Source organism: Microbacterium ureisolvens (assembly GCF_015278315.1).
Taxonomy (GTDB): domain Bacteria; phylum Actinomycetota; class Actinomycetes; order Actinomycetales; family Microbacteriaceae; genus Microbacterium; species Microbacterium ureisolvens.
On sequence record NZ_JADIJE010000004.1, the window covers coordinates 282,217 to 339,887 of the forward strand.

50 protein-coding genes and 1 tRNA gene (2 of these 51 only partly in view) are annotated in these 57,671 nt (G+C 70.7%); 8 read left to right on the forward strand and 43 right to left on the reverse strand.

From position 1 onward, the window contains the following. Positions 1-274 carry the beginning of a DNA polymerase I gene (gene polA, locus IM767_RS08700; protein ID WP_109209423.1) on the reverse strand. 2,384 nt of this gene lie to the left of the window's left edge, so only the first 274 of its 2,658 coding nucleotides appear in the window; the start codon lies at positions 272-274; the stop codon falls past the left edge of the window. An 80-nt stretch (positions 275-354) separates the two neighbouring features. Here polA and IM767_RS08705 point away from each other — a divergent pair, with 80 nt between their 5' ends. Then, positions 355-792: a PaaI family thioesterase gene (locus IM767_RS08705; protein ID WP_109209424.1), complete on the forward strand. Its 438-nt coding sequence runs from the start codon at positions 355-357 to the stop codon at positions 790-792. Positions 793-1,075: 283 nt separating this feature from the next. Here the strand turns inward: IM767_RS08705 and IM767_RS08710 are convergent, their stop codons facing one another. Then, on the reverse strand, positions 1,076-1,699 hold the full coding sequence (locus IM767_RS08710; RefSeq protein WP_109209425.1) for an ANTAR domain-containing response regulator: 624 nt from the start codon (positions 1,697-1,699) through the stop codon (positions 1,076-1,078). Positions 1,700-1,746: 47 nt separating this feature from the next. Between IM767_RS08710 and IM767_RS08715 the strand changes: the two genes are divergently transcribed. The 5 genes from IM767_RS08715 (at position 1,747) to IM767_RS08735 (ending at position 4,331) form a co-directional block, all read left to right on the forward strand. Next, positions 1,747-1,829 (forward strand) — tRNA-Leu (locus IM767_RS08715). A 192-nt stretch (positions 1,830-2,021) separates the two neighbouring features. After that, the gene (locus tag IM767_RS08720; RefSeq protein ID WP_109209426.1) at positions 2,022-2,384 is read left to right on the forward strand and encodes a PadR family transcriptional regulator; all 363 of its coding nucleotides are present in this window, start codon (positions 2,022-2,024) and stop codon (positions 2,382-2,384) included. 2 nt (positions 2,385-2,386) lie between these two features. Continuing rightward, complete coding sequence (locus IM767_RS08725; protein WP_109209427.1) at positions 2,387-2,755, forward strand: DUF1048 domain-containing protein; 369 nt, start codon at positions 2,387-2,389, stop codon at positions 2,753-2,755. Further along, positions 2,752-3,567, forward strand: a complete 816-nt coding sequence (locus IM767_RS08730) for an ABC transporter ATP-binding protein (RefSeq protein ID WP_109209428.1) — start codon at positions 2,752-2,754, stop codon at positions 3,565-3,567. Before IM767_RS08725 ends, IM767_RS08730 begins: the two co-directional genes overlap by 4 nt. After that, entirely contained in the window at positions 3,564-4,331 is a 768-nt protein-coding gene (locus IM767_RS08735) for an ABC transporter permease (protein WP_109209429.1), read from the forward strand. Before IM767_RS08730 ends, IM767_RS08735 begins: the two co-directional genes overlap by 4 nt. Before the next feature lie 67 nt (positions 4,332-4,398). On the opposite strand, the gene IM767_RS08740 is transcribed toward IM767_RS08735, so the two are convergent. Beyond that, complete coding sequence (locus tag IM767_RS08740; protein ID WP_109209430.1) at positions 4,399-4,788, reverse strand: SHOCT domain-containing protein; 390 nt, start codon at positions 4,786-4,788, stop codon at positions 4,399-4,401. 146 nt (positions 4,789-4,934) lie between these two features. Here IM767_RS08740 and IM767_RS08745 point away from each other — a divergent pair, with 146 nt between their 5' ends. After that, the gene (locus IM767_RS08745) at positions 4,935-6,560 is read left to right on the forward strand and encodes a RecQ family ATP-dependent DNA helicase (RefSeq protein ID WP_109209431.1); all 1,626 of its coding nucleotides are present in this window, start codon (positions 4,935-4,937) and stop codon (positions 6,558-6,560) included. 18 nt (positions 6,561-6,578) lie between these two features. Here the strand turns inward: IM767_RS08745 and IM767_RS08750 are convergent, their stop codons facing one another. The 15 genes from IM767_RS08750 to rpe all read right to left on the reverse strand — a co-directional run bounded on the left by IM767_RS08750 (position 6,579) and on the right by rpe (position 28,801). Continuing rightward, the gene (locus IM767_RS08750; protein WP_162564221.1) at positions 6,579-13,013 is read right to left on the reverse strand and encodes a VWA domain-containing protein; all 6,435 of its coding nucleotides are present in this window, start codon (positions 13,011-13,013) and stop codon (positions 6,579-6,581) included. Between the two features lie 347 nt (positions 13,014-13,360). After that, positions 13,361-14,812, reverse strand: coding sequence for a pyruvate kinase (gene pyk, locus IM767_RS08755; RefSeq protein ID WP_109209433.1), 1,452 nt, complete (start codon positions 14,810-14,812; stop codon positions 13,361-13,363). Positions 14,813-14,860: 48 nt separating this feature from the next. Continuing rightward, on the reverse strand, positions 14,861-16,327 hold the full coding sequence (locus tag IM767_RS08760) for a glutamate synthase subunit beta (protein ID WP_109209434.1): 1,467 nt from the start codon (positions 16,325-16,327) through the stop codon (positions 14,861-14,863). Further along, complete coding sequence (gene gltB / locus IM767_RS08765; RefSeq protein ID WP_109209435.1) at positions 16,320-20,927, reverse strand: glutamate synthase large subunit; 4,608 nt, start codon at positions 20,925-20,927, stop codon at positions 16,320-16,322. The genes IM767_RS08760 and gltB overlap by 8 nt, the downstream gene beginning before the upstream one ends. Before the next feature lie 73 nt (positions 20,928-21,000). After that, positions 21,001-21,975, reverse strand: a complete 975-nt coding sequence (gene lgt, locus IM767_RS08770) for a prolipoprotein diacylglyceryl transferase (RefSeq protein ID WP_109209436.1) — start codon at positions 21,973-21,975, stop codon at positions 21,001-21,003. 65 nt (positions 21,976-22,040) lie between these two features. After that, positions 22,041-22,835, reverse strand: coding sequence for a tryptophan synthase subunit alpha (gene trpA, locus IM767_RS08775; RefSeq protein WP_109209437.1), 795 nt, complete (start codon positions 22,833-22,835; stop codon positions 22,041-22,043). After that, the gene (gene trpB, locus IM767_RS08780; protein WP_109209438.1) at positions 22,832-24,097 is read right to left on the reverse strand and encodes a tryptophan synthase subunit beta; all 1,266 of its coding nucleotides are present in this window, start codon (positions 24,095-24,097) and stop codon (positions 22,832-22,834) included. The genes trpA and trpB overlap by 4 nt, the downstream gene beginning before the upstream one ends. Further along, the gene (trpC, locus tag IM767_RS08785) at positions 24,094-24,870 is read right to left on the reverse strand and encodes an indole-3-glycerol phosphate synthase TrpC (protein ID WP_109209439.1); all 777 of its coding nucleotides are present in this window, start codon (positions 24,868-24,870) and stop codon (positions 24,094-24,096) included. Before trpC ends, trpB begins: the two co-directional genes overlap by 4 nt. A 2-nt stretch (positions 24,871-24,872) precedes the next feature. After that, complete coding sequence (locus tag IM767_RS08790; protein WP_109209440.1) at positions 24,873-25,103, reverse strand: DUF6704 family protein; 231 nt, start codon at positions 25,101-25,103, stop codon at positions 24,873-24,875. 51 nt (positions 25,104-25,154) lie between these two features. Next, the gene (locus tag IM767_RS08795) at positions 25,155-25,766 is read right to left on the reverse strand and encodes a Trp biosynthesis-associated membrane protein (RefSeq protein WP_109209441.1); all 612 of its coding nucleotides are present in this window, start codon (positions 25,764-25,766) and stop codon (positions 25,155-25,157) included. Beyond that, on the reverse strand, positions 25,763-26,128 hold the full coding sequence (gene hisI / locus IM767_RS08800; RefSeq protein WP_109209442.1) for a phosphoribosyl-AMP cyclohydrolase: 366 nt from the start codon (positions 26,126-26,128) through the stop codon (positions 25,763-25,765). Before hisI ends, IM767_RS08795 begins: the two co-directional genes overlap by 4 nt. Further along, positions 26,125-26,898 carry an imidazole glycerol phosphate synthase subunit HisF gene (gene hisF / locus IM767_RS08805; protein WP_109209443.1) on the reverse strand — a complete coding sequence of 258 codons (774 nt, stop codon included), beginning with the start codon at positions 26,896-26,898 and terminating at the stop codon, positions 26,125-26,127. Before hisF ends, hisI begins: the two co-directional genes overlap by 4 nt. 4 nt (positions 26,899-26,902) lie before the next feature. Beyond that, entirely contained in the window at positions 26,903-27,745 is an 843-nt protein-coding gene (hisG, locus tag IM767_RS08810; RefSeq protein WP_109209444.1) for an ATP phosphoribosyltransferase, read from the reverse strand. 43 nt (positions 27,746-27,788) lie between these two features. Then, a complete protein-coding gene (locus IM767_RS08815; protein WP_109209522.1) occupies positions 27,789-28,052 on the reverse strand; it encodes a phosphoribosyl-ATP diphosphatase in 264 nt (87 codons plus the stop codon). A 53-nt stretch (positions 28,053-28,105) separates the two neighbouring features. Further along, positions 28,106-28,801 carry a ribulose-phosphate 3-epimerase gene (gene rpe, locus IM767_RS08820; RefSeq protein ID WP_109209445.1) on the reverse strand — a complete coding sequence of 232 codons (696 nt, stop codon included), beginning with the start codon at positions 28,799-28,801 and terminating at the stop codon, positions 28,106-28,108. A gap of 20 nt (positions 28,802-28,821) precedes the next feature. Here rpe and glsA point away from each other — a divergent pair, with 20 nt between their 5' ends. Then, positions 28,822-29,994, forward strand: coding sequence for a glutaminase A (glsA, locus tag IM767_RS08825; RefSeq protein WP_109209446.1), 1,173 nt, complete (start codon positions 28,822-28,824; stop codon positions 29,992-29,994). 9 nt (positions 29,995-30,003) lie between these two features. On the opposite strand, the gene IM767_RS08830 is transcribed toward glsA, so the two are convergent. The 25 genes from IM767_RS08830 to IM767_RS08950 all read right to left on the reverse strand — a co-directional run. Then, entirely contained in the window at positions 30,004-30,216 is a 213-nt protein-coding gene (locus tag IM767_RS08830) for a hypervirulence associated TUDOR domain-containing protein (RefSeq protein WP_109209447.1), read from the reverse strand. An 81-nt stretch (positions 30,217-30,297) separates the two neighbouring features. Next, a complete protein-coding gene (locus IM767_RS08835; RefSeq protein ID WP_109209448.1) occupies positions 30,298-31,668 on the reverse strand; it encodes an RsmB/NOP family class I SAM-dependent RNA methyltransferase in 1,371 nt (456 codons plus the stop codon). Continuing rightward, a complete protein-coding gene (gene fmt / locus IM767_RS08840) occupies positions 31,665-32,588 on the reverse strand; it encodes a methionyl-tRNA formyltransferase (protein ID WP_109209449.1) in 924 nt (307 codons plus the stop codon). Before fmt ends, IM767_RS08835 begins: the two co-directional genes overlap by 4 nt. A gap of 21 nt (positions 32,589-32,609) precedes the next feature. Beyond that, positions 32,610-34,631: a primosomal protein N' family DNA-binding protein gene (locus tag IM767_RS08845; RefSeq protein ID WP_239453209.1), complete on the reverse strand. Its 2,022-nt coding sequence runs from the start codon at positions 34,629-34,631 to the stop codon at positions 32,610-32,612. Positions 34,632-34,641: 10 nt separating this feature from the next. Beyond that, positions 34,642-35,835, reverse strand: coding sequence for a methionine adenosyltransferase (gene metK, locus IM767_RS08850; protein ID WP_109209450.1), 1,194 nt, complete (start codon positions 35,833-35,835; stop codon positions 34,642-34,644). A gap of 134 nt (positions 35,836-35,969) precedes the next feature. Next, on the reverse strand, positions 35,970-36,224 hold the full coding sequence (gene rpoZ / locus IM767_RS08855; RefSeq protein WP_109209451.1) for a DNA-directed RNA polymerase subunit omega: 255 nt from the start codon (positions 36,222-36,224) through the stop codon (positions 35,970-35,972). Positions 36,225-36,313: 89 nt separating this feature from the next. Beyond that, positions 36,314-37,252 (reverse strand): guanylate kinase, encoded by a 939-nt coding sequence (gmk, locus tag IM767_RS08860; RefSeq protein ID WP_109209452.1) that lies wholly within the window; start codon positions 37,250-37,252, stop codon positions 36,314-36,316. Between the two features lies 1 nt (position 37,253). Then, entirely contained in the window at positions 37,254-38,087 is an 834-nt protein-coding gene (pyrF, locus tag IM767_RS08865; protein WP_109209453.1) for an orotidine-5'-phosphate decarboxylase, read from the reverse strand. Continuing rightward, entirely contained in the window at positions 38,084-41,371 is a 3,288-nt protein-coding gene (gene carB / locus IM767_RS08870; RefSeq protein WP_109209454.1) for a carbamoyl-phosphate synthase large subunit, read from the reverse strand. Before carB ends, pyrF begins: the two co-directional genes overlap by 4 nt. Next, positions 41,364-42,521, reverse strand: a complete 1,158-nt coding sequence (carA, locus tag IM767_RS08875; protein ID WP_109209455.1) for a glutamine-hydrolyzing carbamoyl-phosphate synthase small subunit — start codon at positions 42,519-42,521, stop codon at positions 41,364-41,366. Before carA ends, carB begins: the two co-directional genes overlap by 8 nt. Continuing rightward, on the reverse strand, positions 42,518-43,027 hold the full coding sequence (locus IM767_RS08880) for a PH-like domain-containing protein (RefSeq protein WP_109209456.1): 510 nt from the start codon (positions 43,025-43,027) through the stop codon (positions 42,518-42,520). Before IM767_RS08880 ends, carA begins: the two co-directional genes overlap by 4 nt. Then, positions 43,024-44,334, reverse strand: coding sequence for a dihydroorotase (locus IM767_RS08885; RefSeq protein ID WP_109209457.1), 1,311 nt, complete (start codon positions 44,332-44,334; stop codon positions 43,024-43,026). Before IM767_RS08885 ends, IM767_RS08880 begins: the two co-directional genes overlap by 4 nt. Next, positions 44,331-45,338: an aspartate carbamoyltransferase catalytic subunit gene (locus tag IM767_RS08890; RefSeq protein ID WP_109209458.1), complete on the reverse strand. Its 1,008-nt coding sequence runs from the start codon at positions 45,336-45,338 to the stop codon at positions 44,331-44,333. Before IM767_RS08890 ends, IM767_RS08885 begins: the two co-directional genes overlap by 4 nt. Beyond that, positions 45,335-45,865 carry a bifunctional pyr operon transcriptional regulator/uracil phosphoribosyltransferase PyrR gene (gene pyrR, locus IM767_RS08895; RefSeq protein ID WP_109209459.1) on the reverse strand — a complete coding sequence of 177 codons (531 nt, stop codon included), beginning with the start codon at positions 45,863-45,865 and terminating at the stop codon, positions 45,335-45,337. Before pyrR ends, IM767_RS08890 begins: the two co-directional genes overlap by 4 nt. A 123-nt stretch (positions 45,866-45,988) precedes the next feature. Continuing rightward, a complete protein-coding gene (locus tag IM767_RS08900; protein ID WP_109209460.1) occupies positions 45,989-46,528 on the reverse strand; it encodes a DoxX family protein in 540 nt (179 codons plus the stop codon). Positions 46,529-46,730: 202 nt separating this feature from the next. After that, on the reverse strand, positions 46,731-48,305 hold the full coding sequence (locus IM767_RS08905; protein WP_109209461.1) for a Rieske 2Fe-2S domain-containing protein: 1,575 nt from the start codon (positions 48,303-48,305) through the stop codon (positions 46,731-46,733). A 117-nt stretch (positions 48,306-48,422) separates the two neighbouring features. Beyond that, a complete protein-coding gene (locus tag IM767_RS08910) occupies positions 48,423-51,692 on the reverse strand; it encodes a DEAD/DEAH box helicase (protein WP_239453210.1) in 3,270 nt (1,089 codons plus the stop codon). A 76-nt stretch (positions 51,693-51,768) separates the two neighbouring features. Then, entirely contained in the window at positions 51,769-52,179 is a 411-nt protein-coding gene (gene nusB, locus IM767_RS08915; RefSeq protein ID WP_109209463.1) for a transcription antitermination factor NusB, read from the reverse strand. A 19-nt stretch (positions 52,180-52,198) separates the two neighbouring features. Beyond that, positions 52,199-52,759 (reverse strand): elongation factor P, encoded by a 561-nt coding sequence (efp, locus tag IM767_RS08920; protein WP_109209464.1) that lies wholly within the window; start codon positions 52,757-52,759, stop codon positions 52,199-52,201. Positions 52,760-52,875: 116 nt separating this feature from the next. Then, positions 52,876-53,334 carry a type II 3-dehydroquinate dehydratase gene (gene aroQ / locus IM767_RS08925; protein ID WP_109209465.1) on the reverse strand — a complete coding sequence of 153 codons (459 nt, stop codon included), beginning with the start codon at positions 53,332-53,334 and terminating at the stop codon, positions 52,876-52,878. Between the two features lie 43 nt (positions 53,335-53,377). After that, positions 53,378-53,926, reverse strand: coding sequence for a GNAT family N-acetyltransferase (locus IM767_RS08930; RefSeq protein WP_109209466.1), 549 nt, complete (start codon positions 53,924-53,926; stop codon positions 53,378-53,380). A gap of 35 nt (positions 53,927-53,961) precedes the next feature. Then, entirely contained in the window at positions 53,962-55,038 is a 1,077-nt protein-coding gene (gene aroB, locus IM767_RS08935) for a 3-dehydroquinate synthase (protein ID WP_109209467.1), read from the reverse strand. Next, positions 55,035-55,631, reverse strand: coding sequence for a shikimate kinase (locus IM767_RS08940; RefSeq protein WP_109209468.1), 597 nt, complete (start codon positions 55,629-55,631; stop codon positions 55,035-55,037). Before IM767_RS08940 ends, aroB begins: the two co-directional genes overlap by 4 nt. Continuing rightward, positions 55,615-56,844 (reverse strand): chorismate synthase, encoded by a 1,230-nt coding sequence (aroC, locus tag IM767_RS08945; protein WP_109209469.1) that lies wholly within the window; start codon positions 56,842-56,844, stop codon positions 55,615-55,617. Before aroC ends, IM767_RS08940 begins: the two co-directional genes overlap by 17 nt. A 30-nt stretch (positions 56,845-56,874) precedes the next feature. Next, positions 56,875-57,671, reverse strand: the 3' portion of a protein-coding gene (locus IM767_RS08950; protein WP_339327391.1) for a shikimate dehydrogenase family protein. It continues 82 nt past the right edge of the window; 797 of the gene's 879 nt are visible here — the last part of the coding sequence; the start codon falls outside the window, past its right edge; it ends in the stop codon at positions 56,875-56,877.

The window sequence follows — 57,671 nt, forward strand, 5'->3', positions numbered from 1 at the left end:
CCTTGAACTCGGACGGCGTCTCGGAGCGGTTGGCCTTGTACTCGGTGTACTCCCGGGTGCGGAACGACTGCCGCGAGGTGTCGAAAGCGACCGCGAGGTGGGTCGGCTTCTCCGCCTTGATCAGGTTGATCAGCATCGCGAGGAACCCGTAGATCCCGTTCGTGTGCTGCCCGTCCTTCGTCGAGAAGTTGTCCACCGGGAGGGCGTAGAACGCCCGATACGCCAGCGAATGGCCGTCCACGACGAGAAGGGTAGGCTTTGCGGAGTCCGTCACCCTGCAAGCCTAGTCAGGGCCGACGACAGTCCCGCCCCGCGCGGAACGCCGCCCCCTCCCCCGCCGCTGAAGGTGAAGTCATGCCCGAGACATCCGTCGCCCACGAGGACGCCCTGGAGTGGGCGACCGGCCGCGGCATCGGCGCGCTGGCCGAGAAGATGGGCTTCGAGTGGCTCGAGTTCACGTCCGAGCGGGCGGTCGCACGTATGCCGGTGGCGGGCAACACCCAGCCTGTGGGGCTCTTCCACGGAGGCGCGTACGTCGTGCTCGGCGAGTCGCTCGGATCCATGCACGCGAACTACCACGCCGGCCCCGGGCGGCTGGCCGTCGGCGTCGACATCAACGCGACGCACACCCGCTCGGCGACCGAGGGCTACGTGACGGGCGTGTGCACACCGCTTCACCTCGGTCGGAGCCTCACGGTCCACGAGATCGTGCTGACCGACGACCAGGGCCGTCGCTGCTCCACGGTGCGCATCACGAACCACATCAAGGACCTGCCGCAGTCCGGTCGCTGAGCCTCGGTTCCCCACGTCGTCGGGTGGGTCGCGACTCAAAGGCGTGGCTGCGAGGTTTCGCGTGGCGGCCGGCACGCGGCATGCGTCTCCCGCCTCAGCCCGGCCAGAGCTCGCGCTGTCATCCAACGCCCATGTCAATCACGGCGCACGGCGTGGGCGCTCGGTGACAGCACGGGCTCTGGCCGGAGAAGCAGGGGCGGGGCGAGACGGAAAGATGCTGCGGCGAGCAGACGAAGAAGAGCGGATGCCCAGGGCCGGGGCATCCGCTCTTCTTGAAGTCTGATCAGCCCTTCTTGGGCGCGAGCTGCTCGATGATCGCCTTGGCGACGTCCTGCATGGTGAGGCGGCGGTCCATCGACGCCTTCTGGATCCAGCGGAAGGCCTCGGGCTCGGAAAGACCCATCTTCTCGTTGAGCAGGCCCTTGGCGCGGTCGACGAGCTTGCGGGTCTCGAAGCGCTCGACCATGTCGGCGACCTCGGCCTCGAGCGTGATGATCTGCTCGTAGCGGGCCAGGGCGATCTCGATCGCAGGCAGCAGGTCGTTGGGCGTGAAGGGCTTCACGACGTAGGCCAGGGCGCCGGCCTCGCTCGCGCGCTCGACGAGCTCCTTCTGGCTGAAGGCGGTGAGCAGCACGACCGGGGCGATGTGGTTCTTGCTCAGCTTCTCGGCGGCGGAGATGCCGTCGAGCTGCGGCATCTTGACGTCCATGATGACGAGGTCGGGACGCAGTTCGGTGGCCAGGGCCACCGCCGTCTCGCCGTCGCCGGCCTCGCCGACGACGTCGAATCCGTTGTCGCGAAGGATCTCGACGATGTCGAGCCGGATGAGCGACTCGTCCTCGGCGACCACGACGCGACGGGGGGTGGATGCCGTCGATGCGGCGGTCTGCTCCTGCTCAGTCACCATTGAATCCTACGGTATGGTCAATCGCGGACGCGCGGCACGCCGCGCGGGCCGGTGTGGCGGAATGGCAGACGCGACCGACTCAAACTCGGTTGCCCGCAAGGGCGTGTGGGTTCGACTCCCACCACCGGCACTCCCCCGACTTCGCGAAGAGCGGATGCCTCGATCAGAGGCATCCGCTCTTCTGCGTTTTCCTGCGGCAGCTGAGCCGCTCGCGACCCTCGCGCAAAAAAGTTGGTATTCGGTGTTGCTAAGTACCGGTACCTAGTGTTACTTTCTAGTGGTAGTCAACATCACTGAGTAGCAAGAACGAAGGAGGTGCGCCATGGGCAAGCAGGAGACCGAGATGCTCAAGGGCACGCTGGAGGGCATCGTGCTCGCGATCCTCTCCGGCAGGCCGGCGTACGGCTACGAGATCACCTCGTGGCTGCGCGACCAGGGCTTCTCCGACATCGCGGAAGGCACTGTCTACGCCCTGCTGGTCAGGGTCGAGCAGCGGGGCCTCGTCGACGTCGAGAAGGTCCCGTCGGAGAAGGGTCCGCCTCGCAAGGTGTACTCGCTCAACGCACAGGGCCGCGAGCAGCTGGCCGAGTTCTGGAGGACCTGGAGCTTCCTCGCAGAACGCATCGAGTCGCTCCACCGTCAGAACGCAGACAAAGACAACACCACCCCCCAGGAAGAGGACTGATCATGGCCGCCAAGTGGTACGAAGTCGTCACCGGCTCGATCGAGCAGAAGAAGCAGTACAAGCAGTACAAGGCCCGCGTCGAGGCGCTTCCCGAGCCGTATCGCACGGCCGCGAAGGCGCTGGACCGGTACTTCATGACCGTCGGCGGCATGACCGACGGCGAGACGATGATCCAGATGCTCAGCGACTCCGCCGACCTCTGGGAGCGCGCGGCGGCCGACGGCACGCCGGTCCGCGACATCGTCGGCGAGGATCCGTCGGCGTTCGCGGAGGAGTTCACCGCTGCCTACTCGGGCAAGCAGTGGATCGACAAGGAGCGCGCACGTCTGAACAAGGCGATCGACGACGCAGAACGGAGTGAGGGAGAATGACCACCACCGCCGCCATCGAGGTCAAGGGCCTCGAGAAGTCCTTCAAGGACCTGCATGTGCTGCGCGGCGTCGACTTCGACGTGGAGCGGGGAAGCATCTTCGCCCTCCTCGGATCCAACGGCGCGGGCAAGACCACCGTCGTGCGGATCCTGTCGACGCTGATGAAGGCCGACGCCGGCGTCGCGACGATCACCGGCTTCGACGTCGCCGGCAAGGCGCAGAAGGTGCGCGAGACGATCAGCCTCACGGGGCAGTTCGCCGCCGTGGACGAGGTGCTCAGCGGTCGTGAGAACCTCGTGCTGATCGCCCAGCTGCGTCACCTGCCCGACCCGGGCGCGATCGCCGACGGCCTCCTGGCACGGTTCTCGCTGACCGACGCCGGCGCCCGCAAGGTGGCGACGTACTCCGGCGGCATGCGCCGGCGGCTCGACATCGCCATGAGCCTCATCGGCAACCCGCCGGTGATCTTCCTCGACGAGCCGACGACGGGGCTGGACCCCGCGGCGCGCATCGAAGTGTGGGAGGCGGTCAAGGAGCTCGCCCGGGGAGGCACCACGGTGCTCCTCACCACGCAGTACCTCGAAGAGGCTGAGCAGCTCGCGGACCGCATCGCGATCCTCCACAAGGGACGCATCATCGTCAACGGCACGCTGGGCGACCTCAAGGCGCTGCTGCCGCCGGCGAAGGTCGAGTACGTCGAGAAGCAGCCCAGCCTCGAGGACGTGTTCTTCGCGCTCACCGGCGAGACCGACACCGCAGAACCCGGAGCCGCCGAGTCCGGCGCTCCGCAGACACGAAAGGAAGGGCGATGACCGCTCACGTCATCGGCGACACCGCCGTGCTCACCGGTCGGTCGCTGCGTCACATCCTGCGCAGTCCCGACACCATCATCACCACCGCCGTCACGCCGATCGCGCTGATGCTGCTGTTCGTCTACGTGTTCGGCGGGGCGATCGAGCTCGGCGCAGGCCAGGGGTCGTACATCGACTACATGCTGCCCGGCATCCTGCTCATCACGATCGCGTCCGGCATCGCCTACACGGCGTACCGCCTGTTCCTCGACATGCAGGGCGGGATCTTCGAGCGGTTCCAGTCGCTGCCGATCTCGCGGTCGAGCGTGCTGTGGGCGCACGTGCTGACATCGCTGGTGTCGATCCTGGTGTCACTCGCCATCGTCATCGGCGTGGCGCTCCTGATGGGCTTCCGCACCGGCGCGAGCTTCGGCGCGTGGCTCGGCGTGGCGGGCATGCTGGTGCTGTTCACGCTGGCGCTCACCTGGCTGGCGGTGATCCCGGGCCTCACGGCCAAGACGGTGGACGGTGCGAGCGCGTTCTCGTACCCGCTCATCTTCCTGCCGTTCATCAGCTCGGCGTTCGTGCCCACCGAGAGCATGCCGGCACCGGTGCAGTGGTTCGCCGAGAACCAGCCCGTGACGTCGATCGTCGACTCCATGCGGGCGCTGTTCGCCGGCCAGCCCGTCGGCTCCGACATCTGGGTGGCGATGGCCTGGCTCGTCGGGATCCTCGTCGCCGCCTACATCGGGTCGATGGCGATCTACCGTCGGAAGATCAGCTGATCGACCGCTGACACCAAGAAGAGCGGATGCCTCGAACCGAGGCATCCGCTCTTCTGCTGTCCGCGGGCTAGGCGCCGAAGTACTGGTTGCCCAGCGCCTTGCTCTTGAGCGCATCAAACTCGCCCTGCGTGATCGTGCCGGCGTCGAGCAGCGCCTTGGCCTTGGCGATGTCTTCCGCGGGGCTCGAAGAGGCCGAGGGACGGTACTCGTCGGACTCGGGCACGACTCCCCCGCGTGCGGCCGCCGCGCGCTGGGCCATGCCCTTGCCGTTGACGATGATGTAGATCAGGGCGGTGAGGAACGGCACGAACACCAGTGCGATGATCCACAGCGCCTTGAGCCAGCCGTTGAGCTTCTCGTCGCGGAACAGGTCGGTGATGATCACGATGACCACGTACAGGTACGCGATGAAGTAGAAGCTCCACAGCAGGAACCAGATGAAGTCGTTGAAGAACATGGTGCCCCTTCGGCGAGAGATGGTGGCGATAGCGTAGCGCGCTGTGAACGAGCCGCATACGACACACCGGCACTGTGTCAAGCCCGCCGGCGAGATCCTCCCGCGATGCGAGGATTGCCCCTCCGACACGAGGGGGAAGGACCCGGATGCGCCACTCCGAGATCGCCCGGACGGCACGCGAGATCTTCGGATGGGAGGCTCTGCGGGAGGGGCAGTCCGAGGCGATCGCGGCGCTGGCAGCCGGCCGGGATGCGATCGTGATCCTGCCCACCGGCGCGGGCAAGTCCGCCGTGTATCAACTGGCCGGTCACCTTCGCGAGGGCCTCACGCTTGTCGTCTCGCCGCTCATCGCACTGCAGGACGATCAGGTCGCCCAGCTCGCGTCCGCACCGCACGCGCCGAGGGGCGCGGTGCTGAACTCCACGCTCACCGAGCGCGCAGCCGATGATCTGTGGGGCGAGGTGACCGAGGGACGGATCGGATGCCTCTTCCTCACGCCCGAACAACTGTCCAAGGACGACGTGATCGACCGGCTGCGTGCCGTCGGCGTCGGGCTGTTCGCCGTCGACGAGGCGCATTGCGTCGCGAGCTGGGGGCATGACTTCCGTCCGGACTATCTGAGGCTGGGCGCCGTCCGAGAGCGGCTCGGCGCCCCGCCGATCGTCGCTCTCACGGCGACCGGGGCCGAACCGGTGCGCGCCGAGATCGCCGAGCGGCTGGGGCTGCACGATCCTGAGGTGATCGTCCGGGGCGTGGATCGGCCGAATCTCGAGCTGACGGTCCGCCGCATCGTCACCGCCGACGACAAGCGCGATGCCGTCATCGAGTCGGTCGCGTCGACGGGCGGGTCGGGGCTCCTCTACACCGCGACCCGCAGGGAGGCCGAGCAGTACGCCGCCGCGCTCGCCGAGCGCGGGAAGCGCGTCGGCGTCTACCACGCAGGCCTGTCCAGGGTCGAGCGGGAAGCCGCGCACCGCGCCTTCCTGGACGACGGCGTCGACGTCGTCGTGGCCACCAACGCGTTCGGGATGGGCATCGACAAGCCCGACGTGCGATTCGTCACCCACGCTTCCGTGCCCGAATCGCTGGACTCCTACTACCAGGAGATCGGGCGTGCCGGGCGGGACGGCGCCCCGGCCGAGGCGACGCTGTTCTACCGCCCGGAGGATCTCGGGATCCGCAAGTACTTCGTCTCGCGGACCGTCGACCGGGACGAGCTCGCCGCGGCCTTCCGCGCTGTCGCCCGCGCCGAGGGACCCGTTCCGGCGAAGGCGCTGGCCGCGGCACTCGGCGTCGCTCCCCGGCGGGCGCTGCACCTGCTGAACCTGCTGGCAGAGGGCGGCGCGGTGCGCGTCGGCCGGCGCGGAGCGGTGGTCGAGGCATCCGTGTCGGCGTCCGCTGCCGCAGCCGCCGCAGAAGAGGCGTCCGAGCGTCGCGGGCGGATCGAGCGTTCCCGCCTGGACGTGATGCGGCGCTACGCCGAGACGCGCGACTGCCGACGCCGTGTGCTGCTGCGGTACTTCGGCGAGGATCTCGCCGGGCCGTGCGGGCACTGCGACACGTGCCAGGCGGGGGTCGTCGACGACACGGCGGTCGACGAGTCGGGCGTGCCGTTCCCCGCCGGTTCAGCGGTCGAGCACGCGGAATGGGGCCGTGGATCCGTCTCGGCGGTGGAGGGCGACCGTCTCACCGTGTTCTTCGAAGAACAGGGCTACAAGACGCTCGCCCTCGACACCGTCATCGAGAACGGACTGCTCAGCCGCGCGGGCTGAGAACGGACAGGGCCCGCGTCAGTCGGCGGCCTCCGTCCTGGAGCGACGCCGGGCTACGAACAGCAGCGACAATCCACCGAGCACGATCAGACCCACGCCGAGCCACAGCCAGTCGCCGCCGGTGGACCCTGTCGCCGGAAGCGGCTGGGGTACCGTGACCGTCACGTTGTCCTCGGCGCAGAAGACGCCGTCCACGACGCCGTCGGCGTCTTCGTAGCAGACCTCGCCCGTATTCACGATGCTGGTGGCTCTGGTCGTCGAGCGCAGCGTCACGTCGAGAGTCACCGGTGGTGCGGCGGTGATGTTCGGACCCAGCACGCCGAGCAGATCGCACCGCAGCGATCCGCCGAAGCCTGCGGAGTCTGCGCCCGTGACCGCGCAGTTCTCCCAGCGCGGGAACGCGGGCGCCGGTGCGGTCGTGATGGCGTCGACGCGCAGGTCGTCGGGGATCTCATCGAACAGCGTGACCGGCTCAGCCGCCCCCTCGCCCGTGGAGGTCACCTGCAGCGTGTATTCGAAGGACGAACCGGGCTTGGCCGACGTCGTGCTCGCGGTCTTCTCGATGTCGAGCAGCGGCGGCCGGTCGATCGCGCATGTGGGCAGAGCCTGCGGGTAGACGGCGAGCACCGTCTGCGAGGGATTGATGGAGAACTCCACCGAGAGCGGCTCCTTCGTCACCGTGTACGGATTCGCAGGGTCGCCGCTCGGCGTGTAGGTCTCGCCTCGCCACGGGAACGTGGCGTCGGTCTCGTCCAGGATCAGATCGAGGAAACGGGTGCCCGGGACCACGGACGCCGGGTCAGCGAGGTCCGCCTCGGTGACAGGGCGCCAGCCGGGGAACTGGTACGGGATGCCGTCGTCGTTCACCGCCGCCCCGGGCCAGAGAAGGCGCCCGTCGCGTTCCTCCCAGGGCACGGTGTCGACGCGCGTGAGCGTGCCGTCAGCGCTCGTCCACGTGATGGTGATTTCGCCGGGCTCCACCGACGACGTCGTCTGCACGTCGAAGTACAGCCACGGAACGTCGGCGATGCAGCGCACGTACGCTCCGGCCGAGATGCGCTTGACGGGCACCTCGGAGTCGTCGCAGTTGTTCGAAGGGTCGATGTCTTCTTGCGCGAGCGCGAGCTCCGCCTCGCCCTGCCCGGGTGAGGCCAGACCGGGCTGCGGCTCGACCAGCGCCACACACGCCTCGTTGGGGATGGGGCTCTCGTCCAGCGGCGGCACCTGCGGCGGCGGAGCGCTCGGATCGACCGCGGGAGGTGCGTCGATCGGAGGCTCGGGCAGCATCCGCACCGGAATGCGGATCTCGGCGACCGCATCGCTTGCGAACACGCCGGTGAAGGTCGCCTCGAACGCACTGTCTGTCGGACCCGAATCCTGCGTCCAGCCGGCGGCGGGGTCGAAGGTGGCAGGGCCGGCGACCTCGAGCGCCGGATCGATGAGATCCGTCACCGTCAGACCGTTGACCGGATCAGCGAGGTTGGTCACCGTGAGGACCCATTCGAACTCGTCGCCGGCCTCGACCGCGGTCTCGCCGTCCTCGAGCTCGTAGGACTTTTCGATCATGACGTCGTACTCGGGGCACTCCACCTCATTGGTGACGGTGAAGGAGTTGACAGTCGCCGTGAGCTCCTTGAGTCCGGTGCCGTTGTCTCCCGTGTTGACGATGCTGCAGCTCTCGGGGACGATGACGTCGGTCTCATCGACATTGACCTCGTCGCCGAGGGCGTACGGTCCGACCTCGACGCCCCAGTCCACATTCACACCGTCGATGGTGCCCTGCGCGGAATAGCCCGCGGGAAGGTCGGGGTCGTCCCAGGCGATCGGCTCACCGCCGTCGATGATCCATTCCTTGAGGATCTCGACGACGACCGGAACGTCATGGCAGGCGTCGTCCGACCACTCGCCGCCCGACACGACGGTCGCCGTGTTCAGAAGGCCCTGGCCGCCCTCGCCCTCGCACAGCAGCCCCGGGCCGGCGCCGTCGAGCTGCACTGTGAACGACACGGTGACGGTGAACGAGTGCGTGGCTCCCCCGGGCAGCGTCTCGTCCTCCACGATCATGTGGCTGGTGGGACTTGCACCGTTCCACGCGGGATTCACGGTGACATCGCCGCTGGTCACCTCCCGTCCGATGACCTGCACCGCGCCGGAGAAGTCGGGCACGTCCTGCAGGTCGTAGACGACCTCCTGGTCGGCGCTGCCGTTCGCGACGGTGATGGTGTAGGACGCCTCGAAGTGGTCGTCCACCTTCACGACGGTTCCGTCGGTCTCCTTCGTGATGATCGGGCGCGCCGGGATGCCGCACCCGGTATCGGTCTGCGGCACGCCGTCGCTCGTGAGCGTCGCGGTGTTCAGGAAGCCGACGTCCGGCTCGCCCTCGGTCGCGTCGCACGTCAGCGTGGTCGGGTCTTCGAACGCGTCGGCGTCGACGGCCGCGGTCACCGTGACGGTGTAGTCATGCACCGCGTCGATCCCGATCGCCTTCGGCACGGGACCGACGATGACCTCCGTCGGCGTCGTCGCGGGGTCCGCCCACGATCCGCTGTCGCCCTCACCGGTCCACGACGCGGTCAGGACGTCGATCGCACCGCCGAAGTTCAGCGTGTCGGACAGTGTGTACGTCGACACGAACTCCGCGTTGCCGGTGACGGTCAGGTCGTAGACGAGCGTCCACACGCCGTCACCGCCCTGGACGACCGTCGGGTCGCTCTTCTCGACGGTGGGACGGCCGCCCTCCTCGATCTCCGTGCAGTCGACGTCTTCGCGCACGATGTCACCGCTCGTGAGCTCGATCTCGTTGAAGAAGCCGGCGCCCGGACCCTGCTCGACATCGCACTCGCGCTCTCCCGCCGGCAGGCCCGCCGGGACGGTCGCATTGATGGTGATCGTGTAGACATCGGTTTCGCCGGCGGCGATGGGCTGGTCGCTCACGACTGGGATGATGGCGGGCACCGGGCTCACGGATGCGCCGGCGTCGATGCGGTAGGAGTTCAGCGTCACTTCCGCCGGGAACCCGGGGTCATCCGTGAGAGAGTAGAAGCTCGGCTTCGCGCCGGGCGCCGTGTTGCTCACGGTGATCGTGTAGGTGACGTCCCATGTGGCGTCCGGGTTCTGCACGGCCGTCGCACCGCTCTTCTCGACCGTCGGCGCGCTGGGCGCGTCGCAGGCCGTGTCGGTCGTCGGCACCCCGGCGACCGTGAGAACCGCTGCGTTGTTGAACGCGCCGTCGCTGTCGTCCTGCGGACACGCCGTCTGGGCCGGTGTGAGGTCGGGGCCCGTGACCGCGATGCCCGAGACCGTGATCAGCCAGACGTCGGTGGACCCGGCGCCCAGAGTCCGGCCGGTCGCCAGCGGCCCGGATCCGGACCACGGCAGGGGCCCGGGGTTGCCGTTCACCGCGACGGTGTAGGTCGCACCGCCAGTGTCGTTGCCGGCGCCGAAGTGCAGGTCGTCGCTCAGCGAGTATGGCGCGGCCACCGTTCCCGAGTTGATCACGTCGATGCGGTACTGGATGGTCCAGGTGCCGTCCGCCCCCTGGGTCACCGATCCGGCGACCACGCTCTTGTCGTGTTCGATCACGATCGGGGCGTTCACGAACCGACACGTGCCCACGCCGTTCGGCGGCAGCGTGACGCTGGTCGCGTCGACGAAGCCGTTGCCCACGTCGCACTGGAGCGATTGCTGGATGTAGCCGGGCACGTCGGACTCACTGAGGACGTACGCCGTGCCCGGACGGATGGAGATCTGCGTCCCGCTCTTGACCGTCTGCGGGTCCAGTCCCGGAATCGGTGGACCCTGCGGCGTGGCGGTCAGGTCCCACGTCGCCGGCGTCGCCGCGCCGCCCTCGGGCTGGATCTCCTTCAGGAGTGTCAGCCGGGCGGTCTGGTTCACCGCGGTGCACTGCACCCAGGTGCCGAAGCCCACGATCACGCCGCCGTTCAGGCCGCCCGCGTTTCCGCCGGTCGGGTTGCCGTTGGCGTCGCGCGGCACGCACGCCCAGCTGCCGGTCGAGCCGGGAACGGACAGCACCGGGTCGCGGTTGTCGACCTGGATGTACCGCGGGTCGCCGCCCGACTCGGCGAGCGGGTACACGAGTCCCGGTGTCACGTCGCCCGTCACGCCCGAGCCGCTGTCGTTGCCGGCGGGGAAGGCGGCACCGCCCGGTGGGGTGAGCGCGTCGAGCGTCCACAGGTTGGTGGGCACGCCGTCCCCGTCCACGTCCTTGAGGAGAGTGAGCCGCGTCGGGCACGTCACCGTGTTCGTGATCTGCACGGTGTTGGTGCCGGCCGCGAGGACGGCGGAGTAGTCCCCTGCAGCGAGATCGAAGTCGGCGGGTGCGCCGTTGAACGCGGTCACCAGCCGGGAGTTGAGGGTGCACAGCGTCGGCAGCGTGCCGACGTTCTCGTTGACAGGGACGCTCTGCCCGGCGGAGAGACCGCCCGTCGTGTCGCCGAACCCGGTCGTCACGCCGTTGACGCTTGCGTTCGCTGACAGCGACGGATCCTGCGAGCCGTGCGGCACCGCGGGGGCGCCGTTGACGACCCACAGCTTGTCGACCACGAGCTCGGCCGGCGGGTTCGGCTGCCTGTTGAAGAACACGCAGCTCGCGGCCGTGGACGGGCTGACCGGCACGACCACGCCGGGTTGGCCGTCGACCGTCGGGGCATTCGTGACGCCGGGTATCAGCGCGTTGGTGTTGAGGTCCCGGCACACGGCATTGACGCCGCCCTGCGGCAGCAGGGTGAACCCGGCCTGCTGGGTCTCACGGATGGTCACCGTTCCGTCGGTGGTTCCGCCCGTGTAGTCGAGCGGGAAGCTGATCGAACCGGTGCCCGCGGCGGTCAGTCCGTCGGCGGGGTTCGGTGTGCCGATCGCGATGCCGGCCGTCGGCGCGGTGGCTGAAATCGCCCAGCCACCGGCGGGTGTCGCCGCGGCGAGGTCTCCGCTCGGCGGGACGACCTGCTTCACGACGCTCACCGAGCCCTGACAGTTGCCCAGCGCCAACTGGCGCATGGCGTCGCCGGCAGCGGCGTAGTCCGCCGTCTGGTAATAGTCGGCGCTCGCGGAGTTCGAGCCGTTGTAGGCGTTTCCACCCGAGATCGCACGAAGATTCAGCGCGGTCTGCGGGGCGCTGACCCCGCTGCCGACGCCGAGTGCCACGATCCGCGTGCCCTCCGCCTTGACGGCGTTCGCGGAGAAGACCGCGTTCTCCACCTCGCGCACGCGGGTGAAGTTGCCCGGCGCCGACTCGGTGCCGTACACGGTGGGATTACCGTCGGTGAGGATGATGAGCACGTCGTACGAGGTGGCCGCCGTCGCCACCTGATAGAGACCGCGGTCCCAGTTCGTGGTGCCGTTGGTCGGCGCTGTCAAACCGTCGATCCAGCCGTTCACCGTCGCCGCGCCCGCCGCCGTCGAGACTGCCGTGATCGGCCGGTTCTGGTTGTTGGTGTTGTTTGCCGGGGCGCTCTGCGCGAAGGTGAACAGCCCGATGCGCGACGGTGTACCGACCATCGAGTTCACGAGGGTCTTCGCAGCATCGCGCGCGGCGACGATCGACGGGTTCACCGATCCTGAGAGGTCCATCACGAGGGCGATGTCGAGTCCGCACTGCTGCGGCAGCACCGGGTTGTTGCGGGATGTCTGCCAGACACCGCCCGACGCGATCCGGTTGGTGTTGCCCGACGACACCATGAACTCCGCGGGCGGGGTGGTCGTGTAGGTGCTGCCGGCGCGGACCTGCCAGGTGCCGCCCACGTTCTGGCCGACCCGGAACGAGTAGCTCGTCGCCTGGTTGTCGCCGCCGAAGGCGTCGCCGGTGCGCAGCTGCGGGTTGGTGAAGGTCCCGGCCGGAGGGGCGATCTGGCGCACATACATCTCGCGGTCGCGGTTGACGCCGCCGTCGCCGGTGTCGGGCACGACGAAGCTGCAGTCGCCCTCCGCGTCCGCGGTGCAGGTGAAGAGCTGCGTGCCGCCGGTGAGCGTCGTGAAGAGCCCCAGCTGTACGCCCGCCAAGGGGGCGATCGCGTTGGGGTCTGACTGGCTGCGGGTGTCGCCGGTGCGGACCGTGATGACGGCCTCGCCCGCGCCCGGTGCGGGAACGGCGAAGACGCCGACATCCGTCGGCTCCGCCGCGTCGAGGGCCGGCTCCTCGATCTGCGTCGAGTCATCGTCTGCCACCGGCTCGGCGCCTGGGGGCGCGTCCTCGGGTGCTGTCGACGGTGCGGGTGCTTCGGGATGTGGAGGATCCGCCGGCACCTCCGTGGGACTCGGCTCCTCACTCTCGACCGTCGCTGGATCGGTTGCTGTGTCGTCAGGCGGTTCTGTCGGCGTGTCGGTCGGCGTGGGCGTGGTCGAGGGGGCAGGGGCGACCACCTCATCGGCCAGCGCGCCCGAGGGCAGCCCCACCGCGACGAGCGCCACGATGGCGACCACGGTGAGCGGGGCCATCGCGCGCCGAAATAGTCGGGCGCCGGCTCGTCGCGAGCGCTTCGATACGTGGACATGGTTCACGGAAGACGTGCGGAACATGGTCGCCTCGCAGGTTGGTCGCGCGTTCTCATAGGGACGCGACGCCGTCCGACCACGACCTGATGCCGCCCCCGGTCGGCTATCCCCGTGCCACCGCCCAGGTGACCCGCCACACAGTAGTACCAAAAGCGGCATAGCATAAGGTCGCGCGCCGAAAATAGGCGTATGCCACGCCGCGCACATCCCTGCGCATCCTCGTGCGGGAACGGAAAGGCCGCGCTCACGATCGTGAGCGCGGCCGATGCGGGTGCTTGTGCCTGTGCGTCCTACAGCTCGCCCGACTTGTAGATCGGCGCCTTGCCGTGAACGGCGTCGCCGACCTTGTGGATGCGGATGTCGTTGGTGGAGCCGATGATGCCGGGAGGCGATCCTGAGATCACGACCACCTTGTCGCCGACCTTCGCCAGGTCGTTCGACAGCAGGTGGTCGTCGACCTGGATGAACATCCGGTCGGTGTGCGCCACGTGCTCGACGAGGGTGGACTGCACGCCCCACGTGAGGGCCATGCGGCGACGGATGCCGGGCTCCGGCGTGAAGCCGATCATCGGGATGCGCGGGCGCAGGCGCGACATGCGGCGCGCGGTGTCGCCCGACTCCGTGAAGATGCAGAGGTACTTCGCCTCGACGAACTCCGCCACCTCGAGCGCGGCGAGGGTGATCGCGCCGCCCTGCGTGCGGGGCTTGGTCGTCAGCGGCAGGATGCGCTCGAGACCGTGCTCCTCGGTGGAGCCGATGATGCGGGCCATCGTCTCGACGGTCACGACCGGGTACTCCCCGACGCTCGTCTCGCCGGACAGCATCACGGCGTCAGCGCCGTCGAGGACGGCGTTGGCGACGTCCGAGGCCTCGGCGCGGGTCGGGACGGGCGAGTGGGTCATCGACTCGAGCATCTGCGTCGCGACGATGACCGGCTTCGCCATGCGGCGGCAGAGCTCGACCGCGCGCTTCTGCACGATCGGCACGGCCTCCAGCGGCAGCTCGACGGCGAGGTCGCCGCGGGCGACCATGATGCCGTCGAACGCGTCGATGATCTCCTCGAGGTTGTCGACCGCCTGCGGCTTCTCGATCTTGGCGATGACGGGGACGTGGCGCCCCTCCTCGGCCATGATCACGTGGACGCGCTGGACGTCCTTCGCGTCGCGCACGAACGACAGCGCGATGATGTCGGCGCCGGCGCGCAGGCCCCAGCGCAGGTCGGCCTCGTCCTTCTCGGACAGCGCGGGGACGTTCACCGCGACGCCGGGCAGGTTGATGCCCTTGTTGTTGGAGACCGGACCGCCCACGACGACCTCGGTGGTGACCACGGTGCCGTCGGTCTCGAGGACCTTCACCCGCACCTTGCCGTCGTCGATGAGGAGGAAGTCGCCGGGCTTGACGTCCTGCGGGAGGCCCTTGAACGTCGTGCCGACGATCTCCTTGGTGCCGAGGATGTCCTCGGTGGTGATCTTGAAGATGTCGCCCGCGGCGAGCTCGTGGGGGCCGTTCTCGAACTTGCCGAGGCGGATCTTCGGACCCTGCAGGTCGACGAGGATCGCGACCGGGCGCCCGGCGTCGTCGGCCGCCTTGCGCACGTTGGCGAAGTTGTTGTCGTGGACCGAGTAGTCCCCGTGGCTCAGGTTGAATCGGGTGACGTCCACACCGGCATCGATGATCGCGCGGACCATCTCATACGTGGATGTGGCCGGACCCAGGGTGGCGACGATCTTCGCGCGTCTCATCCGTGGTTTTCTCCGGGTAGGGGTGAATTGGCGAGTGCCTCGGCAAGCCTACGCGGGCTGCAGGCCGATGGCGATATCGGTCGGGCGGACGGGAGCGGGCAGCTCCGTCTCGCCCATGAGGAAGCGGTCGACGCTCGCTGCGGCGGCGCGCCCCTCTGCGATCGCCCACACGATGAGCGACTGCCCGCGGCCGGCGTCGCCGGCCACGAACACGCCCGGGGCGGTCGTCTGGTAGTCGTCCTCGCGCCGCACGTTGCCGCGCTCGGTGAAGCGGGCGCCGAGCTGGTCTTCCAGGAGCGCGCGCTCGGGGCCGGTGAACCCCATCGCGATGAGGACGAGGTCGGCGGGGATCTCGCGCTCGGTGCCGCTCTTGGGCACGCGGCGGCCGTCGACGAACTCGGTCTCGGCCACACGCAGGGCGCGGACCTCGCCGGCGCCGTTCGCGAGGAACTCGACGGTCGACGCGAGGTACGAGCGATCGCCGCCCTCTTCGTGCGCGGACTGCACCTCGAACACCGTGGGGAACATCGGCCACGGCTGGTGCTCCGGGCGCTCCCCCGGAGGACGGCGACCGATGGCGAGGTTCGTGACGCTGAGCGCTCCGTGGCGGTGCGCGGTGCCGATGCAGTCTGCGCCGGTGTCGCCGCCGCCGATGACGACGACGTGCTTGCCCTCGGCCGTGATCTGGTTGGGCACGGCGTCGCCGGCCACAGCCTTGTTCGACTCGACGAGGTACTCCATGGCGAAGTGCACGCCGGCGAGGTCGCGACCGGGGATCGCGAGCTCGCGCGGGACTGTCGCGCCGGTGGCGATCACGACGGCGTCGTAGCGCGCGCGGAGGTCGGACCACGAGATGTCCTTGCCGATCTCGACGCCGGCGCGGAACCGCGTGCCCTCGTCCTGCATCTGGCGAAGGCGCGCCTCGAGGTGCTTCTTCTCCATCTTGAAGTCGGGGATGCCGTAGCGCAGGAGTCCGCCGATGCGGTCGTCGCGCTCGAACACCGCGACCGTGTGGCCGGCGCGGGTCAACTGCTGCGCGGCTGCCAGGCCCGCTGGTCCCGAGCCGACGACCGCGACGGTCTTGCCGGTCAGGCGCCCGGGGGGCTCCGGCTCGATCCAGCCGTTCGAGAACGCCTCGTCGGCGATCGACACCTCGATCTGCTTGATCGTCACGGCCGGCTGGTTGATGCCGAGCACGCACGAGCTCTCGCACGGTGCGGGGCACAGGCGGCCGGTGAACTCCGGGAAGTTGTTGGTCGCGTGCAGACGCTCGCTGGCGGCGCGGCCCTCACCGCGCCACGTGAGGTCGTTCCACTCCGGGATGAGGTTGCCCAGCGGGCAGCCCTGGTGGCAGAACGGCACCCCGCAGTCCATGCAGCGTCCGGCCTGGCGACGCAGCACCGCCGAGTCGCCCGGCTCGTAGACCTCTTTCCAGTCCATGATCCGCACCGGCACCGGCCGCCGCGTGGGCAGCTCGCGCTCGGTGACCTTCAGAAAGCCTTTCGGGTCAGCCACCCGTCACCTCCAGGATGCGGTTCCAGACGACGTCGCCGTCGGGGTCGAGCCCCTCGGCGACGGCCTCCTGGCGGGTCTGCAGCACCGCGGCGTAGTCGCGCGGCAGGACCCGGACGAAGTTCGCCAGCTCTGCCTCGAAGTCGTCGAGGAGCGCCTGGGCGAGTGTCGATTCGGTTTCGGCGACGTGCTGCTCGAGCAGGTCGCGCAGGATCTCGGCGTCGCCCGAGCCCAGCTCGCCGAGGACGAGCTCGCCCGAGGCGAGCGCCTCGCGGTTGACGAGCTTGCTGTCGAGCCGGTACACGTACGCGGTGCCTCCCGACATGCCAGCACCGAGGTTGCGGCCGGTGGCGCCGAGGATCACGGCGAGGCCGCCGGTCATGTACTCCAGCGCGTGGTCGCCCACGCCCTCCACCACCGCGGTGGCGCCGGAGTTGCGGACGAAGAAGCGCTCGCCCACCACGCCGCGCAGGAACATCGTGCCCTGTGTCGCCCCGTAGCCGATCACGTTGCCGGCGATGACGTTCTTCGACGCGTCGAAGGTCGCGCCGCGCGGCGGGCGGACGACGATCTGCCCGCCCGACAGCCCCTTGCCGACGTAGTCGTTCGAGTCGCCTTCGAGCCGGAGCGTGATGCCAGCGGGCATGAAGGCGCCGAACGACTGCCCGGCCGAGCCGGTCAGGTTGACGACGATGCTGCCCGATCGCAGGCCGTTCTCGCCGCGCGCCCGGGTCACGTGGTGACCCAGGAGCGTGCCGACCGCGCGCTCGGTGTTGCGGATCGGCAGGTCGATCGTGATCTCGCCGCCGTTCTCGATGACGTCCTTCGCACGCTCCAGGAGGGCGATGTCGAAGTGCTCGTCGAGTTCGTGCAGCTGGGCCGTGGTGTTGCGCCGGGGCTCGTCCTCGGCGAACAGCGGGCCGTCGAGCACCGGACCGAGGTCGAGCCCGCTCGCCTTCCAGTGCGAGACCGCGCCGTCGACGTCGAGCAGGTCGCTGCGTCCGATCGCCTCGTCGAGCGAGCGCAGGCCCAGCTCGGCGAGGTACTCCCGCACCTCTTCGGCGATGAACTCCATGAAGTTCACGACGAACTCGGGCTTGCCGTTGAAGCGCTCGCGCAGCACCGGGTTCTGCGTCGCGACGCCGACCGGGCACGTGTCGAGATGGCAGACGCGCATCATGATGCAGCCGGAGACCACGAGCGGTGCGGTCGCGAAGCCGAACTCCTCGGCGCCCAGCAGCGCCCCGATGATGACGTCGCGACCGGTCTTGAGCTGACCGTCCACCTGCACCACCACGCGGTCGCGCATGCCGTTGAGCATGAGCGTCTGCTGCGTCTCGGCGAGGCCGAGCTCCCACGGCGTGCCGGCGTGCTTCAGCGAGTTCAGCGGGCTGGCGCCCGTGCCGCCGTCGTGACCCGACACCAGGATGACGTCGGCCAGCGCCTTGGCGGTGCCCGCGGCGACCGCGCCGATGCCCGACTGGCTCACGAGCTTGACGTGCACCCGGGCGCCCGGGTTGGCCCTCTTGAGGTCGAAGATCAGCTGCTTGAGGTCTTCGATCGAGTAGATGTCGTGGTGGGGCGGCGGCGAGATGAGCCCGACGCCCGCGGTCGCGTGACGCGTCCGCGCGACCCAGGGGTACACCTTGGTCGGCGGCAGCTGGCCGCCCTCGCCGGGCTTGGCGCCTTGCGCGAGCTTGATCTGGATGTCGTCGGCCTCGGTGAGGTAGAGGCTCGTGACGCCGAATCGCCCTGAGGCGACCTGCTTGATCGAGCTGCGACGCTCCGGGTCGAGCAGACGGTCGACGTCCTCGCCGCCCTCACCGGTGTTCGACTTGCCGCCGATCCGGTTCATCGCGATCGCCAGGGTCTCGTGCGCCTCCTTGGAGATCGAGCCGTAGCTCATCGCACCCGTGGAGAAGCGCTTGACGATCGACGACACCGGCTCGACCTCGTCGATCGGGATGGGCGTGCGGCCCTGCGTCTTCAATGCGAACAGGCCGCGCAGCGTCTTCAGCTCGTTCGCCTGGTCGTCCACGAGCTTGGTGTACTCGCGGAAGATGTCGTAGCGGCGCGTGCGCGTCGAGTGCTGGAGGCGGAACACCGTGTCGGGGTTGAACAGGTGGGGAGACCCGTCGCGCCGCCACTGGTATTCGCCGCCGGTCCACAGGCGCTCGTGCGCGCGGACCGCGGCATCCTCGGGGTACGCGTAGGCGTGCCGGGCCGCGTTCTCGGCCGCGATGACGTCGAGGCCGACGCCGCCGAGCTTGGACTCGGTGCCGGTGAAGTACGTGTCGACGAAGTCCTGCGAGAGGCCCACTGCCTCGAACACCTGCGCGCCCGCGTAGGACGACACGGTCGAGATGCCCATCTTCGACATGATCTTCAGCACGCCCTTGCCGAGCGCGTAGATCAGGTTCTTGACGGCCTTCTGCGGCGCGATGCCGGTGATGAAGCCGGCCCGGACCAGGTACTCGACGGTCTCCATCGCGAGGTAGGGGTTGACGGCGGATGCGCCGTACCCGATGAGCGTCGCGATGTGATGCACTTCGCGCACGTCGCCGGCCTCGACCACCAGACCGCACTTCATGCGGGTCTGGTTGCGGATGAGGTGGTGGTGCACGGCCGCCAGCATGAGCAGCGACGGGATCGGCGCGAGGTCCTTGTTGGAGTCGCGGTCGGAGAGCACGATGAACTCGGCGCCGTCCTCGATGGCCTGGTCGACCTCGTGGCACATCTGCTCGAGACGCTTCTTCATGCCCTTGTGACCGGCCTCGACGCGGTATAGACCGCGGATGGTGACCGAGGTGCGTCCGGGCAGCGCGGTGTCGATGTGCTGGATCTTGGCCAGCTCGTCGTTGTCGATCACCGGGAAGTCGAGCGTCACGACGCGCGTGTGCTCGGGACCCCACTCGAGGAGGTTGCGCTCGGGGCCGAGACCGAGTCCGAGCGAGGTGACGACCTCTTCGCGGATCGAGTCCAGCGGCGGGTTGGTCACCTGCGCGAACTGCTGCGTGAAGTAGTCGAACAGCAGGCGCGGACGCTCGCTCAGCACCGCGACGGGCGTGTCGGAGCCCATTGCGCCGAGCGGCTCGGCGCCGGTCTGCCCCATCGGGGTGAGGAGGATCTTGACCTCTTCCTCGGTGTACCCGAACGTGCGCTGACGGCGGGTGATCGAGGCGATCGGGTGCACGATGTGCTCGCGCTCGGGCAGGTCGGCCAGACGCACACGGCCCGCGTCGAGCCACTTCTGCCACGGCTCGAGGTCGGCCAGCTGCGCCTTGATCTCGTCGTCCTCGATGATGCGGCGCTCGGCCGTGTCGACGAGGAACATGCGGCCGGGGCGCAGGCGTCCGCGGCGCTTGATGCGCTCGGGCTCGAAGTCCAGCACGCCGGTCTCGCTGCCGATGACGATGAGGCCGTCGGTCGTCTCCGTCCACCGCCCGGGGCGCAGGCCGTTGCGGTCGAGGGTCGCGCCGACGAGCGTGCCGTCGGTGAAGATCAGCGCGGCCGGGCCGTCCCACGGCTCCATCTGCATCGAGTGGAACTCGTAGAACGACCGCAGCTTCGGGTCGATGTCGGCCTGCTTCTCGTAGGCCTCCGGCACCATCATCATGATGGCGTGCGGCAGGCTCCGGCCGGTCAGCGTGAGGAGCTCGAGCACCTCGTCGAACGACGCCGAGTCGCTCGCTCCGGTGGTGCAGATCGGAAGCAGCGGGCGGATGTCGCCGAGCAGCTCCGACTCGAGCTGCGACTGGCGCGCGCGCATCCAGTTGCGGTTGCCGTTGACGGTGTTGATCTCGCCGTTGTGCGCGAGCATGCGCAGCGGCTGCGCGAGCGGCCACGACGGGAACGTGTTGGTCGAGTAGCGCGAGTGCACGACGGCGAGCTCGGACGCGAAGCGCTCGTCCTGCAGATCGGGGTAGAACGGCTCGAGCTGGAGCGTCGTGACCATGCCCTTGTAGCCCAGCGTGCGCGCCGACAGCGACACGAAGTACGCGTCGAGCTCGGTGCGGGCGCGCTTGCGCAGGCGGAAGGTGCGGCGGTCGAGGGCGATGCCCGAGAGCGCGGGCGCGTCGCCGGTGGCGGGCCGCGAGACGAAGAGCTGCTCGAAGACGGGGCGCGCCTCGAACGCCAGCTTGCCGAGGTTCTCTTCGGCGGTGGGGACCTCGCGCCAGCCGAGGACGGTGAGGCCCTCGGATGCCGCGATCTGCTCGATGCCCGCCTTCTGGGCCGAGCGCGCCTCGTCGTCGCGGGGCAGGAACACCATGCCCGCCGCGTACTCCCCCACCGTGGGCAGCTCGAAGTCGACGACGGCGCGCAGGAACGCGTCCGGCATCTGGGTGAGGATGCCCGCACCGTCGCCGGTGCCCGCGTCGGACCCGATCGCACCGCGGTGCTCCAGGTTGCGCAGCGCCGTGAGCGCCAGGTCGATGATGTCGTGCCCGGCCTCGCCGCGCAGTGTCGCGACCATGGCCAGACCACAGGCGTCCTTCTCGAACGCAGGGTTGTACATGCCCTGCTTCTGCGGGAAGCCGGCGCGGCCGGACGAAGCGGGGGTCGTCGCCTCGGCAGAGGCGCTGTGACGGGGGCTCGAAGCCATACCTACCGTCCTCACGTTGATAGTCAAGATGGGACGACGTCGGCCCTGGGCGCGCTCTTCGGGGTGAGCGGCGTTAGTTCGTGGCAGGAGTGCTTGTGGCGCTGGCCCCTTCGACCTCGGACGTCGGGGGTTCGCTGACGTCGACGAAGTCGTCGGTGTTGTTCTGCGATTGTACAGCCTGTCCGGCGTTCCACTCGCGGCCGGACACATAGGGCGACTGCTCGAAGCCCGGGTGACGGCGCTTCTGCACGAAGAAGATCGTGAGACCGATCACGACGCCGAGGATCGCCGCCCACACGTTGGTGCGCAGGCCCAGGAAGATGTCGCTCGGGTCGATCCGGATCGACTCCCAGACGATGCGGCCGGCGCTGTACCAGACGAGGTAGAGGGCGAAGAGCCGGCCCCACTGCAGGCGGAAGCGACGACCGACCCAGACCAGGAACAGCACGCCGAGGACGTTCCAGATCACCTCGTAGAGGAAGGTGGGGTGGAACAGCGTCCCCTCGGGGAGGCCGATCGGCCAGGCGGGGTTCGGGTAGTCGATCTCGAGGCCCCACGGGGCGTCGGTCGGCAGGCCGTAGAGCTCCTGGTTGAACCAGTTGCCGAAGCGCCCGATCGCCTGGGCGAGGAGGAGGCCCGGCGCCAGCGCGTCGGCGAAGGTCCAGAAGCGGATGCCGGTCCAGCGGCATCCGAGCCACGCACCGATCGCGCCGCCGATGAGGGCGCCGTAGATCGCGATGCCGCCCTCCCAGATGTACAGGGCGGACCAGGGATTCGCACCCTCGCCGAAGTAGAAGCTCCAGTGGGTGAGCACGTGGTAGATCCGTGCCGTGATGATGGCGAGGGGCACCGCCAGCAGCGCGATGTCGATGACGACCCAGGGCTCCGCCCCGCGCTTGGTGAGGCGGGCGTTGGTCCACAGCACCGCGACGATGATGCCCGTGATGATGCACAGCGCGTAGATGTGGATCCGCAGGGGGCCGATGTCGAAGTAGCTGATCTCCGGGCTCGGGATGCTGGCGACGACGCTCGCGGCGGCGTTGATCATGGGAGAACCGTGTCCTTGTTGGATCCGTGCTGGGGGTGCCGGCGGCGGGCGCCGACCTCAGAAGTCTAGTTCGCGCGGCGCGCGGTGCCTGCGGCGAGGGCTCGCGCGGTGTCGGCGAGGCCCTCCAGACCGCCCTCGCGCAGCGCCCGCACGAGCGCCGTTCCGACGATCGCGCCGTCGGCGTACTCGAGGACCCCGGCGACCTGCTCCGCATTGGAGATGCCGATGCCCACGCACGCGTGATCGACGCCGTGCTCCCGCAGCCGTGCCACGAGGGTGCGGGCTGCGGCGTCCAGCTGCGCGCGCTCCCCCGTGATGCCCATCGTCGACACCGTGTAGACGAAGCCGGTGGAGTGGCGCACGATGAGATCGAGGCGTTCGTCGGTGGAGGTCGGCGCGGCGAGGAAGACGCGGTCCAGTCCCGTGCGCTCGCTCGCGGCGATCCACTCGGGTGCGGCCTCCGGCGTGATGTCGGGCGTGATGAGCCCGGCACCGCCGGCGGCGGCCAGGTCGTCGGCGTAGCGGTCGACCCCGTACTGCAGCACGGGGTTCCAGTACGTCATCACGAGCACCGGCACATCCACCCGCCGCGTGATCTCGCGCACCGCCGTGAAGGTGTCGCGCAGGCGGAATCCGCCGGCGAGAGCAGCCTGGGTGGCCTCCTGGATCACGGTGCCGTCCATGACCGGGTCGGAGTACGGGGGGCCGAGCTCGAGCACGTCGGCGCCGTTGTCGGCAAGGGCGACCGCGGCCTCGATGCTGGTGCGCAGGTCGGGGTAGCCGATCGGCAGATAGCCGACGAAGGCACCGCGCCCGGCGGCGTGGGCGGCGTCGATCGCCGCGGCGACGCGCGAGGTCACAGCTTCTCCCCTTCGCCCTTGGCGGCGTCGTCGTGCGGCGCGCGCGCGGCGGTGGCGGCATCCGCCCCCTCGTCGTACAGGTGGAAGTACCGCGCGGCGGTGTCCATGTCTTTGTCACCGCGGCCGGACAGGCACACGGCGAGGATCGCGTCGGGACCGAGCTCGCGTCCGATGCGCAGAGCGCCGGCCAGGGCGTGCGCCGACTCGATCGCCGGGATGATGCCCTCGGTCTCGGAGAGCAGGCGCAGCGCCTGCATCGCCTCGTCGTCGGTCGCCGGGATGTACTCGGCGCGGCCGATCGAGGCGAGCCACGCGTGCTCGGGTCCGACGCCGGGGTAGTCCAGTCCCGCCGAGATCGAGTGGGACTCGACCGTCTGGCCGTCCTCGTCCTGGAGCACGAACGTCTTCGCGCCGTGCAGCACGCCGGGGCGCCCGCGCTCGATCGATGCGGCGTGACGCGGGGTGTCCACGCCGTCGCCGGCGGCCTCGACACCGTAGAGCTTGACGCCCTCGTCGTCGAGGAAGGCGTCGAACATGCCGATGGCGTTCGATCCCCCGCCGACGCAGGCGAGGACGGCGTCGGGGAGGCGGCCGGTCTCCTCGAGGAGCTGCGCGCGGGCCTCTTCGGAGATGACCTTCTGGAAGTCGCGGACCATCGCGGGGAACGGGTGCGGGCCTGCGGCGGTGCCGAAGATGTAGTTCGTCGTCTCGACGCTCGCGACCCAGTCGCGGTACGCGTCGTTGATCGCGTCCTTGAGCGTGCGCGAGCCGGTCTTGACCGGGATCACCTCCGCGCCGAGCAGGCGCATGCGGGCGACGTTCAGAGCCTGGCGCTCGGTGTCGACCTCGCCCATGTAGATCGTGCACTCGAAGCCGAAGAGCGCGGCCGCCGTCGCGGTGGCGACCCCGTGCTGGCCTGCACCGGTCTCGGCGATGACGCGCGTCTTGCCCAGACGCTTCGTGAGCAGCGCCTGGCCGAGCACGTTGTTGATCTTGTGCGAGCCGGTGTGGTTGAGATCCTCGCGCTTGAGGAACACGCGCGCTCCCCCGGCGTGCTCGGCGAACCGGGCGACCTCGGTGATCGGCGACGGGCGCCCGGCGTACGAGTGCAGCAGGTGGACGAACTCCGCCTGGAACGCGGGATCGACCTTGGCGGACTCGTACTCGGCGCTCAGCTCGTCGATCGCCGCGATGAGCGACTCGGGCATGTAGCGCCCGCCGAACTCGCCGAACAGCGGCCCGGGGGCTTCACGAAGACTCATGCGCCGGCCTCCAGGAATGCGCGAAGGGTGGACACGGGATCGTTGGTGACGAGGGCCTCGCCGACGAGCACGACATCGGCTCCGGCGGCGCGGTAGTGCCGGACGTCGTCCGGTGCGAGCACCGCGGACTCGGCGATCTTGACGGCACCCGCGGGGATGCGCTCGGCGAGCCGCCCGAAGAGGTCGCGATCCAGCTGGAAGGTCGACAGGTCGCGCGCGTTCACGCCGATCAGCTGCGCGCCGAGCTCGGCGGCGCGATCGACCTCCTCGGCCGAGTGCGTCTCGACGAGCGCGGTCATGCCGAGCTGCTGCGTGAACGCGTACAGGCGGGCGAGAACGTCCTGCTCGAGCGCGGCGACGATCAGCAGCACCAGGTCGGCACCCGACGCGCGGGCCTCGAGCACCTGGTACTCGGTGGCGATGAAGTCCTTGCGCAGCACCGGGAGCTGCACCGCGGCCTTGACGGCCTCGAGGTCGGCGAGACTGCCCTTGAAGCGGCGCTGCTCGGTCAGCACCGAGATGGCGGAGGCGCCGCCCTCCTGGTAGCGACGGGCCTGCAGCGCGGGGTCGGGGATGGACGCGAGGTCGCCGCGCGACGGGCTCGCGCGCTTGACCTCGGCGATGATCTTCACCCGGTCGGACGGGGCGAGCGCGGCGAGGGCGTCGATCGCGGGACGCTGAGCCAGTGCCGCGGCCTCGACGGCCGCGAGCGGGCGCTCCGAAGCGCGAGCCTCGGCATCCTCAACCGCGCCGGCCGTGAGGTCGGCGAGCATGCTCAGTGCTCTTTCGCCGTGACCTTGGAGCCGCCGACGCCGTAGCCGGCGCGCTTCATGATCCAGCCCACGAGGAGCCCGATCAGTAGCAGGCCTGCCGACGCCCACACGAAGACGGGCATGTCGAGGAAGAAGAAGAAGGTGCCGATCGAGACCGCGATGAGCATGATCACGACGGCCGTCCAGGCTGCGGGCGAGTGTCCGTGGCCGGGGTCGCCGATGTTGTTGCTCATGCTTTTCTCCTCGTGAAGCCTGGGAAGCGCGGGATGCCGCCAGTCTAGCGGTCAGGCGGTCGGATCCTCGCCACGCGACAGGTCGTCCCAGTCGTCGATGGACCGTGAACCGGCTGCGTCGTGGGGGCGCGAGCCGGCCGGTCCGGCCGCTCGCGCGGTGTCGTCGGTGCGGTAGCGGCGTCCGGTGCGCGACCACGTGTGCGCGGTGGCCAGCACGAAGACGCCCGCCAGGATGAGCACCACCCAGGCGGCAAGCGTCACCGCCGGCCACGGCGTCGCCTGGATCGACGCCACGAGGGCGGCCACCGAATCCTCGCCGGCGATGCCCGTCGATTCGGTCACGACCGCGGCGACGGCCGAGACGGGATGCTGGAACACGACGAGCGCCGTGAGCCAGACCAGCACGCCTCCGATGAGCAGCGCCAGGGCTCCGAAGACGTACCGCAGCGCGAGCCCGACGATCGACAGGGCCGCGCCGAGGGCGAGCACGGCGAGGCTCAGGGGCGCCAGCACCGGTACCGCCGAGGCGCCGGGCACCTCGAGCGCGTGGTGGGCGCCGTCGGTGAGCACGACGGTGAGCCACGTCTGCGTCGACGAGATCACCCCGATCGCGCCGCAAAGGACGATGACCGCGACGGAGAGCAGTCGCGCCCGGCGCTTCACGCGACGGGCTCCGGGCCTCGCACCGCTTCGAGGTCGTCGGCGTCGAAGCACGTGCGGGTGCCCGTGTGACAGGCCGGACCGACCTGCTCGACTTCGACCAGCACCGCATCGCCGTCGCAGTCCAGGCGCGCTTCGCGCACCAGCTGGATGTGGCCCGACGTGTCGCCCTTGCGCCAGTACTCCTGCCGGGAGCGCGACCAGAAGGTGACGCGACCCTCGGTGAGCGTGCGGCGCAGCGCCTCGGCATCCATCCAGCCGAGCATGAGCACCTCGCGCGAGTCCCACTGCTGGATGATCGCCGCGACCAGCCCGTCGTCGTTGAAGGTCACGCGTGCGATGCGCTCGTCCACGGTCTGGCTCATGCCGCCACCTCCCGCACTTCGATCCCATCGGAGGACATCGCGGATTTCACGTCGCCGACGGTGAGCTGTCCGGAGTGGAAGACGGATGCCGCGAGCACGGCGTCCGCTCCGGCGGCGATCGCCGGCGCGAAGTCGGCCGCCCGGCCCGCACCGCCCGAGGCGATCACGGGCACGCTCGACAGCTCGCGCATCAGGGCGACCAGCTCGAGATCGAACCCCTGCTTGGTGCCGTCGGCGTCGATCGAGTTCACGAGCAGCTCGCCGGCGCCGCGCTCGATCGCCTCACGGGCCCACGCGAGCGCGTCGAGGCCGGTCTCGGTGCGACCGCCGTGCGTCGTGACGACGAAGCCCGACTCGGTCGCGTCGGACCGCTTGACGTCGAGAGAGAGCACCAGCACCTGCGCGCCGAAGCGGTCGGCGATCTCGTCGAGCAGCGGCGGCCGCGCGATCGCGGCGGAGTTGACGCCGATCTTGTCGGCGCCGACCGAGAGCAGCCGCGCGACGTCGTCGGCGGAGCGCACTCCCCCGCCGACGGTGAGGGGGATGAAGACCTCTTCGGCCGTGCGGCGGACCACGTCGTACGTGGTCGAGCGCTCGTCGACCGTCGCGGTCACATCGAGGAAGGTGATCTCGTCCGCGCCCTGACGGAAGTACTCGCGCGCGAGCTCGACGGGATCCCCCATGTCGCGGAGGTTCTGGAAGTTCACGCCCTTGACGACACGGCCGGCGGCGACGTCGAGGCACGGGATGACACGGCAGACCAGGCTCATGCCGTCACAGCCTCGCGTTGTGGATGGCCGTCACGAGGATCGCGCGTGCGCCGATCCCGTACAGCGCGTCCATGACCTGGTTGACGCCCTTGCGCGCCACCATGACCCGCACGGCGACCCACGCGGGGTCCCGCAGCGGCGAGATCGTCGGAGACTCGATCCCCGGGGCGATCTTGACGGCGTCGTCGACCAGCTCGGCGGGGAGGTCGTAGTCGACCATCACGTAGCGCCGGGCGACCATTACACCGCGCAGGCGTCGCAGCAGGGTGTCGGTGCCCTCCGCCTGGGTCGGCGAGGTGATGAGCACGGCCTCGGACTGCAGCAGGACCGGTCCGAAGATCTCCAGGCCCGCCTGACGCAGAGTCGTGCCGGTGGAGACGACGTCGGCGACGGCATCCGCCACCCCCAATCGCACCGCCGACTCGACCGCGCCGTCCAGGGGCACCAGGTCGACGGCGACGCCGTGCTCGTCGAGGAAGGCGTCGACGAGGCCGGGGTACGCCGTCGCGACCCGGGCGCCCTCGAGGTCTTCCACGGTGTCGAAGCGTCCGGGAGGGCCGGCGAAGCGGAACGTCGAGTCGCCGAAGCCGAGCGCCTCGATCTCGCGGGCGCCGGGCATGCGGGCGTCCAGCAGCAGGTCGCGGCCGGTGATGCCGACGTCCAGCGCGCCGGACCCGACGTAGGTGGCGATGTCCTTGGGGCGGAGGTAGAAGAACTCGACCTCGTTCTGGGGGTCGATGACGTGCAGGTCCTTCGGGTCGCGACGACCGATGTAACCCGCCTCGTGGAGCATCTCGGAGGCGGTCTCGGCGAGCGAGCCCTTGTTCGGCACGGCGATTCGCAGCATGGCAGCGTGGCTTTCGGGTTCGAGGATGGAGGAGGACGCGGGCTCAGAGATGTCGGTAGACATCTTCGAGGCTCAGGCCCTTCGCGATCATCAGCACCTGCAGGTGGTACAGCAGCTGCGAGATCTCCTCGGCTGCGGCATCCGTCGACTCGTACTCGGCCGCCATCCAGACCTCGGCGGCCTCCTCCACGATCTTCTTGCCGATCGCGTGCACGCCCGCGTCCAGCTGTGCGACGGTTCCCGATCCCTCGGGGCGCTCAGCCGCTTTCGCGGCGAGCTCGGCGTACAGCGTGTCGAACGTCTTCACCATGACAGGTTACCGTCCGGCCGGGATGCCTCGCCTCCGCGTGACGGCGGGGATCAGTGCACGTGGTGCTCGGCCGCGGTGGCACGCAGCCCTGCGATGGCGTTCGCCGGGTCGCCGGCGCCGAAGACGGCCGATCCCGCCACGAAGGTGTCGGCGCCGGCCGCGGCGGCCTGGGCGATCGTCGACTCGGCGATCCCGCCGTCGACCTGGAGCCACACTGCCGACCCGCGCTTGCGGGCCTCGTCGGCCAGGCGGCGGAGCTTGGGCATGGTCTCGGGCATGAACGACTGCCCGCCGAAGCCCGGCTCCACGGTCATGACGAGGATCTGGTCGAAGTCGTCGAGGAGATCGAACAGGCCGTCCACGGGGGTTGCGGGCTTGACGGCGACGCCGGCCCGTGCGCCGATGTCGCGCAGCCGGCGCGCGAGGGCGACGGGCTCCTTCGCCGCCTCGAGATGGAACGTGACCGACGCCGCACCGAGCTCGGCGTACGCCGGGGCCCAGCGGTCGGGGTTCGTGATCATGAGGTGCACGTCCAGCGGCACCGGGCTGGTCGCCTGGATGCGCTCCACCATCTGCGGGCCGAACGTGAGGTTGGGCACGAAGTGGTTGTCCATGACGTCGACGTGGACGAAGTCCGCGGCCGCGATGCGGGCGAGCTCGGCCTGCATGTTGACGAAGTCGGCGGCGAGGATGCTCGGGTTGATGCGGATGCCGGCGTCGCGGCCGTTCTCGTCGATCGTGGGCACGGGTCCATTATGGTCGAGCTGTGGACCCCATCACGGCGCTGCTGCACGAGGTCCTCGAAGACGTCCGGCCCCACGACTCCGGTGATCCGGCAGGCTACATCCCGGAGCTTGCCTCGGCGGATCCCGAGCGGCTGGCCCTCGCGGTCGTCGGTCCACGCGGGCGCGTGCGCGCCGTCGGCGACGCCGCCCACGAGTTCACGATCCAGTCGATCTCGAAGCCCTTCGTCCTGGCCCTCGCGCTGGCCGATCGCGGCCGCGACGCCGTGCTGCGCAAGGTCGGCGTCGAGCCCAGCGGCGAGCCGTTCAACGCCATCAGCCTGGAGCCGCGCACGGGGCGTCCCGCCAACCCGATGGTGAACGCCGGCGCGATCGCCACGTCGGCGCTCATCCCGGGCGATACGGTCGACGATCGCATGGGGCGCATCGTGGACGGGCTCTCGGCCTTCGCCGGCCGCTCGCTGTGGGTCGACGAGCAGGTTTACGCGTCCGAGTCGGCCACCGGCGACCGCAACCGCGCCCTCGCGCACCTGCTGCGTTCCTACGACGTCGTCGACGGGTCGGTCGAGACGGCCGTCGAGACCTACTTCCGCCAGTGCTCGCTGCTGGTGAGCGTCCGCGATCTCGCCGTCATGTCGGCGACCCTCGCGTTCGGAGGCCTCAACCCCGTCACCGGCGAGCGGGTCGTCGAGGAGGCCGTCGCGCGGGACGTGCTCTCGATCATGACCAGCTGCGGCATGTACGACTACTCCGGTGAGTGGCTGCTGCGGGTGGGCCTGCCCGCCAAGAGCGGCGTCAGCGGCGGACTGCTCGCCGTCGCCCCGTCGCAGTTCGGCGTCGCCGCCTTCAGCCCGCGCCTCGACGAGCACGGCAACTCGGTCCGCGGGATCGCACTGCTCGAGACCCTCGGCGAGCGGTTCGGCATGCACCTGCTCGAGCCGCACGAGAGCGTCGCGGTGCCCGCCTTCACCGTCGAGGACACCGACCGGGGGCGCGTGCTGCGGCTGTCGGGCGAGCTGGGGCTGGCGGGCACGGAGCGAGTGGTCGCCGTGCTGCGCGAGATCGCCGAGGCGCTCCCCGAGGGCGCCGAGGTGACGGTGGATGCGCGCGAGCTCGGACGCGCCCACAGCGCGGCCCTGGTCGCCCTGCGCACGGAGTTCGACCAGATGCCTCACGGCATCCGGCTGCGCGACTGAGCGCCCCGGTCAGGTCAGCTTGCGCAGCGCCGAGCCCTTGTGGGCCGCGCGATCGCCGCTCTTCTCGGACTCGACGATGTACGCCGGCTCGTCGGCGGAGGCGGTGAAGTGCTGCCCCGCGAACTCGAAGTCGCTCGTCCGGCGCTCCACGATGCGCCCTCGCGTGCGTCCCTGCGACGTGTTCCAGCTCACGCGATCGCCCTTGTGAAGTCCCTGCGCCATCGCTCCTCCTCCGTGGTGTCCTGAGCCACCACGGTGCCACCGGACGCGCGATCGCGCCGCCTCTTGACAGCGCGCCGGCCGTCAGAGTCGACGCAGCAGCGACACCGACATCGCGTCGGTGTTGTGACGGTGCGGCCACAGCTGCGCCCGACCGCTGCCGTCCGCCTGCGCGGGGAGGCCGGGGTCGGCCTCGGCGACGGACGTGATGACATCACGGGCCGACAGCTCCTCGATCGCGCCGTCCCACTCGCGCCGGATGTCGGAGACGACGCCGGAGGTCTCGGCGAGGTGCGGCGAGCAGGTGACGTAGGCCACCACGCCGCCGGGTCTGAGAGCGGAGATCGCCGCGTTCAGCAGCTCCCGCTGCAGCTCGGTCAGCGCCGGCACGTCGCTCGGCGCTTTGCGCCAACGCGCCTCCGGACGCCGGCGCAGGGCCCCCAGGCCCGTGCACGGCGCATCGACGAGGATGCGGTCGTACGCGCCCGGCGCCTCCTGCGCTCGGACACGGCCGTCCTGCTCCGAGACGGGCACATCGAGGGGCACGCCTTCCAGCGCCTGCCGGACGAGCCCGGCGCGTGCGGGCGAGATCTCGTTCGCCTCGAGTGACGCTCCGTGTGCGAGTGCCTCCGCTGCGAGGACCGCGGTCTTGCCGCCGGGCCCCGCGCACAGATCCAGCCATCGCTCGCCCGGTGAGACGGGCAGGGCGCGAGTCAGCGCGAGAGCGGCGAGCTGCGAGCCTTCGTCCTGTACCCGGATGCGCCCGTCCGACCCGCGCACGAGCGCGTCGGGGTCTCCCCCGCCCAGGCGGAATCCGATGGGTGAGAAGGGTGTCCGCCGGGCGTCCTCCGGCACGTCCGCGAGATCGGGAAGGGCGGCCATCGTCACCCGCGGGGAGGCGTTGTCGGCGGTGAGCAGGGCTTCCAGCTCGTCGGCACGGCCCTCGGCCGCGAGGGCGCGGCGGAACGCCCGCACCACCCACACCGGGTGCGAGAAGAGCAGGCCGAGCTGCTCGTCGTCGGAGCGGGCGCTGGCGGCGACGTGGGTCATCCAGTCGCCGGGGGTGTCGCGCGAGACGCGGCGCAGCACCGCGTTGGCGAATCCGGCCGCACCGCGGCCCCCCGCCGAGCGGGCGAGCTCGACGGACTCGTTCACCGCCGCGTGCGAGGCGACGCGTGTGGAGAGCAGCTGATGCACGCCCAGGCGCAGCGCATCGAGCACCGCGGGGTCGATGTCGGCGACCGGGCGGTCGGCGGCGATCCCGATGACGGCGTCGTAGGTGCCCTGCCGGCGCAGCGTGCCGTAGGTCAGCTCCGTCGCGAGCGCCGCGTCGGCGGTCGACAGACCGGCTCGGGCGATCGCGGTCGGAAGCAGCAGGTTCGCGTAGGCGTCGGACTCGTGGACCGCTCGCAGGGTGTCGTAGGCGACGCGACGGGCCGCGACCGTGCGGCTCACGAGCCGGCCACCGGGGTGGCCTCGCGCAGACCCCGCCACCAGTCCGCGGCGCGCATCGCGCCCTTGCCGGCGGGCTGCACCTGCTCGAGCACGATCGGCGTCGACGCGGTGCCGGCGATGACCTGCTTGCCGTGCAGTCCGAGCGCACCCGGGGCGAGCCGGGGTGCGTCGTCGGGTGCCGGCGCCACGGCGAGCACCTTGAACCGTGCGCCGTCGATGGTCGTGTGAGCGCCCGGCTCGGGCGTCACGCCGCGGATCCGGCCGAGCACTGCGCCGGCCGGCTCCTCCCAGCGGATGCGCCCGTCGTCGTCCCCGAGCTTCGACGCGTAGGTGGGCTGCCCCTGCTGCGGGCGCGCGACGGCCGAGCCGGCGCCGATCGCATCCACGACCTCCGCGAGGAGCCCGGCCCCGTCGTCGGCGAGCGACGACAGTAGATCCCCGGCGGTGGCTTCTCGTGGCACGTCGATCGCGAGCTCGGCGAAGACGTCGCCGGCGTCGAGCTCGGGCACGAGCTGGAACACGCTGGCCCCGGTCCGCGCGTCACCCGCGATGAGGGCGTGCTGGACGGGCGCCGCGCCGCGCCAGCGCGGCAGCAGCGAGAAGTGGAGGTTGATCCAGCCGTGCGCCGGAGCGGACAGCAGCGGCTCGCGCACGAGCCCGCCGTACGCGACGATCACGCCGAGATCGGGTTCGAGGGCCGCGATGTCGGCGGTCACCTCGGCATCCAGCCGGTCGGCGCGGATGACGGGAAGCCCGAGCTCCGCGGCGGCGGCGGCCACCGGTGACGGCGTCAGCACCCGCTTGCGGCCGAGGGGTGCGTCGCGGCGGGTGACCACCGCGACGATGTCGTGGGCGGATGCCGCGAGCCGGCGCAGCGCCGGCACAGCCGGCGCCGGCGTACCGGCGAAGACGAGACGCATGACGGTCCTGGAAGTCGAGGGTCAGAGGTCGAGGTCGGGCACGTCGACCCGAACCTTCAGTGTATTGGCGGGTCCGGGCGTCCGACCCTTCGCGGGACGGCGCCCCTTCATCGCCTGGCTCACCACCGACGCGCGGAGGCTCTCCGTCACGCGAGCTCCGAGCCCGTACTCGAAGCGCACGAGGGCGCGCACGGTGTCGTCGCGGGCGATGGGCCCGAGCACCGCCTCGGCGTCGAGCTCCGGCACGGCACGCCGCAGCTCGGCCAGTGCCAGGTCGACGGTGCGACGCGGCCCGTCGACAGAGGCCACGCGCACGGTCGGCGGCATCCGCAGCGGCGCGCGGTCGGCGAGCTCGGCGCGCGCGTACGCCGCCTGCGTCCACGTCGCCATGGCGCGCGCGACCTCGCCGCCGACGCCGACGAGATGCACCGGTGCCCCGGGAGCGGCGAGGGCGGCGGCGTTGGACCACCATCGCAGGCACGACTCGCCGATCCGCAGATCGTCGGCCATCAGCATGCGGTCACCGTCGAGCAGGATCACCGCGCGGTACCCGCCGACGGCAGGCGGCTCCGCGCCGCGCGTGGCCACGACGAGCGCAGGCTTGTCGTCGACCTTGGCGACCGGGTGATCGCCGTCGGCGATGATGACCCGGGTGCCCGGGAACGCCCGGCCGAGCTCGTCGGCGGTCCGCTCGCTTCCGGAGGAGGCCATGCGCAGCAGCGTCGAGGAGCACTCGGAGCACGCCCACGCGTGCGCTGCGCGGCCGCACCACGAGCAGGTCGGCACCGCCCCCTGGCGGGCCGCATGGAGCGGGCCGCCGCAGTGGGCGCACCGGGCAGGGTGCCGGCACTTCGCGCACACGAGGACCGGAGCGTATCCGGGGCGCGCCACCTGCACCAGGACAGGCCCCTGCGTGAGCGCCTCCCGCGCGGCGGCGAACGCCGAAGAGGGGACGCGCGCCGAGCGCGACTCGCCCTCTCGCGTCGCGCTCAGCACCACGCGCGGCGTCACCCTGCGCGCCGCCGGCAGGTCACGCACCCAGCCGACGGCAACCAGGCGCTCGACGTCGGTCGTCCGGGTGTGGCCCGCGAAGACCAGCGCGCCGCCGTGGAGCTCCTGTCGCAGCAGGGCGGCGTCGCGCGCGTGGACGCCCGGGCTCAAAGGCTCACCCAGCAGCGGGTCGCCGTCGTCCCACAGCGCGACCAGCCCGAGGCCGGAGACTGGCGCGTAGACGGCCGAGCGGTTGCCGATCACCACGCACGGCGCAGCGGAGAGGGTGCGCAGGAACGCCGCGTAGCGGGTGGGACCGCTCTGCTTGGCGTCGTCACGGACGAGCGCGTCCGCGGGGATGCGCGACTGCAGCGCCGCCTCCAGCTGGGCGCGGTCGCGGTGGTCGGGGACGGCGATGATCGCGCTGCGTCCGTCGGCGAGCACGCGGACGGCGGCAGCAGCCAGCAGGACGGCCCAGGCTCCCGCCGGCGTCCCGTCGTCGAGACGCGCCGGGGTGGGAGGCGCGTCGAGGGCGACCCTCTCGCCGCCTTCCAGCGCGGCCTGCAGGCCCGGATAGGCGGCGAGCACCTCGTCCGCCCATGCGGTGGCCGCGGCCTCGACATCGGGGCGCGGCGGCGGCTCCGATGCCAGCCAGGACTTCTCGGCGCGCACCATCCGCTTGGGGATCGCCAGGCGCAGGATGTCGCCCGCGGACCCCGCCGCACGGTCCGCGGCCCTCCTCGCCAGCGCATACAGCTCGGGCGTCAGCACCTGCGCGGGCGACACGACGGCCTCGAGCTGCGAGAGCGGGCGGTCCGAGGCATCCGGCTCCCCCACCTCGACGAGGAGCCCGTCGACGACCCGGCCCGCGCTGCGCAGCGGCACGCGCACCCGCACACCGGGGCGTGCGTCGCCGGCAAGTTCCGCGGGGATCTCGTAGTCGAACAGGCGATCCAGCTGCGGGAGGGGTGAATCGAGGAGCACGCGCGCGACCCGGCGCGGGCGTCGGCCGCCCTCGCCGGGGTCGTGCGCTTCGTCGTACACCGCGGTCACGCGGCCGCGGTCAGAGCCCGGCTGCCGCGCGCAGGTCGTCTGCGCGGTCGGTGCGCTCCCAGGTGAAGTCGGGCAGCTCACGGCCGAAGTGGCCGTACGCCGCCGTCTGCGCGTAGATCGGGCGCAGCAGGTCGAGCTGGTCGATGATCGCCTTCGGGCGCAGGTCGAAGACCTCGAGGATCGCCTTGGTGATGGCGTCGTCCGAGACCCGGCCGGTGCCGAACGTCTCCACGTAGAGGCCGACGGGCTTGGCCTTGCCGATCGCGTAGGCGACCTGCACCTCGAGGCGCTCCGCGAGGCCCGCGGCCACCGCGTTCTTGGCGACCCAGCGCATCGCGTACGCGGCGGAGCGGTCGACCTTGGACGGGTCCTTGCCGCTGAACGCGCCGCCGCCGTGGCGCGAGGCGCCGCCGTACGTGTCGATGATGATCTTGCGTCCGGTGAGTCCGGCGTCGCCCTTCGGGCCGCCCGTGACGAACGGGCCCGCCGGGTTGATGTAGTACTTGACGTCCGGCAGCTCCAGGCCCGTCGCCTCGAGCACCGGATCGATGACCTCGGCGCGCACCGCGGCGCGCAGCGCCTTCTGCGAGATGTCGGGGTGGTGCTGGGTCGACAGCACGACGGACTCGACCGTCTTCGGGGTCGCGCCGTCGTAGCCGAGCGTCACCTGGGTCTTGCCGTCGGGTCGCAGGAACGGCAGCTCGCCGGTGCGGCGCACCTCGGCGAGGCGCTCGGCCATGCGGTGCGCCGTCCACGCGGCCATCGGCATGAGCTGCGGCGTCTCGGTGGTGGCGTACCCGAACATGATGCCCTGGTCGCCGGCGCCCTGCAGGTCGTGCGGGTCTTCGGAGCCGTCTTCGCGGCGCTCGAACGCCTTGTCGACGCCGGCTGCGATGTCGGAGGACTGTGCGCCGATCGACACGCTCACCCCGCACGAGTCGCCGTCGAACCCGGTGTCGCTCGAGGTGTAGCCGATGCGGTTGACGACGCCGCGCACGATCGCGGGGATCTCGACATAGGCGGAGGTGGAGACCTCGCCCGCCACGTGCACGAGGCCGGTGGTGACCAGCGTCTCGACCGCGACGCGGCCGTCGGGGTCGGCGTCGAGGATCGCGTCGAGGATGGAGTCGGAGATCTGGTCGCAGATCTTGTCGGGGTGGCCCTCGGTGACGGATTCGGACGTGAACAGACGCAGGTCGGTCATCGATACTCCAGTTGACGGTGCTTGAGCTGCCTGGGCGCCGGTCGTCGGGGCGTGCCGGGTGCCGAGGGGGCGGACACCAGTATGCCCCCGGAGACGGACATCACCGTCTTCGGGGGCACACCGGTCGTAACGGATTACTCCGCGCGGCGCAGGCGCAGCTTGTCCTCGTGGATCTCGTGCATCGCGATCGTCAGGGGCTTGTCCTCGACGGTCGAGTCGACGAGCGGGCCCACGTTGTCGAACAGGTTGCCCTCGTGCAGGTCGGAGTAGTAGTCGTTGATCTGGCGGGCGCGCTTGGCCGCGTAGATCACCAGCTGGTACTTCGAGTCGACCTTCTCGAGCAGGCTGTCGATGGGGGGCTCGATGATGCCCTGGTTCGTTCCGGCCATGGCGAAACCTCCTAAATCGGATGTCGGAGTGGGAGTCTGCGGAGCCTCGGGTGCCGAGGCATCCCACCATTCTACGTGAAAGGTGCTGGTCACCGCGCGAGGCGGGCGACCTCGTCGGATGCGCGGGCCACGTCGTCGTTGACGACGCGGTAGTCGAACTCGGCCTGCGAGGCCAGCTCGGTCCGCGCGGTGCGCAGACGCCGGGCTCGCTCGGCCGCGTCTTCGGTGCCCCGGCCGACCAGGCGCTGGACGAGCTCGTCCCAGCTCGGCGGCAGCAGGAACACGAGCGTGGCCGACGGGTCGGCCTCTCGCACCTGGCGCGCACCCTGCAGGTCGATCTCGAGCAGCACGGTGCGGCCCTCGGCCAGCGCCTTCTCGATCGGCCCGCGCGGGGTGCCGTAGCGGTAAGCGTTGTGCACGGTCGCGTGCTCGAGGAGCTCGCCCTCCGCGATCATGCGGTCGAACTCGGCGTCGTCGACGAAGAAGTAGTGCTCGCCGTCGACCTCGCCCGGACGCGGCGCGCGGGTGGTGGCCGACACCGAGAGGAGGATCTCGGGGTGGTGCTCCTTGATGTGCGCCGCCACCGTGCCCTTGCCCACCGCCGTGGGGCCCGCCAGCACGACCAGACGGCTGCGACCGCCCCGCGGCTCCAGTTCGGGCCAGCGGGCGTCGAGGAAGCGCCGGAGGTCTTCGCGCTGGCGTGAGCCGAGGCCGCCGAGCCGCTTGACCGGGGAGATCTCGAGGTCGTGGAGGATGCGGTCGCGCTTGCCCTCGCCGATGGCGGGGATCGCCGTCAGGAACTCCGGGACGCGCATCGCGCCGGCGGGCGAGGCCGGGTCGGCGAGTGCGCGGCGCAGCAGCTCCTGCGGCGTGATCACGCGCATGGAGACGTCCTTCTTGAGGGCGGCGCGTTCGCGGCGGGCGGCGACGGCGCGGCGCGAGGCCGCAACACGGTCGACCTCGGGAGGCCGCGCGTGCGCGCCGGGGTTGGGGGGAGCGCTGTCCAGAGGGGTGCGCGAATCGGGCATGTCAATCACCACGGTAGAGAAGGGCGCGCTCGGATATGCGCGCGGCGAGCCGGTCGGGTCCGGCAGCCAGGATGCTGCGGCTCTCCGACGCTATCACCGCTTCCTTGAGGTCACCGAAGCGCGCACCGAGCTCGCCCGGTTCCGCGCCCTGGTGTCCGAAGCCCGGGCCGAGGATCGGCGCGATCGGCGAGAAGGCCGAGAGGCCGGCATCCGTCCAGTCGACCGTCGCGCCGATGACGAAGCCGAGGCTTCCCCACTGCCCTTCCGGCGTGGTGCGGGCGTTGCGGGCCGAGACCTCGCGCACGATGTCGGCCGAGACGGTGGCGCCGTCGGCGCGGTGCGCCCGCTGCAGCGGCAGTGCCTCCGGGTTGCTGGTGGCGGCGAGCACGAAGACGCCCTTGCCGTGGCGCCTCGCGAGGTCGAACGTGCTGTCGAGCGCGCCCACCCCCAGGAAGGGGCTGACGGTGAGCGCGTCGGCCTCCAGCGGCGAGCCCGGCGTGAGCCAGGCCTCGGCGTACGCGTCCATCGTCGAGCCGATGTCGCCGCGCTTGGCGTCGGCGATCACGAGGAGACCCGCGGCGCGGGCCGCGCCCAGGACGTCTTCGAGGGCGGCGAATCCCGCCGACCCGTAGCGCTCGAAGAACGACACCTGCGGCTTGACGACGGCGACGAGATCGGCGGCGGCCTCGACCGTGCGCAGGCCGAACTCCCGGACGCCGGCGGCGGAGGCATCCAGCCCCCACTCGGCGAGCAGGTGGACGTGCGGATCGATGCCGACGCACAGCTGTCCGCGCGCCGCCGTCGCCGCGCGGACCCGCTCGCCGAATGAGATCATGCGACTCCCTCGCGGTCCAGCGCGTATTCCTGCAGACTCCGCACGTCGAAGCCCTCGCGCAGCACCGGCAGCGCGCTGACCGCGGCGCCGAGGACGGCCATCGTGGTGAAGAGCGCCTTGTCGCCGGCCACGGCCGCGGCGCGGATCTCGTAGCCGTCGGCGCGGGTGGCACCTCCGGACGGGGTGTTCACGACGATGTCGATCTCGCCGGCGTTGATGAGGTCGACGATGTTGGTGCCGCCGGACTCCTGGGTCTCGGAGTACTTGTTCACCACGCGCACGTCGATGCCGTTGCGGGCGAGGATCTCGGCCGTCCCCTCGGTGGCGACCAGGTCGAAGCCGAGCTCCTGCAGCCGGTGGGCCGGCAGGATGACCGCGCGCTTGTCGCTGTCGGCGACCGAGATGAAGACCGTGCCCGACTGCGGCATGCCGCCGTACGCCGCCTCCTGGGACTTCGCGAACGCGGTCGGGAAGTCGCGGTCGATGCCCATGACCTCGCCCGTCGAGCGCATCTCAGGACCGAGGACGGAGTCGACCGTCTGGCCGTCGGCGGTGCGGAACCGCTTGAAGGGCAGCACCGCCTCCTTGACCGCGACCGGGGCGTCCAGCGGCACACGGGAGCCGTCCTGCTCGGGCAGGAGTCCCTCGGCCTTGAGCTCGGCGATCGTGGCGCCGGCCATGATGCGCGACGCGGCCTTCGCGAGCGGGATGCCGAGGGCCTTCGACACGAAGGGCACCGTGCGGCTCGCACGCGGGTTCGCCTCGATGACGTAGAGCACGCCGGCCGAGATGGCGAACTGCACGTTGAGCAGCCCGCGCACGCCGACGCCCTCGGCGATCGCGCGCGTCGCCTCGCGCACGCGGTCGATGTCGGTGCGGCCGAGGCTCACCGGCGGCAGGGTGCACGACGAGTCGCCGGAGTGGATGCCGGCCTCCTCGAGGTGCTCCATCACGCCGCCGATGTACAGCTCGGTGCCGTCGAACAGCGCGTCGACGTCGATCTCGATCGCGTCGTCGAGGAAGCGGTCGACCAGCAGCGGCAGGCCCGGGCCGATGATCGCCTGGTCGGCGATGCGCACGAAGTAGTCGCGCAGCGCCTCGGTCGAGTACACGATCTCCATGCCGCGGCCGCCGAGTACGAAGCTCGGGCGCACCAGCACCGGGTAGCCGATCTCCTCGGCGACCGTCACCGCGCCCTCGACGTCGGTCGCGGTGCCGTTGCGCGGCGCGACCAGACCGGCGTCGTCGAGCAGGCGCGAGAACAGCTCGCGCTCCTCGGCGAGGTCGATGGCGGCGGGCTTGGTGCCGAGGATCGTGTAGCCGGCCTCCTCGATGCCCTTCGCGAGCCCGAGCGGCGTCTGGCCGCCGAGCTGGCAGATCACACCCAGGATCTCACCGGACTGCGACTCGGCGTGCAGCACCTCGAGCACGTCCTCGAGCGTCAGCGGCTCGAAGTACAGGCGGTCGGAGGTGTCGTAGTCCGTCGACACCGTCTCGGGGTTGCAGTTGACCATCACGGTCTCGTAGCCGGCATCCGCGAGCGCGAACGACGCGTGCACGCAGGAGTAGTCGAACTCGACGCCCTGGCCGATGCGGTTGGGTCCCGAGCCGATGATCACGACCTTGGTGCGGTCCGACGGCGTCACCTCGGTCTCGAAGTCGTAGCTCGAGTAGTGGTACGGCGTCAGCGCCGGGAACTCCCCCGCGCACGTGTCGACCGTCTTGTAGACGGGACGGATGCCGAGACCGTGACGGATGCCGCGCACCTGGGTCTCGCTGTCGCCGCGCAGCTGCGCGATCTGGGCGTCGCTGAAACCGTGCTCCTTCGCGACGCGGAGGGTGGCGGCATCCAGCTCCCCCGCCTGGCGCACGAACTCGGCGACCTCGTTGATGAGCACGATCTGGTCGAGGAACCAGGGGTCGATCTTGGTCGCCTCGAACGCCTGCTCGACCGTCGCGCCCTTGCGCAGCGCCTGCTGCAGCACCACGATGCGGCCGTCGGTCGGGGTCTGGGCGATCTCGAGCAGCTCCTCCACCGAGCGCGGCTCGTCACCCCAGTGGAAGCTGGAGCCGCGCTTCTCGAGCGACCGGAGGGCCTTCTGAAGCGCCGTCGCGTAGTTTCGGCCGATCGCCATCGCCTCGCCGACCGACTTCATGGTGGTCGTCAGCGTGGTGTCGGCGGCCGGGAACTTCTCGAAGTTGAACCGCGGCACCTTCACGACGATGTAGTCGAGGGTGGGCTCGAAGCTCGCGGGCGTCACCTTCGTGATGTCGTTCGGGATCTCGTCCAGGCGGTACCCGATGGCGAGCTTCGCGGCGATCTTGGCGATCGGGAAGCCGGTGGCCTTCGACGCCAGCGCCGACGAGCGCGACACGCGGGGGTTCATCTCGATGACGATGATGCGGCCGTTGGTCGGGTCGACGGCGAACTGGATGTTGCAGCCGCCGGTGTCGACGCCCACCGCGCGGATGATGTCGATGCCGATGTCGCGCAGCTTCTGGTACTCGCGGTCGGTCAGGGTGAGGGCCGGGGCCACGGTGATGGAGTCGCCGGTGTGGACCCCGACCGGGTCGACGTTCTCGATGGAGCAGACGACGACGGTGTTGTCGGCCGTGTCGCGCATGAGCTCGAGCTCGTACTCCTTCCAGCCGAGGATCGACTCCTCGAGCAGGACCTCGCTCGTCGGCGAGTCGTGAAGGCCCGCGCCGCCGATGCGGCGGAGGTCCGCCTCGTCGTACGCGAAGCCCGACCCGAGCCCGCCCATCGTGAACGAGGGGCGCACGACCAGCGGGTAGCCGAGCTTCTCGGCGCCGGCGATGAGGTCGTCCATCGAGTGGCAGATCACCGACTGGGCGACGTCCGCGCCCGCCTCGAGCACGAGCTCCTTGAAGATCTGGCGGTCCTCGCCCTTGCGGATGGCGTCGACCTTCGCGCCGATGAGCTCGACGCCGTACTTCTCGAGGATCCCGCGGTCGTGCAGCGCCATGGCGGCGTTGAGCGCGGTCTGGCCGCCGAGGGTGGGCAGGATGGCGTCGGGCTTCTCCTTGGCGATGATCGTCTCGATCACCTCGGGGGTGATCGGCTCGATGTAGGTCGCGTCGGCGAAGTCGGGGTCGGTCATGATCGTGGCCGGGTTCGAGTTCACGAGGATGACGCGCACGCCCTCCTCGCGCAGCACGCGGCAGGCCTGCGTGCCCGAGTAGTCGAACTCGCACGCCTGACCGATGACGATCGGGCCGGAACCGATGACGAGGACGGAGCTGATGTCGTCGCGCTTAGGCATTCTTCTTGGTCTCCAGGGTCGCGACGACCAGGTCGCGGAAGCGGTCGAACAGGTAGTTGGCGTCGTGAGGGCCGGCGGCGGCCTCGGGGTGGTACTGCACCGAGAAGGCGGGGATGTCCAGCGCGCGCAGGCCCTCGACCACCTGGTCGTTCAGCCCGACGTGGCTGACCTCGATGCGGCCGTAGCCGTTGGGGCTGTCGAACGCTCCCTCGACCGGTGCGTCGACGGCGAAGCCGTGGTTGTGCGCGGTGATCTCGACGCGGCCGGTCGCCTTGTCGAGCACCGGCTGGTTGATGCCGCGGTGGCCGAACGGGAGCTTGTAGGTGCCGAGGCCCAGGGCGCGCCCGAGCAGCTGGTTGCCGAAGCAGATGCCGAAGAACGGCAGGCCGTCGTCCAGGACGCCGCGCAGCAGGTCGACGTGGTCGCCGGAGGCCGCGGGGTCTCCGGGCCCGTTGGAGTAGAAGACCGCGACCGGGTCGATCGCACGGATCTCGTCGATCGTCACGTCCTGCGGCAGGACGTGGACGTCGAACCCGCGGGAGGCGAGATTGTCGACGGTCGCCTGCTTGACGCCGAGGTCGAGCACCGCGAGGTTGCCGATCCGCTCCCCCGTCGCCGGCGTCACCTCGGCTGCGGCCACCGACACCTGCGCCGACAGGTTCTGGCCGGCCATCTGCGGGGCCTCGCGCACGAGGCGCAGCTGCTCCTCCGGGTCGATGCCGGCGGCCTCGCCCGAGAAGATCGCGCCGCGCATGGAGCCCGCCGAGCGGATGTGGCGCGTCACCGCGCGCGTGTCGATGCCGCTGATGCCCACGACGCCGTCGCTGACGAGCGCGTCGTCGAGCGACTCGTCGGCGCGCCAGTTGGACACGACGCGAGAGGGGTCGCGCACGATGTAGCCCGACACCCAGATACGTCGCGACTCGGGGTCCTCGTCGTTCATGCCGGTGTTGCCGATGTGCGGTGCGGTCTGCAGCACGATCTGGCCGGCGTACGAGGGGTCGGTCAGGGTCTCCTGGTAGCCGGTCATGCCGGTGGAGAAGACGACCTCGCCGATGGTGGTGCCGAGGGCGCCGTAGGCGCGTCCGACGTGGCGGGTCCCGTCCTCGAGCACGAGGACGGCCGGGTCGGTCTGGAACAGGGAGGTCATGCGTCGGTTCCCGTCTGGGTCGGGGGAAGGATGCCGGCCACGGCGTCCGCGAGGGCGCGGGCCGAGGCATCCTGGGGTCGGAGATAGGAGTCGACGACGGTGCCGTCGTCGAGGCGCCAGGCCAGGCGCACGAGGCCGTCGGGCTCGACCACGCGGTCGATCGCGACCGTCGCCTGCCCGACGTCCTGGATGCGGTCCGTCGCGAGGAACACCCGGGGCTTGCCGGTGAGGTCGAGCGCCACGCCGGCGTCGGTCACGGTGACGTCCGATCGCGAGCGGAAGCCGAGGCCGCCGATGGCGAGGCGCTCGAGCGGCTCGCCGTGGCGGGTGGTCGCCACGTACAGCGTCGGGAACGCCGACAGCGTCACCGCGCCCGCGGGAGCCTCGCCGACGGGAGCCGTGAGCGCGGCGTCCCGGCGCGTTCGCCGCCACCACGCCCAGGCCAGGATCACGAGCAGCGCGACGGCGACGGCGACGATGACGGCCAGCGCACCCTCGCGGGTCATGCGCGCACTCCCGGTGCGGGAAGGATCGCGCCGTCGGCGACGGTGACCGTGCCCTGGTGCAGCGTCCAGCGCACGTCGCCCGGGAGCTCGCGGCCGAGGTAGGGCGAGTTCACGCTGCGGCCGCGGAGGTCGTCCGTGGTGAAGGTGCGGCGCGGCGACGGGTCGTAGAAGGCGAGCGACGCCGGCTGCCCCTCGGTGAGAGGGGTGCCGTGACCGGAGAGCCGGCCGATGCGCGCGGGCTCGCGCGACATGACTCGAGCCACGTCGCCCCATGTGACGAGCCCCGTGTCGACCATCGACTGCTGCACGACGCGCAGGGCGCTCTCGAGACCGACCATGCCGTTCGCCGCGGCGTGCCACTCGCACGCCTTCGCCTCGGCGGGGTGGGGTGCGTGGTCGGTCGCGACGATGTCGATGGTGCCGTCGGCGAGGCCCTCGCGCACGGCGAGCACGTCCTCTTCGCGGCGCAGCGGCGGGTTGACCTTGAACCGCGCGTCGTAGTCGCGCACGAGCTCGTCGGTGAGCAGCAGGTGGTGCGGCGTGACCTCGGCGGTCACGTCGACGCCGCGCTTCTTGGCCCAGCGGATGATCTCCACCGAGCCCGCCGTCGACAGGTGGCAGACATGCAGCCGCGAGCCGACGTGCTCGGCGAGCAGGACGTCGCGCGCGATGATCGATTCCTCCGCGACGGCGGGCCAGCCCGCGAGGCCGAGCTCGGCCGACACGGCGCCCTCGTTCATCTGGGCGCCCTCGGTGAGTCGCGGATCCTGCGCGTGCTGCGCGATGACCCCGTCGAACGCCTTCACGTACTCGAGCGCGCGCCGCATGATCAGCGGATCCCACACGCAGAAGCCGTCGTCGCTGAAGACCCGCACGCGCGCCCGCGAGTCGGCCATCGCGCCGAGCTCGGCGAGGCGCTCGCCCTTCTGGCCGACCGTGACGGCGCCGATCGGCTGCACGGTGACGAATCCGGCGGCCTCCCCGAGCGCGAGCTCCTGTTCGACGACGCCGGCCGTGTCGGCGACGGGAGAGGTGTTGGGCATCGCGAAGACCGCCGTGTACCCGCCGGCCGCGGCGGCGCGGGAGCCGGTGAGGATGGTCTCGGATGCCTCGTACCCGGGCTCGCGCAGGTGCGTGTGCAGGTCGACGAGACCCGGCAGCAGCACCAGGCCGTCGGCGTCGACGACCGTCGCGCCGGCGCGGCTGACGCCGGGGCCGATCTCGGCGATCACGCCGTCCGACACGATGACGTCGGTCGCGGACGTGCCCTCGACCAGTGCCCCGCGGAAGAGAAGGGTCTCGGTCATCGGGTGTTCTCCTTCTCTGTGCCGACGGCGGCATCCGTCGCGGGCGGGGTGTCGGCCGTGCTGGGCTCCGTACCCGCCAGCAGCAGGTAGAGCGCGGCCATGCGCACCGAGACGCCGTTCGCGACCTGCTCGAGCACCGTCGAGCGGGGCGAGTCCGCGGCTTCTGCGGAGATCTCCAGACCCCGGTTCATGGGTCCGGGGTGCATGACAATGCTATCGGCTCCGAGCGCGTCCAGACGGCGTGCGTCCAGACCCCAGCGGCGCGAATACTCCCGTTCAGTAGGGAAATATGCGGCGTTCATGCGCTCCAGCTGGATTCGCAGCATCATCAGCGCGTCCGGTCCGGCTGCGATCGCGTCGTCGAGGTCGTACAGCACGTCGGCGGGCCAGGTGGAGACGTCCTGCGGCACCAGCGTCGGAGGGGCCACCAGCGTGACGCGGGCGCCGAGGGTGTTCAGCAGCCAGACGTTCGACCGCGCGACGCGCGAGTGGAGGACGTCGCCGACGATGGTGACCTTCACGCCGTCGAGGTCGCGCCCGCGGCTGTCGTCGCCGAAGCGGCGCTTGCGGATCGTGAAGGCGTCCAGGAGCGCCTGCGTGGGGTGCTCGTGCGTGCCGTCGCCGGCGTTGACGACACCCGCGCTGATCCAGCCGCTCGTCGCGAGCGTGCGCGGGGCGCCGGAGGCGCCGTGGCGGATGACGACCGCGTCCGCGCCCATCGCCTGCAGCGTCTGGGCGGTGTCCTGCAGCGACTCCCCCTTCGAGACGCTGGACCCCTTCGCGGAGAAGTTGATGACATCCGCGGACAGCCGCTTGGCGGCCGCCTCGAACGAGATGCGCGTGCGGGTGGAGTCCTCGAAGAAGAGGTTGACGACGGTCTTGCCGCGCAGCGTCGGCAGCTTCTTGATCTCGCGACGCTGCGTGTCGGCCATGTCCTCGGCGACGTCGAGGATGCGCAGCGCGTCCTCGCGGGCGAGGCCCTGGGTGTCGAGCAGGTGCCTCATGACTCGATCGTCACCTCCTCCACCGAGTCGGTCTCGGCCAGACGCACGTTGACGCGCTCGTCGCGGGAGCTCGGCAGATTCTTGCCGACGAAGTCAGGCCGGATCGGCAATTCGCGGTGGCCCCGGTCCACGAGCGTCGCGAGCCGCACGGCGGCGGGACGCCCGATGTCCTGCAGGGCGTCGAGGGCGGCGCGGATGCTGCGGCCCGAGAAGAGCACGTCGTCCACCAGCACGACCACCTTGCCGTCGATGCCGCCCGCCGGGATCTGCGTCGGCTGGGGCGCGCGGGTCGGGTTGCGGTGCAGGTCGTCGCGGTACATCGTCACGTCGAGCGCCCCGACGGGGACGGCGGCACCGCCGAACTGCTCGACGAGTGCGCCGATGCGATGGGCGAGAGTCACCCCGCGAGTGGGGATTCCGAGGAGGACCAAGCCTCCGGGGCCCTTGTTGGACTCGAGGATCTCGTGCGAGATCCGAGTCAGTGCCCGGGCGATGTCGGCCTCGTGCAGCACGGTGCGCGTGCTCATCCGCCGCTCCCTTCTCCGCCTCACGGGACGGGGTTAAAGGTTGCTGTGATCGTCGTCCAGTCTACGACACGGTGCAGGCCGGTCCCGAATCGGGACCGGCCTGCACCGTGTGGACTTCGAGCGTCAGGCGCGCGCCGCCGGGCCGCGCAGCACCCGCGAGGCGACGACCAGCGCCGCGGTGATGAGCACGACGTTCTTGAAGATGTACTGGCCCGTGAGCGTCGGGCCGGCGGGGCCGAAGACCTCGGCGGGCAGCAGTACGACCGGCGACAGGATGCCGACGAACGCGAGTGCGAGCACACCCAGGCCGATGCGCGCGAACGCGCCGCCGGCGATGAGCAGGACACCCGCGGCGACCTCGATCGCCGCCGTGGCGATGAGCGCGGCCTGGCCGCTGACGAGCCCGAACGTGAGCTTCTCCCACGTGGCGCTCACGAGCGCCTCGACCGGGCTCACGCCGGGGAAGAGCTTCAGCGCGCCGAACACGGCGAACACGGCGCCGAGGGCGACGCGCAGCGCGGGGATGCTCCAGCGCTGCAGCGAGACCTTGACGGCGGCCTCGGCACGCGCTTCCCACGCGAGGGCGGCGGCGACGGGTCCGGGGCGACCGGTGGACGAGGGGACGACGACGCCGGCGGCGCCGCGGACGGGAACGGTGGTCATGGCGTGACTCCTTCGGGTTCTGATCGCCCGCGATCGCGGGCACGGTGATCAGGACGCGGGAGGCCTCTCAGTGATACGCAACACCGCAGATTGGCGGCGGGCATACACACGGGCCGACGTGCGACCGCCGTCTCGTTGTAGAGGTCCTACAACGAGACGGCATTCCCTGGTGAGTCAGTGGCGCAGGGTCGAACCCGCCGGTTCAGGCCGCCGGGCTGGTCGCCGCCCGGTAGAGGTCGTCCTCGACCTGCGACGCCCGGATCGGGTGCCCCTGGCTGGTCAGGCACTTGCCCGACGCGAGGTCCCACTTCCAGTCGTGGAGGGAGCAGGTGAGCACGCCGTCCTCGATCTTGCCCGTCTTGGTGAGGTCCGCGCGCAGGTGCGGGCACCGCCGCTGCACGATCCACTCGCCCAGCTGGGCATCCTCTGTCTGATCGGTCTGCTCGGCGTACCAGTTCTCGACGTACTCGATCCGGTCGCGCGAGAGGCACTTGAGGAAGGTGGTGAGGAACTCGTTGAACTTGCCGCTGCGCCCGACCTCGAACTGCATCGAGAGGAAGATCGAGTTCGACCAGTCGATCTCGTGATCGGCGATGTTGGTAGAGACCAGATCGGCGGGGATCGTGTACCAGTAGATGCACTCCTCCCCGGCGTACTCGCGCACCTTCGCCTTCGGGAAGTCCACCACCATGTCCAGGTCGCCGATGCGGAAGCGCACCACACCGCCGACGCCGTTGCGGATGGTGCGCGCGCGCCGCAGCAGCGGCTCCCACCACTCCTGGATGGCCGCGAGCATCTCCGCCGGCGGCAGCACCTCTGCCCGCGAGGCCTCCTCGGCGCGGATCTCGTCCTGGCGCGTGTCGCGCTGCTCGGCGAGGTAGGACCACTTGTCGTCGAAGATCCGGTCGATCTCGGCCTGGTCGTACAGCGTCTGGGTGACCGTGAGCTCGCCGTCGTTCAGCTCCACGACCGTGCCCGGGAGGAACTCGTAGCCCTTCTGGTCGGGGCGGAGCTCCTTCATGTGCTGGAGGAACTGACGCTGATCGGTGAAGATCGCGTCGCCGTCGAGGCCGTAGCCGTTGTACTTGAAGAGCTCTTCGCGCAGGAACATGGGCGGACCGGCCATCGGGAAGACATGCTCGGCGTCCACCTTCTCGATGTAGTACATCGCCCGCTTGTTCTGCGCGTCGCGCTTGAGCTTGGCGAAGTTCTGCTTGGCGTCCTGCGGCAGGTCGTAGACCATCGGCCACCAGATCGCGCCCGACACCTGCGTGAAGTACGCCTCGGGCTTCGAGAACGACATGAGCTTCTCGAGGTCGAGCGGGTGGGAGTCGTTCTGGTTCAGGATGCTGGCGGTGCCGTCGTCCACGCTCAGCGAGGAATCGCCGATCGGGCCGTCGCTGGGCGCCCGCAGGGGCGTCACCATCACCTTGAGGGCGCCGAACTCCAGCGGGACCCCGGCCTGGGTGTAGACGATGTTGTCGTAGCCCAGCCCCCGGAGGTCCTGCTCGAGGTCGTCCGTCGGGTACTCCGGGAGGAGGACCTTGATGTCCTTGGGGACGTACTTCTCCATCAGCGCCGGATCGAAGTGGTCACGGTGACGGTGCGAGACGTAGAGGAAGTCGGCGTTTCCGTACTTCGCCCAATCGAGCGCCCGGTTGTCGGGGAACGGGAACCAGGATCCGAAGAAGGTCGGCCCGATCACCGGGTCGCAGAGGATGCTGCCTCCCGCCGTCTCGATGAACATTCCGGCATGGCCGAGGCCCGTGATGCGCATGGGTGTGTCCTCCTGGGTCGAACCAGACGAGTCTAGGCGTGTCTGGTCGGGCGCACGGGATCGCCCGCCGTGCAAAACCCGATCGGACAGCTTGGCCTGGGGCAAGCGGCCGGACACTCAGCTGTCGAAGAGCCCGCGGATGTCGTCCGCGGTGAGCGCCTGCCCGAACAGCGCGTCGTCGTCCATGACGGACCGGAAGAGCCGTGCCTTCCGCTGCTGCAGAGCCATCACCTTCTCCTCGATCGTGCCGCTCGCGATGAGACGGTAGACCATCACGCTGCGGTGCTGGCCGATGCGGTGCGCCCGGTCCACCGCCTGCGCCTCGGCCGCCGGATTCCACCACGGGTCGAGCAGGAACACGTAGTCCGCCTCGGTCAGCGTCAGCCCGAAGCCACCCGCCTTGAGGCTGATGAGGAACACCGGCGCCTCTCCCCCGCGGAAGGAGGCGACCGCGGCGTCGCGATCACGCGTCGAACCGTCGAGATACGCGTACGGGATGCTGCGTTCCTCGAGCTTGGTCGCAACCAGGCCGAGGAATGAGGTGAACTGGCTGAACACCAGCGCCCGGTGGCCCTCGGCCAGCGCCTCGTCGAGCTGCTCGAAGAGCGCCCCGAGCTTGCTCGGCGCGATGCCCGCGTGCGCCGGGTCGACGAGCTCGGGTGCCAGGCTCAGCATGCGCAGGAGCGTGAGCGAGCGGAAGACGATGAAGCGGTTGCGATCGAGGTCCTCCAGCAGCCCGAGCACCTTCTGCCGCTCGCGCTGGAGCACCGTGTCGTACAGCGCGCGGTGCGCCGCGCCCAGCTCGATGCGCACCTCCTGCTCCTGCTTGGCCGGGAGGTCGGCGGCGACGAGATCCTTCGTGCGACGCAGCACGAGTGGACGGATGCGCCGGCGCAGGCGTGCGAGCCGCCCGGCCCGGTACGCGCCGCCCTCCTGGTTCTCGGGGACCTTGCCCTTCTCGATCGGCCCCACGTACTCCTCGCGGAACCGTCGTGCCGAGGGGAACAGCCCGGGGGCGGTGAGCGAGAGCAGCGCCCAGAGCTCGGTGAGGCTGTTCTCCAGCGGCGTGCCGGTGACGGCGTAGACGACGTCGGCCGGCAGGTCCCGCGCGGCGCGGTAGGCCTTGGTCTGGCTGTTCTTGACGAACTGCGCCTCGTCGAGGATGAGTCCTGCCCACTTCACCCGGGCGAACTCGGGCTCGTCGAGCCGGAGCAGCGTGTACGAGGTGACGACGACGTCGGCCGAGACTGCAGCATCCGTCACCGTCGTCCCGCGCTTCGCGCGCGTCGCGTCGACGACCGCCACGCGGAGATCGGGCGTGAAGCGCGCGGCCTCGCTCCGCCACGTGGACAGCACCGACGTGGGGGCGACCACGAGGAAGGGACGGGCCTCTCCGCTCTCGCGTGCATGGGCGATCAGCGCGAGGAGCTGCAGCGTCTTGCCGAGCCCCATGTCGTCGGCGAGGATCCCGCCGAGACGGTGATGCCACAGGAACGCCAGCCAGTCGTACCCGACCCGCTGATACGGCCGCAGCTCGGCCTTCAGCGCGGCGGGCGGCGGCGTCGCCGGGACGCCGTCGGCGTCACGCAGCGCCTCGACGGTGGCACGCCACGAGACAGCGGGCTGCGCTTCGTCGGCGAGATCCTCGAAATCGGCCCACAGCGCGGTCTGGTACCGGCTGATCCGCGGCGCGGTCTCCCAATCGTCCAGCTCGCCGGCCTCGTCGATGAGATCGCGCAGCCGTTGCAGCGAAGGATGGGACAGCGAGAAGTAGGCGCCGTCGCTCAGAAGGATCTTCTTGCGCCCTCGAGACAGAGCGGTGAAGAGCGTGCCGAACGGGATGCGGCGTCCGTCGATCATCACGACGACACCCAGATCGAACCAGTCGGGATCGGTCGTCTCAACGGAGGTGATCTCGATGCGGGGATCACCCGCCAGCTCCCGGTACGGCGGGCGCTCGCCGGAGATCTCGACGCGGACTTCGGGGTCGGCCTCCAGCAGTGGGAGCAGGCGCGACGCGAACTCGGCCGACTCGATGCCCGTCAGTGCACCGGCGGACGCGAAGTCGACCGGCGAGTGATCGCGCCACAGCCCCTCGACCCGCTCGCGGATGACCGCTTCCGCGGGTGCGTCACGGTCGGCGCCCGTCGAGTCCCAGCCCTGCAGGTCGCCGCTGCCGTACTGCCACGACAGCGTGTATACCAGCCGGTGGCTCTGCTCGAACCGCACGATCGCCACGAGCCGCGGACGGGGCGGCGGGGCGACATCGAGGCCGGGCGCCTCCAGCGCGACCCGGCGGGCGATCCGGGGCAGGTGCTCCCCGACGAACTCGTCGGCCTCGGCCGGTGGGACGGTCACCGTCTCCCGTGCGGACAGGAGGGCGGGCAGCGGGTCGGCCAGGGCGACGGCCGCCAGGGCCAGGTCGATGCGCTCGCGCTGCACGGTGAACCGGTAGACCCCGGTGCGTCCGACGGCGCGCACGTCCGCGGCATCCGCCCGTTCGCCGTCGATTGTGACGACCGGCGCGATCTCCAGGCCGCGGGCCGTGCGCTGGGCGCGCACGGCCACGGTCGCGCTCGCCGCCAGAGCGACCGTGGCGGCCCGCTCCGTCGGCACCAGCGGGATGCCGTGGTCCGCCGCCGCGGCGAGGTGGGGCCAGAGCAGGCTCGACTCGATGTCGTCGAGGGTGAGCCACTCCGACACGTCGGAGAAGGCGCCGTACGAGCGCACGTCCCGCCCGATGCTGTGCAGCTCGGCGAACCAGCGCGCCTGTGCCGGGTCGAACGCGGTCGTCGGCCGGCGCAGTGCGTCCCACGACACGCCGCCCTTGATCCACGCGTCCGAGCGCGCGGAGCGTTCGAGGGGGCGCAGCCCGACGAGGACGTCCGCGCCGTGCTGGTGCAGCCCGCGCGGGGTCGCCGACTCGACCCTCGCCGGGGCCCACGCGGACGCCCCGCGGCGGACGCGCTGGCGCAGCTCGACGCCGAGGGCGAGCGGTGTGTGGTCGCGCTGCGGTGGCGGGAGCGGATCGAACAGGGTGCGCCATGCCGAGCCGGCGGACGTGGGCGGCGCCGCGGAGGCCGCGCGATTGCCCGCGAGCAGCGTCGCGACCGTGTGCTTGCAGTCGAACTGCACGGGGCACGTGCAGGACGTCGCGGCGATGGGCCGGTCGGCGCGCTGGGGATCGAGCCGGATGCGGCACCGGTAGGTGCGACCGGCGCTGCCGGCGACGACGGACTCGACCACCGACGTGACCGGGTCCCACTCGAGCCGCTCCACCGCGCCCGCGGCGAAGTAGGCCGAGCCGCGCTCGTAGGTGCCGCTGTCGGTGTGTCGGCGGATGTGCCCGGGGTCGACGAACGGCGGGGGTCCGGCGGACGTGGTCACGGCATCCATCCTGCACGCCACCGCCGACAGGCGGGCCGTCGGCGGGTTCGGCTCGCGCGGCTCAGCGCACGGGGGCTCAGCTGGCGCGGGCGATGCGCGCGAGCACGCCGTGCACGAAGGGCCCCGACTCGTCGGTCGAGAACTCCTTCACGAGCTCGACCGCCTCGTCGATCGCCACGGCCGTGGGGACGTCCTCGTTGTAGAGGATCTCCCACGCTCCGATGCGGAGCACGGCACGATCGACCGCGGGCATGCGGGCGAGCGTCCAGTCCTTCGCGAACGTGGTGATCTGCTCGTCGATCGCGTCCTGATTGTCGATCACGCCGTCGACGATCTCGCGGGCGTAGAGCCACGAGGCCTGGCGTGCGGGCTCGTTCGCCGCGCGCTTGGCCTCGGCGGCGAGCACGGTCGCGGGCGTGTCGCCGCGGACGTCGGCCTGGAACAGGATGTCGAGAGCGCGCTTGCGCGCCTTCGTGCGGGCACTCATGCGTCAGGTGCCGCGCGCGTCAGTTGACGCGGCCGAGGTAGTCGCCCGTGCGGGTGTCGACCTTGACCTTGGTGCCGGTCTCGACGAACAGCGGGACCTGGATCTCGTAGCCGGTCTCGACGGTCGCGGCCTTGGTGCCGGCCGATGAGCGGTCGCCCTGCAGGCCCGGCTCGGTGTAGGTGATCTCGAGGACGACGGATGCCGGAAGCTCGATGTAGAGCGGGTTGCCGTTGTTGAGGGCGATCTGCACCTGCTGGTTCTCGAGCAGGAAGTGCGCCGCGTCGCCGACGGTCGCCGCGCCGACGTTGATCTGGTCGTAGTCCTCGACGTCCATGAACACGAAGTTGTCACCGTCGTTGTAGAGGTACGTGAAGTCGCGGCGGTCCACGTTCTCGATGTCGATCTTCGCGCCCGCGTTGTAGGTGCGGTCGACGACCTTGCCCGAGACGACGTTCTTCAGCTTCGTGCGGACGAAGGCGCCGCCCTTGCCCGGCTTGACGTGCTGGAACTCGATGACGTTCCAGAGCTGGCCGTCGATGCTGAGGACCACGCCGTTCTTGATGTCTGCGGTGGAAGCCATGAGGGTGCGAATCCGTTTCGTTGAAGTGAAGGAGGCGCCGGGCGCCCCTGGACAAGCTCAGGGGGCGGACGCGCCGACGTTCGATTCTACGGGATGCCTGATCTCCGGCGGATTCGTCAGCCCTCGACCTGTCCGGTGATGATGTCGATGAGCCGCGCGACGGCGGTCGCGTAGCCTGCGACGCCCTCCCCGACCACGTGGACCAGTGCGACGTCCGCGACGTAGGAGTGGTGGCGGAAGTCCTCCCGAGCGCGCACATCCGAGATGTGGACCTCGGCCACGGGAAGACCCACCCCCGACAGTGCATCGCGCAGCACGACGGACGTGTGCGTGAGGCCTCCGGGGTTGATGACGATGCCGGCGCAGTCCTGGCGCGCCGCGTGGATCTCGTCCAGCAGGACGCCCTCGTGGTTGCTCTGCACCGCCCGGACCTCGAAGCCGCGCCGGGCTGCGGCATCCGTCGTCACCCGCTCGACGTCGGCGAGGGTCGCCGTCCCATAGATGGCGGGCTCGCGCGTACCGAGAAGGTTCAGGTTGGGTCCGTTGACGAGCAGGAGGCGGCGCGGGGACGTCATGGTCGCACGATATCAGCGGCCGGGGCGGGTCCTTGCGCGCGTGTCAGGGCAGCGGACGCGACATGACCAGCTCGGGTCCGATGGCGCTCGTGTACGTCTCGCCGGTCGGCTCGAACCCGGCCCGGCGGTAGGCGCCCTGCGCGCGGAGGTTGTCGCGGTGCACGTCGAGGTGGAGCAGGGTGAGTCCCAGCCCCGCCGCCCAGTCCGCCGCGGCCGCAAGGAGCAGGTCGACGGCGCCCGACCCGCGGTACGCCGGGTTGACGTAGACGCCCACGACGTCCGCACGGCGGTCGTCGACGAAGCGGCCCAGGTGGTCGGTCTGCCCGGTGGCGCGGATCAGCACCGACAGGCTGCCCACCCACGAGTCGTCGACCACCGCCACGAACTGCGCCGCCGTCTCGCTCTCCGACGCCAGGGCCGCCCGCTCGATCCAGAAGGCGTCGGGTCGCGCTTCGACCTGCGCGGGCGTCTCGAGGAACGCGATGGCGGCGTCCGGATCGCTCGTGGACTCGCGTCGCAGCTCGCGCACGGCGCGCCACTCGTCGGCGCGGACGCGGCGCACGGTCACGCGCGGATCGGGCGATGCGCTCATTCGAGCACCCTACCCCGCGCTGCCCGGAGCACGGGTCAGCCGGCGACCTCCTGATACGCCGCGAACAGCAGCGACTCGTCGGGCGCCTGCAGGACGGTGGGCTTGGCGATGTCGTCGAGCACGACGAAACGCAGCATGCCGCCGCGGCTCTTCTTGTCGCGCTGCATGGTCGACAGCAGCTGCGGCCACGCGCCGGGTCGGTAGCTCGTCGGCAGACCGAGGGATTCGAGGATGTCGCGGTGACGCTGGGCCGCCGCGTCGGGGAGCCGTCCCGCCAGGCGTGAGAGCTCGGCGGCGAACACCATGCCCACCGAGATGGCGGCGCCGTGGCGCCACCGGTACCGCTCCGCGTGCTCGATCGCGTGGCCCAGTGTGTGGCCGTAGTTGAGGATCTCGCGAAGCCCGGCCTCGCGGAGGTCCTCGCCCACGACCCGCGCCTTCATCTCGATGGCGAGCTCGATCGAGCGGCGGAATGCGGCGCTCTGCGGATCGACGGCGTTCTCGGGATCGGCCTCGACGAGGTCGAGGATCTCGGGCGCCCAGATGAACCCGGCCTTGACGACCTCGGCGTAGCCGGCGACCCGCTCGTTGCGCGAGAGCGTGTCGAGCAGATCGAGGTCGCAGATGACCGCGCGCGGCGCCCAGAACGCGCCCACGAGGTTCTTGCCCTCGGCGGTGTTGACGCCGGTCTTGCCGCCGACGGCCGCGTCGACCATCCCGAGCACGGTGGTCGGCACCTGCACGACCTCGACGCCGCGCAGCCAGGTGGCGGCGACGAAGCCGGCGAGGTCGGTCACCGCTCCCCCGCCGAAGCCGACGACCGCGTCGGTGCGCGTGAAGTCCGCCTTGCCCATCACCTGCCAGCAGAACGCCGCGACCTCGATCCGCTTGCCCGCCTCCGCGTCGGGGATCTCGGCCAGCAGCACCTCGCGGTCGCCGATCAGCTGCGTGCGCAGCCGCTCGGCGTGCTCGGCGAGGGTCGGCGGATGGATGACGAGCACCTTGCGGGCTGCGGGCGGGAGCGCCTCGCCCAGCGACGACAGGATGCCGCGTCCCACGGTGATGCCGTAGCTCGCGTCTCCGCTCACGGTGATGGTCGTGACGTCGGTCACTTCGCCTCGCTCCGCTCGCTCGGTACCTCGCATGCCGTCTCCTCCTGCTTGCTCTCGCGACCGCCTGGCGCCGTCGGCGCGTCGGCTCCACTGCGGATCCACGCGACGAGCGCGTCGACCACGTCCTGCACCGGGCCGCTGGACGTGTCGAAGGTCACGTCGGCCAGCGCCTCGTACACCGGGCGGCGCTCCTCGAAGATCGCCGTCCACCGCTCGATCGCGTCGGCGCCCTGCAGCAGCGGCCGGTTCGAGTCCCGGACGCGTCCTGCGACGACGCGGGGCGACACCGTCAGCAGCACGACGCGGTGCGCGGCCAGATCGTCGCGCGTGTCCGGGTTCATGACCGCGCCGCCGCCGAGCGACACGATGCCTCCCGTCGCCAGCCCCTCGGTCACCGCGGCGCGCTCTGCGGCGCGGAAATGCGCCTCGCCCTGCTCGACGAAGAGCTGCTCGATCGGACCGTGCGCGCGCACGACCGCGGCGTCGGTGTCGAAGAACGGGACGCCGAGCGCGCGCGCGGCCTTCTTGCCGATGCTGGTCTTGCCGGCCCCCATGGGGCCGATCAGCACGACGGCGTCAGAGGGCGAGGTCATGGTCGGCGAGCCCGGCGTCGCTCTCCGTGGCGGTGCGCAGCGTCTCGGGGATGGCCGCGAGGTATCCCTCCACGTTGCGACGCGTCTCGGCGACGCTGTCACCGCCGAACTTCTCCAGCACGACGTCCGCGAGGACGACCGCGACCATGGCCTCGGCGACGACGCCGGCTGCGGGGACCGCACAGACATCGGAGCGCTGGTGGTGCGCGGCGGCCGCGTCGCCGGTCGAGACGTCGACGGTGCGCAGCGCCCGCGGCACGGTGGCGATCGGCTTCATCCCGGCGCGCACGCGCAGCACGGTGCCGGTGGACATGCCGCCCTCGGTCCCGCCGGCCTTGTCGCTCGAGCGCGTGATGCCCTCTCCCGCGACGAAGAGCTCGTCGTGCGCGGCCGAGCCGCGGCGGCGGGTCGTCTCGAAGCCGTCGCCGACCTCGACGCCCTTGATGGCCTGGATGCTCATGAGCGCCTGCGCGAGCTTGGCGTCCAGGCGCCGGTCCCAGTGCACGTGCGACCCGAGCCCGGGCGGCAGGCCGTAGGCGAGCACCTCCACGATGCCGCCGAGCGTGTCGCCGTCCTTGCGCGCGTCATCGACCTCGGCGACCATCGCCTGGCTCGTGGCCGGGTCGAAGCAGCGCAGCGGGTCGGCGTCGAGCGTGTCGACGTCGTCGGGGGTCGGCAGCGCCGAGCCGTCGGGGACCCGCACCGGACCGATGGACAGCGTGTGGCTGACCAGACGGATGCCGAGCTCGGCGAGGAATGCGCGTGCGAGCGCGCCGAGCGCGACGCGGGCGGCCGTCTCGCGGGCGCTCGCGCGCTCGAGGATCGGCCGGGCCTCGTCGAAGCCGTACTTCTGCATGCCGACGAGGTCTGCATGGCCAGGGCGGGGCCGGGTGAGGGCCGCCCCGCGGCCGCGCGACTTGTCGGTGAGCTCGATGGGCTCGGCGCTCATCACCTCGACCCACTTCGGCCACTCGGTGTTGCCGATGCGCAGTGCGATGGGGCTGCCGAGGCTGGTGCCGTGCACCACGCCCGACGAGATGGTCAGCTCGTCCTCTTCGAACTTCATCCGCGAGCCGCGGCCGTAGCCGAGCTTGCGGCGCGCGAGATCCGCCTGGATCGCGGCGCGGGAGATGGGGACGCCCGCAGGCATGCCCTCCATGACGGCGACGAGTTCGGGGCCGTGGGATTCGCCGGCCGTGAGCACGCGGAGCATTGGTCCAGTCTCCCACGCCCCGCGCGGCGGTTACGCCGACGCCGGCTCCTCCAGCGCCCGGCGCATCGCGGTCAGCGCCTCGGTCTCGCCGTCCAGCGGCGCGTCGGGGTCGCCGTGACGGAAGATGCGGATCTGCAGCAGGGCCTGGTGCAGCAGCATCCCGAGGCCCGAACGGGCCGCGCCCCCCGCTCGCTCCCACGCGGCCGACAGCGCGGTCGGCCAGTGCCCGTACACGACGTCGAGAAGCAGTCCGCCGGCGCCGGCGAGGGCGTCGGCCGCGGCATCCGGAACGGGTGCGTCGCCCGGCAGGGTCGCGATCGTGAGCGGCACGTCGGAGCGGACGGATGCCGCGAACGACGTGGTCGAGACCGCGATGCCGAGGCGCCGGCCGAGGTCGGCGAGCGGGGCGACCGCCTCAGGGCGGCGGGCCACGACGTCGACTTCGCGCGCACCGAGCTCGGCCAGCGCGACGAGCGCCGATGTGGCGGTGGCGCCGGCGCCGACGATGCGGGCGCGCGCGACCTCGCCGATGCCGTCGTCGGCGAGCGCTCGGACGATGCCGCCGACGTCCGTGTTGAAGCCGCGGGGTCCCTCGGGGTCGAGCAGGTAGGTGTTCACCGCACCCGTCAGCTCGGCCCTGCGGTCGCGGCTCGCGGCCGCGGCGAACGCGACCGCCTTGAGCGGCATCGTGAGCGAGAGGCCGCGGTGCGTGTCGTCGAGCGCGGCCAGCTCGGACGCGAACGACCTCTCGTCGACCCGGCGGCGCCCGTAGCGCCAGTCCAGCCCGAGCACCTCGTAGGCGGCGGCGTGCAGCTGCGGCGAGCGGC

Bases quoted from the DNA above. Each gene is read 5' to 3' on its own strand.
- IM767_RS08705 (WP_109209424.1), top strand. From the start codon at position 355: ATGCCCGAGACATCCGTCGCCCACGAGGACGCCCTGGAGTGGGCGACC.
- rpoZ (WP_109209451.1), bottom strand. From the start codon at position 36,224: ATGGCCGGAACGAACCAGGGCATCATCGAGCCCCCCATCGACAGCCTG.
- IM767_RS08740 (WP_109209430.1), bottom strand. From the start codon at position 4,788: ATGTTCTTCAACGACTTCATCTGGTTCCTGCTGTGGAGCTTCTACTTC.
- trpC (WP_109209439.1), bottom strand. From the start codon at position 24,870: ATGCTCGCCGACCTCACGGCCGGCGCGGTTGAGGATGCCGAGGCTCGC.
- IM767_RS08930 (WP_109209466.1), bottom strand. From the start codon at position 53,926: ATGAGCGCATCGCCCGATCCGCGCGTGACCGTGCGCCGCGTCCGCGCC.
- IM767_RS08725 (WP_109209427.1), top strand. From the start codon at position 2,387: ATGGCCGCCAAGTGGTACGAAGTCGTCACCGGCTCGATCGAGCAGAAG.
- IM767_RS08880 (WP_109209456.1), bottom strand. From the start codon at position 43,027: ATGACCCGCGAGGGTGCGCTGGCCGTCATCGTCGCCGTCGCCGTCGCG.
- carB (WP_109209454.1), bottom strand. From the start codon at position 41,371: ATGCCTAAGCGCGACGACATCAGCTCCGTCCTCGTCATCGGTTCCGGC.
- IM767_RS08750 (WP_162564221.1), bottom strand. From the start codon at position 13,013: ATGGCCCCGCTCACCGTGGTCGCCATCGTGGCGCTCGTCGCGGTGGGG.
- metK (WP_109209450.1), bottom strand. From the start codon at position 35,835: ATGACCGACCTGCGTCTGTTCACGTCCGAATCCGTCACCGAGGGCCAC.
- IM767_RS08905 (WP_109209461.1), bottom strand. From the start codon at position 48,305: ATGCGCATCACGGGCCTCGGCCATGCCGGAATGTTCATCGAGACGGCG.
- trpB (WP_109209438.1), bottom strand. From the start codon at position 24,097: ATGAGTCTTCGTGAAGCCCCCGGGCCGCTGTTCGGCGAGTTCGGCGGG.
- pyrF (WP_109209453.1), bottom strand. From the start codon at position 38,087: ATGATCTCATTCGGCGAGCGGGTCCGCGCGGCGACGGCGGCGCGCGGA.
- pyk (WP_109209433.1), bottom strand. From the start codon at position 14,812: ATGAGACGCGCGAAGATCGTCGCCACCCTGGGTCCGGCCACATCCACG.
- nusB (WP_109209463.1), bottom strand. From the start codon at position 52,179: ATGAGTGCCCGCACGAAGGCGCGCAAGCGCGCTCTCGACATCCTGTTC.
- IM767_RS08830 (WP_109209447.1), bottom strand. From the start codon at position 30,216: ATGGCGCAGGGACTTCACAAGGGCGATCGCGTGAGCTGGAACACGTCG.
- hisG (WP_109209444.1), bottom strand. From the start codon at position 27,745: ATGCTGCGAATCGCCGTGCCGAACAAGGGCTCGCTCGCCGAGACCGCC.
- gmk (WP_109209452.1), bottom strand. From the start codon at position 37,252: ATGCCCGATTCGCGCACCCCTCTGGACAGCGCTCCCCCCAACCCCGGC.
- IM767_RS08720 (WP_109209426.1), top strand. From the start codon at position 2,022: ATGGGCAAGCAGGAGACCGAGATGCTCAAGGGCACGCTGGAGGGCATC.
- IM767_RS08745 (WP_109209431.1), top strand. From the start codon at position 4,935: ATGCGCCACTCCGAGATCGCCCGGACGGCACGCGAGATCTTCGGATGG.
- efp (WP_109209464.1), bottom strand. From the start codon at position 52,759: ATGGCTTCCACCGCAGACATCAAGAACGGCGTGGTCCTCAGCATCGAC.
- gltB (WP_109209435.1), bottom strand. From the start codon at position 20,927: ATGGCTTCGAGCCCCCGTCACAGCGCCTCTGCCGAGGCGACGACCCCC.
- fmt (WP_109209449.1), bottom strand. From the start codon at position 32,588: ATGCGTCTCGTCTTCGCCGGTACGCCGGCGCCGGCTGTGCCGGCGCTG.
- carA (WP_109209455.1), bottom strand. From the start codon at position 42,521: ATGACCTCCCTGTTCCAGACCGACCCGGCCGTCCTCGTGCTCGAGGAC.
- pyrR (WP_109209459.1), bottom strand. From the start codon at position 45,865: ATGAGCACGCGCACCGTGCTGCACGAGGCCGACATCGCCCGGGCACTG.
- IM767_RS08900 (WP_109209460.1), bottom strand. From the start codon at position 46,528: ATGACCACCGTTCCCGTCCGCGGCGCCGCCGGCGTCGTCGTCCCCTCG.
- aroC (WP_109209469.1), bottom strand. From the start codon at position 56,844: ATGCTCCGCGTGCTCACGGCCGGCGAATCCCACGGCCCCGAACTCGTC.
- IM767_RS08735 (WP_109209429.1), top strand. From the start codon at position 3,564: ATGACCGCTCACGTCATCGGCGACACCGCCGTGCTCACCGGTCGGTCG.
- IM767_RS08710 (WP_109209425.1), bottom strand. From the start codon at position 1,699: ATGGTGACTGAGCAGGAGCAGACCGCCGCATCGACGGCATCCACCCCC.
- hisF (WP_109209443.1), bottom strand. From the start codon at position 26,898: ATGAGCCTGGTCTGCCGTGTCATCCCGTGCCTCGACGTCGCCGCCGGC.
- aroQ (WP_109209465.1), bottom strand. From the start codon at position 53,334: ATGACGTCCCCGCGCCGCCTCCTGCTCGTCAACGGACCCAACCTGAAC.
- IM767_RS08885 (WP_109209457.1), bottom strand. From the start codon at position 44,334: ATGACCGAGACCCTTCTCTTCCGCGGGGCACTGGTCGAGGGCACGTCC.
- IM767_RS08940 (WP_109209468.1), bottom strand. From the start codon at position 55,631: ATGACCTCGCCCTCTGACGCCGTCGTGCTGATCGGCCCCATGGGGGCC.
- IM767_RS08890 (WP_109209458.1), bottom strand. From the start codon at position 45,338: ATGAGGCACCTGCTCGACACCCAGGGCCTCGCCCGCGAGGACGCGCTG.
- IM767_RS08730 (WP_109209428.1), top strand. From the start codon at position 2,752: ATGACCACCACCGCCGCCATCGAGGTCAAGGGCCTCGAGAAGTCCTTC.
- lgt (WP_109209436.1), bottom strand. From the start codon at position 21,975: ATGATCAACGCCGCCGCGAGCGTCGTCGCCAGCATCCCGAGCCCGGAG.
- IM767_RS08790 (WP_109209440.1), bottom strand. From the start codon at position 25,103: ATGAGCAACAACATCGGCGACCCCGGCCACGGACACTCGCCCGCAGCC.
- hisI (WP_109209442.1), bottom strand. From the start codon at position 26,128: ATGAGCCAGACCGTGGACGAGCGCATCGCACGCGTGACCTTCAACGAC.